General features: G+C 69.9%; 52 protein-coding genes and 2 tRNA genes (2 of these 54 only partly in view). 28 read left to right on the forward strand and 26 right to left on the reverse strand.

Annotation, left to right across the window (positions count from 1 at the left end; genetic code table 11):
* Nucleotides 1–224, reverse strand: partial view of an aldo/keto reductase gene (locus BM393_RS11655; protein WP_091725504.1) — the 5' end (the start) only. 835 nt of this gene lie to the left of the window's left edge; the window shows 224 of its 1,059 coding nt (coding positions 1–224); it begins with the start codon at nt 222–224; its stop codon lies beyond the left edge, outside the window.
* A gap of 223 nt (nt 225–447) precedes the next feature.
* Here BM393_RS11655 and BM393_RS11660 point away from each other — a divergent pair, with 223 nt between their 5' ends.
* The 4 genes from BM393_RS11660 (at nt 448) to BM393_RS11675 (ending at nt 2,953) form a co-directional block, all read left to right on the forward strand.
* On the forward strand, nt 448–999 hold the full coding sequence (locus BM393_RS11660) for a DUF2975 domain-containing protein (protein WP_091725507.1): 552 nt from the start codon (nt 448–450) through the stop codon (nt 997–999).
* 7 nt (nt 1,000–1,006) lie between these two features.
* Nucleotides 1,007–1,246, forward strand: a complete 240-nt coding sequence (locus tag BM393_RS11665; protein ID WP_091725510.1) for a helix-turn-helix transcriptional regulator — start codon at nt 1,007–1,009, stop codon at nt 1,244–1,246.
* Complete coding sequence (locus tag BM393_RS11670) at nt 1,233–1,961, forward strand: hypothetical protein (protein WP_141225314.1); 729 nt, start codon at nt 1,233–1,235, stop codon at nt 1,959–1,961. The genes BM393_RS11665 and BM393_RS11670 overlap by 14 nt, the downstream gene beginning before the upstream one ends.
* A 119-nt stretch (nt 1,962–2,080) precedes the next feature.
* Nucleotides 2,081–2,953, forward strand: a complete 873-nt coding sequence (locus tag BM393_RS11675) for a hypothetical protein (RefSeq protein ID WP_091725519.1) — start codon at nt 2,081–2,083, stop codon at nt 2,951–2,953.
* Nucleotides 2,954–3,025: 72 nt separating this feature from the next.
* Here BM393_RS11675 and BM393_RS11680 read toward each other — a convergent pair whose 3' ends face one another.
* The gene (locus BM393_RS11680; protein WP_091725522.1) at nt 3,026–4,732 is read right to left on the reverse strand and encodes an acyl-CoA synthetase; all 1,707 of its coding nucleotides are present in this window, start codon (nt 4,730–4,732) and stop codon (nt 3,026–3,028) included.
* A gap of 221 nt (nt 4,733–4,953) precedes the next feature.
* Here BM393_RS11680 and arsC point away from each other — a divergent pair, with 221 nt between their 5' ends.
* Nucleotides 4,954–5,304, forward strand: a complete 351-nt coding sequence (gene arsC / locus BM393_RS11685; RefSeq protein WP_091725528.1) for an arsenate reductase (glutaredoxin) — start codon at nt 4,954–4,956, stop codon at nt 5,302–5,304.
* A gap of 12 nt (nt 5,305–5,316) precedes the next feature.
* Here the strand turns inward: arsC and BM393_RS11690 are convergent, their stop codons facing one another.
* Complete coding sequence (locus tag BM393_RS11690) at nt 5,317–5,811, reverse strand: GNAT family N-acetyltransferase (protein ID WP_091725532.1); 495 nt, start codon at nt 5,809–5,811, stop codon at nt 5,317–5,319.
* A 78-nt stretch (nt 5,812–5,889) separates the two neighbouring features.
* Here BM393_RS11690 and BM393_RS11695 point away from each other — a divergent pair, with 78 nt between their 5' ends.
* Nucleotides 5,890–6,852 carry an alpha/beta fold hydrolase gene (locus BM393_RS11695; RefSeq protein WP_254783424.1) on the forward strand — a complete coding sequence of 321 codons (963 nt, stop codon included), beginning with the start codon at nt 5,890–5,892 and terminating at the stop codon, nt 6,850–6,852.
* Nucleotides 6,853–6,870: 18 nt separating this feature from the next.
* Here the strand turns inward: BM393_RS11695 and BM393_RS11700 are convergent, their stop codons facing one another.
* The gene (locus BM393_RS11700; protein WP_254783425.1) at nt 6,871–7,314 is read right to left on the reverse strand and encodes a thioesterase family protein; all 444 of its coding nucleotides are present in this window, start codon (nt 7,312–7,314) and stop codon (nt 6,871–6,873) included.
* Between the two features lie 304 nt (nt 7,315–7,618).
* Between BM393_RS11700 and BM393_RS11705 the strand changes: the two genes are divergently transcribed.
* A complete protein-coding gene (locus BM393_RS11705; RefSeq protein ID WP_091725540.1) occupies nt 7,619–8,509 on the forward strand; it encodes a plasmid replication/partition related protein in 891 nt (296 codons plus the stop codon).
* Between the two features lie 39 nt (nt 8,510–8,548).
* Here the strand turns inward: BM393_RS11705 and BM393_RS11710 are convergent, their stop codons facing one another.
* Nucleotides 8,549–8,815, reverse strand: coding sequence for a sodium/substrate symporter small subunit (locus BM393_RS11710; protein WP_254783426.1), 267 nt, complete (start codon nt 8,813–8,815; stop codon nt 8,549–8,551).
* Between the two features lie 188 nt (nt 8,816–9,003).
* On the opposite strand from BM393_RS11710, the gene prfB reads away from it, so the two are divergent.
* From prfB to BM393_RS11725, 3 genes are all read left to right on the forward strand, one after another.
* Nucleotides 9,004–10,108 (forward strand): peptide chain release factor 2 gene (gene prfB / locus BM393_RS11715; protein ID WP_141225315.1). Its coding sequence is split into 2 segments (ribosomal slippage): nt 9,004–9,084 and nt 9,086–10,108, totalling 1,104 coding nucleotides; the frame shifts between segments, so codons are not numbered across the junction.
* Between the two features lie 75 nt (nt 10,109–10,183).
* The gene (pepN, locus tag BM393_RS11720) at nt 10,184–12,922 is read left to right on the forward strand and encodes an aminopeptidase N (RefSeq protein ID WP_091725548.1); all 2,739 of its coding nucleotides are present in this window, start codon (nt 10,184–10,186) and stop codon (nt 12,920–12,922) included.
* Between the two features lie 73 nt (nt 12,923–12,995).
* The gene (locus BM393_RS11725) at nt 12,996–14,015 is read left to right on the forward strand and encodes a class 1 fructose-bisphosphatase (protein WP_091725551.1); all 1,020 of its coding nucleotides are present in this window, start codon (nt 12,996–12,998) and stop codon (nt 14,013–14,015) included.
* A gap of 91 nt (nt 14,016–14,106) precedes the next feature.
* Here the strand turns inward: BM393_RS11725 and BM393_RS11730 are convergent, their stop codons facing one another.
* The 3 genes from BM393_RS11730 to BM393_RS11740 form a co-directional block, all read right to left on the reverse strand.
* Nucleotides 14,107–15,465, reverse strand: coding sequence for an amino acid deaminase (locus tag BM393_RS11730; RefSeq protein ID WP_254783427.1), 1,359 nt, complete (start codon nt 15,463–15,465; stop codon nt 14,107–14,109).
* A gap of 208 nt (nt 15,466–15,673) precedes the next feature.
* Nucleotides 15,674–15,749 (reverse strand) — tRNA-Thr (locus BM393_RS11735).
* Nucleotides 15,750–15,840: 91 nt separating this feature from the next.
* A complete protein-coding gene (locus tag BM393_RS11740) occupies nt 15,841–16,296 on the reverse strand; it encodes a MarR family winged helix-turn-helix transcriptional regulator (RefSeq protein WP_091725555.1) in 456 nt (151 codons plus the stop codon).
* 58 nt (nt 16,297–16,354) lie between these two features.
* Between BM393_RS11740 and BM393_RS11745 the strand changes: the two genes are divergently transcribed.
* Together BM393_RS11745 and BM393_RS11750 are read left to right on the forward strand one after the other, a co-directional pair.
* Nucleotides 16,355–17,146, forward strand: a complete 792-nt coding sequence (locus tag BM393_RS11745) for a siderophore-interacting protein (RefSeq protein WP_091725558.1) — start codon at nt 16,355–16,357, stop codon at nt 17,144–17,146.
* Between the two features lie 79 nt (nt 17,147–17,225).
* The gene (locus BM393_RS11750; RefSeq protein ID WP_217648436.1) at nt 17,226–17,615 is read left to right on the forward strand and encodes a VanZ family protein; all 390 of its coding nucleotides are present in this window, start codon (nt 17,226–17,228) and stop codon (nt 17,613–17,615) included.
* Here BM393_RS11750 and BM393_RS11755 read toward each other — a convergent pair.
* Nucleotides 17,587–18,384: a helix-turn-helix transcriptional regulator gene (locus BM393_RS11755; RefSeq protein ID WP_091725561.1), complete on the reverse strand. Its 798-nt coding sequence runs from the start codon at nt 18,382–18,384 to the stop codon at nt 17,587–17,589. The two genes, BM393_RS11750 and BM393_RS11755, sit on opposite strands and share 29 nt — an antisense overlap.
* A gap of 310 nt (nt 18,385–18,694) precedes the next feature.
* Between BM393_RS11755 and egtB the strand changes: the two genes are divergently transcribed.
* Together egtB and egtD are read left to right on the forward strand one after the other, a co-directional pair.
* Complete coding sequence (egtB, locus tag BM393_RS11760; RefSeq protein WP_091725566.1) at nt 18,695–19,969, forward strand: ergothioneine biosynthesis protein EgtB; 1,275 nt, start codon at nt 18,695–18,697, stop codon at nt 19,967–19,969.
* Nucleotides 19,966–20,880 (forward strand): L-histidine N(alpha)-methyltransferase, encoded by a 915-nt coding sequence (egtD, locus tag BM393_RS11765; protein WP_091725571.1) that lies wholly within the window; start codon nt 19,966–19,968, stop codon nt 20,878–20,880. Before egtB ends, egtD begins: the two co-directional genes overlap by 4 nt.
* Before the next feature lie 12 nt (nt 20,881–20,892).
* Here the strand turns inward: egtD and BM393_RS11770 are convergent, their stop codons facing one another.
* The 4 genes from BM393_RS11770 to BM393_RS11785 all read right to left on the reverse strand — a co-directional run bounded on the left by BM393_RS11770 (nt 20,893) and on the right by BM393_RS11785 (nt 25,661).
* A complete protein-coding gene (locus tag BM393_RS11770) occupies nt 20,893–21,648 on the reverse strand; it encodes an N-acyl amino acid synthase FeeM domain-containing protein (RefSeq protein ID WP_091725574.1) in 756 nt (251 codons plus the stop codon).
* 432 nt (nt 21,649–22,080) lie between these two features.
* On the reverse strand, nt 22,081–23,460 hold the full coding sequence (locus tag BM393_RS11775) for a lyase family protein (protein ID WP_091725577.1): 1,380 nt from the start codon (nt 23,458–23,460) through the stop codon (nt 22,081–22,083).
* A 159-nt stretch (nt 23,461–23,619) separates the two neighbouring features.
* Nucleotides 23,620–24,363, reverse strand: coding sequence for a SapC family protein (locus tag BM393_RS11780; protein WP_091725581.1), 744 nt, complete (start codon nt 24,361–24,363; stop codon nt 23,620–23,622).
* Entirely contained in the window at nt 24,360–25,661 is a 1,302-nt protein-coding gene (locus BM393_RS11785; protein WP_091725584.1) for a hemolysin family protein, read from the reverse strand. The genes BM393_RS11780 and BM393_RS11785 overlap by 4 nt, the downstream gene beginning before the upstream one ends.
* 99 nt (nt 25,662–25,760) lie before the next feature.
* Here BM393_RS11785 and BM393_RS11790 point away from each other — a divergent pair, with 99 nt between their 5' ends.
* The 3 genes from BM393_RS11790 to BM393_RS11800 all read left to right on the forward strand — a co-directional run bounded on the left by BM393_RS11790 (nt 25,761) and on the right by BM393_RS11800 (nt 27,592).
* Nucleotides 25,761–26,591 (forward strand): symmetrical bis(5'-nucleosyl)-tetraphosphatase, encoded by an 831-nt coding sequence (locus BM393_RS11790; RefSeq protein WP_091725586.1) that lies wholly within the window; start codon nt 25,761–25,763, stop codon nt 26,589–26,591.
* Nucleotides 26,592–26,632: 41 nt separating this feature from the next.
* Nucleotides 26,633–26,722, forward strand: a tRNA-Ser gene (locus BM393_RS11795).
* Between the two features lie 3 nt (nt 26,723–26,725).
* Nucleotides 26,726–27,592 (forward strand): cyanophycinase, encoded by an 867-nt coding sequence (locus tag BM393_RS11800; protein ID WP_091725589.1) that lies wholly within the window; start codon nt 26,726–26,728, stop codon nt 27,590–27,592.
* Between the two features lie 7 nt (nt 27,593–27,599).
* On the opposite strand, the gene BM393_RS11805 is transcribed toward BM393_RS11800, so the two are convergent.
* A complete protein-coding gene (locus tag BM393_RS11805; RefSeq protein WP_091725592.1) occupies nt 27,600–28,460 on the reverse strand; it encodes an NAD(P)H-dependent oxidoreductase in 861 nt (286 codons plus the stop codon).
* Between the two features lie 91 nt (nt 28,461–28,551).
* Here BM393_RS11805 and BM393_RS11810 point away from each other — a divergent pair, with 91 nt between their 5' ends.
* The 4 genes from BM393_RS11810 to BM393_RS11825 all read left to right on the forward strand — a co-directional run bounded on the left by BM393_RS11810 (nt 28,552) and on the right by BM393_RS11825 (nt 33,259).
* Nucleotides 28,552–29,484 carry a LysR family transcriptional regulator gene (locus tag BM393_RS11810; protein ID WP_091725595.1) on the forward strand — a complete coding sequence of 311 codons (933 nt, stop codon included), beginning with the start codon at nt 28,552–28,554 and terminating at the stop codon, nt 29,482–29,484.
* A 140-nt stretch (nt 29,485–29,624) separates the two neighbouring features.
* Nucleotides 29,625–31,067 carry a methyl-accepting chemotaxis protein gene (locus BM393_RS11815; RefSeq protein WP_091725597.1) on the forward strand — a complete coding sequence of 481 codons (1,443 nt, stop codon included), beginning with the start codon at nt 29,625–29,627 and terminating at the stop codon, nt 31,065–31,067.
* A gap of 196 nt (nt 31,068–31,263) precedes the next feature.
* Entirely contained in the window at nt 31,264–31,689 is a 426-nt protein-coding gene (locus tag BM393_RS11820) for a tripartite tricarboxylate transporter TctB family protein (protein ID WP_091725600.1), read from the forward strand.
* Nucleotides 31,690–31,699: 10 nt separating this feature from the next.
* A complete protein-coding gene (locus tag BM393_RS11825) occupies nt 31,700–33,259 on the forward strand; it encodes a tripartite tricarboxylate transporter permease (protein WP_091725603.1) in 1,560 nt (519 codons plus the stop codon).
* 170 nt (nt 33,260–33,429) lie between these two features.
* Here BM393_RS11825 and ureG read toward each other — a convergent pair whose 3' ends face one another.
* The 7 genes from ureG to ureA are packed head-to-tail and all read right to left on the reverse strand — an operon-like array spanning nt 33,430 to nt 38,356.
* The gene (ureG, locus tag BM393_RS11830) at nt 33,430–34,098 is read right to left on the reverse strand and encodes an urease accessory protein UreG (RefSeq protein ID WP_091725606.1); all 669 of its coding nucleotides are present in this window, start codon (nt 34,096–34,098) and stop codon (nt 33,430–33,432) included.
* Nucleotides 34,095–34,808: an urease accessory protein UreF gene (locus BM393_RS11835; RefSeq protein WP_091725611.1), complete on the reverse strand. Its 714-nt coding sequence runs from the start codon at nt 34,806–34,808 to the stop codon at nt 34,095–34,097. The genes ureG and BM393_RS11835 overlap by 4 nt, the downstream gene beginning before the upstream one ends.
* Entirely contained in the window at nt 34,780–35,433 is a 654-nt protein-coding gene (gene ureE, locus BM393_RS11840; RefSeq protein WP_091725614.1) for an urease accessory protein UreE, read from the reverse strand. The genes BM393_RS11835 and ureE overlap by 29 nt, the downstream gene beginning before the upstream one ends.
* Nucleotides 35,434–37,152, reverse strand: coding sequence for an urease subunit alpha (gene ureC / locus BM393_RS11845; protein WP_091725617.1), 1,719 nt, complete (start codon nt 37,150–37,152; stop codon nt 35,434–35,436). It abuts the gene before it with no gap.
* A complete protein-coding gene (locus tag BM393_RS11850) occupies nt 37,152–37,457 on the reverse strand; it encodes an urease subunit beta (RefSeq protein WP_091725620.1) in 306 nt (101 codons plus the stop codon). Before BM393_RS11850 ends, ureC begins: the two co-directional genes overlap by 1 nt.
* Nucleotides 37,454–38,044: a HupE/UreJ family protein gene (locus tag BM393_RS11855; protein WP_091725624.1), complete on the reverse strand. Its 591-nt coding sequence runs from the start codon at nt 38,042–38,044 to the stop codon at nt 37,454–37,456. The genes BM393_RS11850 and BM393_RS11855 overlap by 4 nt, the downstream gene beginning before the upstream one ends.
* A 9-nt stretch (nt 38,045–38,053) precedes the next feature.
* On the reverse strand, nt 38,054–38,356 hold the full coding sequence (gene ureA / locus BM393_RS11860) for an urease subunit gamma (protein WP_091725629.1): 303 nt from the start codon (nt 38,354–38,356) through the stop codon (nt 38,054–38,056).
* 110 nt (nt 38,357–38,466) lie between these two features.
* On the opposite strand from ureA, the gene BM393_RS11865 reads away from it, so the two are divergent.
* Together BM393_RS11865 and BM393_RS11870 are read left to right on the forward strand one after the other, a co-directional pair.
* Nucleotides 38,467–42,024, forward strand: coding sequence for an ATP-binding protein (locus tag BM393_RS11865; RefSeq protein WP_091725633.1), 3,558 nt, complete (start codon nt 38,467–38,469; stop codon nt 42,022–42,024).
* Entirely contained in the window at nt 42,021–43,082 is a 1,062-nt protein-coding gene (locus BM393_RS11870; RefSeq protein ID WP_091725638.1) for a response regulator, read from the forward strand. Before BM393_RS11865 ends, BM393_RS11870 begins: the two co-directional genes overlap by 4 nt.
* Nucleotides 43,083–43,096: 14 nt before the next feature.
* On the opposite strand, the gene BM393_RS11875 is transcribed toward BM393_RS11870, so the two are convergent.
* From BM393_RS11875 to BM393_RS11885, 3 genes are all read right to left on the reverse strand, one after another.
* On the reverse strand, nt 43,097–43,879 hold the full coding sequence (locus BM393_RS11875; RefSeq protein WP_091725643.1) for a hypothetical protein: 783 nt from the start codon (nt 43,877–43,879) through the stop codon (nt 43,097–43,099).
* 2 nt (nt 43,880–43,881) lie between these two features.
* Complete coding sequence (locus BM393_RS11880; RefSeq protein ID WP_091725648.1) at nt 43,882–44,226, reverse strand: TA system antitoxin ParD family protein; 345 nt, start codon at nt 44,224–44,226, stop codon at nt 43,882–43,884.
* Nucleotides 44,227–44,360: 134 nt separating this feature from the next.
* Nucleotides 44,361–45,362 (reverse strand): DUF3395 domain-containing protein, encoded by a 1,002-nt coding sequence (locus BM393_RS11885; RefSeq protein ID WP_141225316.1) that lies wholly within the window; start codon nt 45,360–45,362, stop codon nt 44,361–44,363.
* Nucleotides 45,363–45,673: 311 nt separating this feature from the next.
* Between BM393_RS11885 and urtA the strand changes: the two genes are divergently transcribed.
* The 5 genes from urtA (at nt 45,674) to urtE (ending at nt 51,543) form a co-directional block, all read left to right on the forward strand.
* On the forward strand, nt 45,674–46,960 hold the full coding sequence (gene urtA / locus BM393_RS11890) for an urea ABC transporter substrate-binding protein (RefSeq protein ID WP_091725655.1): 1,287 nt from the start codon (nt 45,674–45,676) through the stop codon (nt 46,958–46,960).
* A gap of 92 nt (nt 46,961–47,052) precedes the next feature.
* Complete coding sequence (urtB, locus tag BM393_RS11895) at nt 47,053–48,660, forward strand: urea ABC transporter permease subunit UrtB (protein WP_091725659.1); 1,608 nt, start codon at nt 47,053–47,055, stop codon at nt 48,658–48,660.
* The gene (gene urtC / locus BM393_RS11900) at nt 48,661–49,953 is read left to right on the forward strand and encodes an urea ABC transporter permease subunit UrtC (RefSeq protein WP_254783429.1); all 1,293 of its coding nucleotides are present in this window, start codon (nt 48,661–48,663) and stop codon (nt 49,951–49,953) included.
* Nucleotides 49,950–50,786: an urea ABC transporter ATP-binding protein UrtD gene (gene urtD, locus BM393_RS11905; RefSeq protein WP_091725662.1), complete on the forward strand. Its 837-nt coding sequence runs from the start codon at nt 49,950–49,952 to the stop codon at nt 50,784–50,786. The genes urtC and urtD overlap by 4 nt, the downstream gene beginning before the upstream one ends.
* A 52-nt stretch (nt 50,787–50,838) precedes the next feature.
* Entirely contained in the window at nt 50,839–51,543 is a 705-nt protein-coding gene (gene urtE / locus BM393_RS11910; RefSeq protein ID WP_091731352.1) for an urea ABC transporter ATP-binding subunit UrtE, read from the forward strand.
* Between the two features lie 66 nt (nt 51,544–51,609).
* Here urtE and BM393_RS11915 read toward each other — a convergent pair whose 3' ends face one another.
* Together BM393_RS11915 and BM393_RS11920 are read right to left on the reverse strand one after the other, a co-directional pair.
* Complete coding sequence (locus BM393_RS11915; RefSeq protein WP_091725664.1) at nt 51,610–52,803, reverse strand: hypothetical protein; 1,194 nt, start codon at nt 52,801–52,803, stop codon at nt 51,610–51,612.
* Between the two features lie 101 nt (nt 52,804–52,904).
* Nucleotides 52,905–54,894, reverse strand: partial view of a CS1-pili formation C-terminal domain-containing protein gene (locus tag BM393_RS11920; RefSeq protein ID WP_091725666.1) — the 3' portion only. Its footprint extends 515 nt past the window's final position; only the last 1,990 of its 2,505 coding nucleotides appear in the window; the start codon falls outside the window, past its right edge — the gene reads right to left on this strand; it ends in the stop codon at nt 52,905–52,907.

Below are 54,894 nucleotides of genomic sequence, written 5' to 3' on the forward strand. Positions count from 1 at the left end.
GCCTGCAGCCAGCGGCCGACGATCTCCTCCGTCCTGCCGAAGGTCTCGGCGCGCGCCGGCACCGGGTACATCTCGGCCAGGTCCAGCAGGTTGATGCCCGCGGCCACCGCGCGGTCCAGCAGCGCGTGGCTGCCGGCCTCGTCGACCTGTTCGCCGAAGGTCATCGTGCCCAGGCCGATGCGGGTGACCGACAGGTCCGACTGTCCGAGGGTGATGCGCTCCATCTTGTCCGTGCTCCGTGAGGTGCCGCGTGGCTCCGTCGCCGCGGCAGGCGGCCAGTGTGCCCGACGCGGGCGGAGCGCCGGTTCCCTGCTCGCCCGCATGTGCACCGCCTCCGTCTCCCCGTGCGCCACATGGCCGCAATGGGCTCTCCCTCACGGTTGCCGACTGGAAATTATTGTTTTACAGTAATTTCTTGCCACACCACGGTAATGCCACCGCCTCGCCATGCGCCCTTCCCCAATCCCCGCCGGCCTGCAGCGCATTCGCTGGATCGCCCACTGCGTGCGCGCGATGGCGCTGATCGCGATGGCGACGGTGGTCGGCTTCCATGCGGTGTTCTGGACCCACCCGGCCATGATCGAGCGCACCGCGCGCAAGGAGTGGGACCTGTCGCACGCGCTGCAGTTCGACGTGATCTCGCGCGGCGCGGCGCTGGCGGTGAACCTGCCGCTGGCCCTGCTGACGCTGTATGCCCTGTGGTGCCTGTGGCGCCTGTTCGGCGGCTACCTGCGCGGCGAGGTCTTCACCGACGCCGCGACGCGGCTGCTGCGCCGCATGGGGCAGTCGGTGGTGGCGATCGCGGTGGCGATGCCGCTCACCGACACGGCCACGGTGCTCGCGCTGACGCTGGGCAACCCGCCGGGCCAGCGCTACCTGTCGTTCCAGCTGGGCAGCTCGCATTTCGTCGTGCTGCTGTGCGGGCTGGTCTTCGTCGCGATGGGCCAGGTGATGCGCGAGGCGCAGCGCATGGCGCAAGAGAACGCCGAGTTCATCTGAGCGCCCCATGCCCATCGTCGTCCGACTCGACGTCATGCTCGCGCAGCGCAAGATGCGCTCGAAGGAGCTGGCCGAGGCCATCGGCATCACCGAGGCCAACCTCTCGCTGCTGAAGTCCGGCAAGGTGCGCGGCGTGCGCTTCGACACCTTGTCGCGGATCTGCGCGGTGCTGCAATGCCAGCCGGGCGACCTGCTCGCCTGGGAACCCGGCGAGGAGCCGGATGGAGACGGTGATGGCAGTGCTTAGGCCCGAGGCCGCACATGGCGCGACCGATGCCACGGCGCTTGGGGCGATGCGCGCCGCGACACCGAACACCTCCCGCCGGTTCCGCGCGATCGCGCTGGCGGCGGTCCTCCTGCTTCACGTCGCGCTGGTCGCCTGGCTGCAGCACGACTGGCACCGTGGCGAGGCACACAGCACGCAGCGGCGGTCGTCGATCCGGATGGTGACGATCCAGTTGCCGCCGCTGGTCCCGCGGCCGCCGGCGAAGGCGACGACGCAGCGCGCCGAAGGCAACCCCGCGGTCCGTCGCGCCGCAGCGGCTCACGCACCGACCGGCGACACGGCGAAGGCGCCGCAGTCGCACGCGGCGAGCCCGCGCGCGGCATCGCCCGCGCCTGAACTCGATCGCGTCGACGAAGCGCCGCGCGCCACCGTGGTCATCGCCGCGCCGACGCCCGCATCGGGCGCCTCCGGCCCCAGCGGCCGCGAGCTCATGGACGGCACGGCGACGCGCCGCGCGATCCGCCAGTCCGCGCAGGGCCAGCCGCTGCTCGCCGAGCGGGTCGACGAGGCCAGCCGCGCGCCCGACCGGATCGATGCCTCGACCAAGCTGGGCAACGAAATGATGAAGGGCGCCAGCGGCGATTGCCTCAAGGGCGAATACGCCGGCGGCGGCATGGGGCTGCTCAGCGCGCCCTTCTGGCTGCTCGCCGAGGCGCGCGGCAAGTGCCGGCGTTGAGCCCCGCTTCGTCCGGACGCCGCGCGGCTGCCACCCCGATGAGGGACAACCGTCGTCAACGCAACTTGACCGCGCGCCGTTCAGCGCGGACCGCTCACAGCGACCAGGGAGAGAGAACCGTGAAACCCCAGCAGTTCCAGCGCGCGCGACTCGCGGCAGCGCTCCTCGTGACCGGCGTGTTCGCCGCGGGCTGCGGCCCGGCGGCCATGGCCGCGCCCGCCGGGGCCGTCGCGCCCACCGCGCCCACCGCCCCCGCCAGCGCGGACGGCCCGCGGCCGGCGGCCACCTCGGCCTCGGCGGCGGTCGCGCTGCCGACCGTGCAGAGCGACGTCAAGCGCGGCGCCTCCTTCCCCTACAAGCGCCTGAACGAACTGCTGTCGAAGCTGCGCACCGAAGGCGAAGGGCTCTTCGTCAGCCGCTTCGTGCTGACGGACGCGAAGGACGCCAGCAAGCCGCCGCCCGCCGGCACCAAGCTCGCGCTGATGAGCGACGACGACTACATCCCCATCCCCATCGACGACAAGGGCCGCTTCGACCTGCCGACCTTCAGCGAGCGCCAGGCCAAGGACATGGACTTCGGCACCAACGTGCCCAAGGGCGAGCTCGGCGTGCGCCTGAGCATCGACCTGGCCACGCCGCCGGAGATGCTGGACATGGCCACGGTGCGGCGCATCGTCACCGTCGGCCAGCGGCTGCGCACCGAGCTGCTGCCCTGGTACGTGCGCTGGATGTTCCCGCAGATCGACGGCGTGATCGCCTGCAGCGACGCGCCGCAGTGGCAGCTGGACTGGTCCGAGGGCGCGCAGCGCTGGCGCCTGCCCTTGCCGGCGGACGCTCAGCAGCGCGAACCGGAGACGCCCAAGGGCAAGCCCTCGCGCGCCTGCACCGTGCTGACCGGGCAGGAGCAATGGCCCGACGCCGCGCTGCTGCAGACGCCGCCGGGCACCAACACCAAGCTGTACGTCAAGCTGCGCAATCCGCGCGCGAGTTGAGCGAAGGCGCGCCGCGCGTCCCACCTGCAACGGCGAAGCGGCGGCGACTGAGCCCTCGACGAGGGGCGCCGCTCAGGCCGCCCGACCGGCGGCGCGGTCGGCGGCCCGATCCGCCTCGAGCTGCCGCAGCACGCGGCGCTGCACCTTGCCGGTGGTGGTCATCGGCAGGCTGTCGAGGAACTCGATCTCCTTGGGGTATTCGTAGGGCGCGAGCCGCTGACGGACGAAGTCCTGCAACTCGCCGGTCAACGCGGCCGACGGCTGCCGCCCCGGCGCCAGCACGACGAAGGCTTTCACCAGCGCGCCGCGCTCGGCATCGGGCTTGGGCACGACCGCGGCATTGGCCACCGCCTCGTGACGCACCAGGCAGTTCTCGATCTCGCCGGGGCCGATGCGATAGCCCGCGACCTTGAACTGGTCGTCGGCGCGGCCCTGGTACCAGAGGTAGCCGTCCTCGTCAGTGCGCGCGAGGTCGCCGGTGCGGCACCAGCTGTCCAGCGGATCGCCGGTGAACTTCGCCGCCGTCGCGGCCTCGTTGCGCCAGTAGCCGAGGAAGAAGATCGGATCGAGGTCGCCATGCCCGTCCCGGCGATGCACCGCCACTTCGCCGATCTGCCCGGGTGGGCAGACCTGGCCGTCGTCGTCGATGACCGCGACGCGGTGACCGGGATACGCGCGGCCCATGCTGCCGGGCTTGGCCGGCCACAGCCGCGCGCAGTTGCCCACGACGTAGTTGATCTCGGTCTGGCCGAACATCTCGTTGACCGTCACGCCCAGTTCGCGCCGGACCCAGTCGAAGACCGCGTCGCCGACGGCCTCGCCGGCGCTCATCACGGCCTCCAGGCGCAGCGCGTAGTGCTCGGCGGGATGGGGCACCGCCTTCATCATGGCCTTCAGCGCCGTCGGGAACAGGAAGGTGTGGCTGACGCGGTAGTGCTGCATCAGCTCGAAGGCCTTCTCCGGCGAGAAGCGGCCCTGGTAACCGAGGATGGGCCGGCCGAAGCACAGCGACGGCAGCAGCGCGTCCATCAGCCCACCGGTCCAGGCCCAGTCGGCGGGGCTCCAGAACACGGCCTCGCTGCGGACCCGCGGGTCATGGGGATCGAAGCCGAACCAGTTCTGGCTCGCGATGAAGCCGGTCAGGTTGCCCAGCAGCGCGCGCTGCGGCAGCAAGGCGCCCTTGGGCGCGCCGGTCGTGCCGCTGGTGTAGATCAGGATCGCGGGATCCTCGGCCGCGTTGTCCCGCGCGGCGAAGCGCGCGTCCTCGGCCTGCAGCGCGGCCATCCAGCCGGCTTCACCGTCCTGCGGCTCGGACTCGCCGACCAGCAGGACGTGGCGCAGCGCCGGGCATTGCGCACGCACCGCGCGCACCGCGGCGAGCGCCCCGCTTTCGACGATCGCGACGCTGGCCTCGCTGTCCTGCAGCCGGTAGGCCAGCGCATCGGGGCCGAAGAGCATGGACAGCGGCATCGCCACCGCGCCGAGCTGGTTGATCGCGATGTGCGCGACCGCCGTCTCGAAACGCTGCGGCAGCACCAGCGCCACGCGGTCGCCGGCCTGCACGCCGAGGCGCCGCAGCGCGTTGGACAGCCGATTCGCCGCGCGTTGCAGTTGGCCGAAGGAGTACTGCGCGCGACAACCGCTGTCGCTGTCGAAGAGGATGGCCGGCGCGTCGGGCGTCTCGCGGGCCCAGCGGCCGCAGCAGAGTTCGGCGATGGACAGGCGCTCAGGCACCTGCCAGCGGAACGCGCCGTGGATCAGCGCGTAGGCGTCGGACATCGCGACTCTCCGGGACTGGAACAAGAGCGTGGATGCTAGCGAGCGAGCCGGCACGGGACGTCATGGAAAGCCCGTAGCGCCAGGACGGTGCCGGCCCGGGCGGGCGCGCCCTCGCACGGTGCACGGGGAAAGCGCGGATCGATCCTCGATGCGCGCATGAAGGCGAAGGCGCGGTCGCATGAAGGCGTGATCGCGTGAAGGCGCCGCCTACACTCCGCCGGATGACCGTGAAGATCCTGCACAACCCTCGCTGCTCGAAGTCGCGCGAGGCGCTGGCCCGGCTCGAATCACGCGGCCTTCGCCCCGAGATCGTCGACTACCTGGCCACGCCCTTGTCGCTGGGCGAGTTGCGGACGCTGCAGCGCCAACTGGGCGTGCCGGCGCGCGCGATGCTGCGCGAGGGCGAGGACGCGTACCGCGAGCTCGGCCTGTCCGAGCCCGCGCTCAGCGACGACCAGTTGCTGCAGGCGGTGGCGGACCACCCGCGGCTGCTGCAGCGTCCCATCGTCGTGGACGGCGATCGCGCGCTGATCGCCCGGCCGCCGGAGCAGCTCGACGGCTGGTGGCCGTGAGCGGGCGAAGCCTCAGCCCTTGAAGCGCGCGAGCGCGTCACCGGTGAGGCGGCACAGGCGCCAGTCCGGCATGATCGTCGCGCCCATCTTCTCGTAGAAGCGGATGGCGTTCTCGTTCCAATCGAGCACGCACCATTCGAAGCGGCCGTAGCCGCGCTCGATCGCGACCTGCGCCAGGCGGGTCAGCATGCGCGTGCCGAGTCGCGCGCCGCGATGGGCGGGCTGGACGTAGAGGTCCTCGAGGTAGAGCCCGGGCTTGGCCAGGAAGGTCGAGAAGTTCACGAAGGTCAGCGCGAAGGCGACGATGGCACCGCTCTCGTGCTCGGCGACCAGGGCCTCGGCGACGGGCCGCTCGCCGAAGAGATGCGGATGCAGCTTCTCCGGCGTGACCTCCATCAGATGGGACAGGCTCTCGAAATCGGCGAGCTCGCCGATCAGGCCGACGATGGCGGGGACGTCGGCGGGCCGGGCGGGACGCAGGGTGTAGGGATCGGGCGTGGCGGTCATGGTGGCTCGTGGATGAAGTCGGCGCATTGTCTCCATGGCGAAAGCCTGCGGCCGTTCCTCACACTACAGTCGCCGTCCATGAGCACCGACATGAGTCCCGCCGCGGGCGTCGCGGAGAGCGCCGCGCACAACGCCGCGCACAACACCGCGTACATCGTCCGCCGCCCGCATCGCAGCGCCTTCCTGACGCTGCGCGGCCTGCGCCACCACGTGCTGCGCTGGGGCCCCGAGCATGACGGCACGCGCCCGCTGCTCGTGATGGTCCACGGCTGGATGGACGTCGGCGCGTCGTTCCAGTTCATGGTCGACGCCTTCCGCGAGGACCGCAGCGTCGTGGCCATCGACTGGCGCGGCTTCGGCCTCACCGACGGCACTCCGGGCGACGCCTACTGGTTCCCCGACTACCTCGGCGACCTGGACGCCTTGCTCGATGCCCTCAGCCCCGGGGCGCCGGTCGACCTGCTCGGCCACAGCATGGGCGGCAACATCGCGATGAGCTACGCCGGCGTGCGGCCCGGGCGGCTGCGCAAGCTGGTGAACCTGGAGGGCTTCGGCCTGCCGGACACCACGCCCGAGATGGCGCCGGCGCGGCTCGCGAGCTGGCTCGACGAGCTGAAGGAGACCCCGAGCCTCAAGAGCTACGACAGCGTCGAGGGCGTGGCGCAGCGGCTGATGAAGACCAACCCGCGGCTGAGCGCCGACAAGGCGGCGTGGCTGGCGCCGCATTGGTCGCGGCGCGGCGACGACGGCCGCTGGCACATCCTCGGCGACCCGGCGCACAAGCGGACCAATCCGGTGCTGTACCGCAAGGCCGAGGCGCTGGCCTGCTGGTCCGCGATCACGGCGCCGACGCTGTGGGGCGAGGGCAGCGAGACCCAGCTCTCGCAGTGGTGGGGCGACCGCTATCCGCGCGAGGACTTCGAGGCGCGCCTGGCGGTCGTCAAGGAGCTGCGGCGCGTCACGCTGCAGCAGGCGGCGCACATGATGCACCACGACCAGCCAGAGGCGTTGGCGCGCGCCGTCGAAGAATTCCTGGGGTAGCGCCCCCCCCGCAGTCCTTCACGCCAGCTGTTCCCCACCGGAGGGAGATGGCCGCGAGTCAGCCGGGGCCCCAACCACCGCCGCTTGATACGCCGCGACGAATTCCGGCGGCATGCGCCGGGGCCGACCGGCGGAGATGTCGATGCACACCAGCTCCCAGCGGCCGCGCATCAGCGTCTGCCCATCGCTCACGCGACGCAGTTGGAATCGACGCTCCATCGCCAGCCTGCCGTCGCCGCCGGTGAGCCAGGTGCCCAGCACCAGCGCCTCGCCCTCGAAGGACGGCAGCAGGTAGTCGTAGCCGCCGTGGCGGATCGCCATCGCCCGGTCCAGCCGCCGGTAGTCCTCGATGTCCAGCCCCAGCGCCACCGAATGCGACCACCCCACCTGCTCGCACCACCGCACATACACCGCGTTGTTGGTGTGGTTCAGGCCGTCGATGTCCTCGGGCCGCGGGCTCACCGACAGGCAGTGCGGGGACGGGTAGTCCCATCCGGTAGCGAGCGCATCGGGGCTCGGACTCACGCTGGCGAGGAGGCTTGAAGAGGTCGCGGTCATCGCGGGGAACTTCCCGGAAATCATCGAAATCCGACACGCGTGGTCGGGGTGCGTCAGCTTAGCCGCGCGGATTGGGCAGAATGCCGCCCTTTTCCGGCGACGTCCGTCGCCTGCGCGACCTGCGCCCGTGCGGCCCACCGAACGGGCCGCCCGCCTGTCGCGCCCCTTCGCCCTGTCCTGCTCCGCTCCCCGCTGCTGCCGTCGTCCCATGGAAAACATCATCGTCACCGAAGAACTCAAGGCCTACATCGATCCCCTCACCGAGGACGAGTACGCCGCGCTCGAGCGCAGCATCCTGGCCGAGGGCTGCCGCGATGCGCTGGTGCTGTGGGGCGACATCCTCGTCGACGGCCACAACCGCCACAGCATCTGCACCAAGCACGGCCTCCCCTTCCAGACGGTGCAGAACACGCGCTTCAAGTCGATGGAGGACGTGCACCTGTGGATGATCGACCAGCACCTGGGCCGCCGCAGCGTCTCCGACTTCCAGCGCGGCGTGCTCGCGCTGCGCAAGAAGGAAATCATGGAAGCGCGCCGCCTGGCCGTGCTCAACGACCCCAGCCCCGAGGCGTCCGCCGCCGAGGCCGAAGCGCCCGCCAGCGCCACCGGCGCGCCGGTCCCGGACGCGCCCCCGCTCAAGAGCCGCGAGGCCATCGCCCGCGCCGCGCGCATCAGCAGCGCCACGGTGACGCAGATCGAGAAGATCCAGAAGGCGGCCGCGCCGGAGCTCGTCGCCGCCGTCCGCTCGGGCGAGGTCTCCATCAGCGCCGCCGCCGTCATCGCCGACCTGCCCGCCGAGGAGCAGGCGGCCGCCGCAGCGGGCGGCAAGAAGGAACTGCGCCAGGCCGCCAAGCGCGTGCGTGAATCGAAGGTCGGCAAGAAGGCCGCCGGCGACGCCGTGGCGGAAGTGGCCGTCGCGCTGCTGGACGTGCCGACCAACGCGGACGGCGAGCTCGAGGCCGATCCCGCCGTCGCGCTGCTGCGCGCCCAGGTCAGCGCGCTCCAGGACGAGAACGTGAAGCTGCGCGCGCAGGTCGCCGAGCTGCAGGCGCAGCTCGCCGCCGCGAAGCAGGAATCCGCGGATCCGTCGCCGTTCTGACGCGCCCGTGGCGCGATCCTGAAGCGCCCCTGAAGCGGCTCAGAAGCCGGTGATCGGACCCGAGGGTTCGCGCTCGGGCCGCTTGGCGTCGACCTCTTCCGAGTACGGCACAGGGTCCTGGACCCCGGCCGCCGCCTCGCGGCGGTTCATGACGGTCGCGTAGATGACCACGATCGCCACGTAGACGATCAGCGCCCCCTGCGACCCGACCCAGAAGCTGAACGGCCAGCCGAAGAAGTCAAAGCTCAAGGCCCGGGCGAAGTAGGCCACGCCGAAGGTCACCAACGCCCACACCAGCAGCAGCATGAGCGTCAAGCGCCAGTTGCCGCGCCGCACGCGCCGACGCCGGGCGCGGAACGCACCGGAGGGGGAACCCGCATCGGGGACAGGGGGATGGGGAAGCATTCCGCCATCTTAGGGAGGCCTCCTGCTTCAGCATGAGAAAATACCCGGCTTCGGGCCCCCTGTCGGGGGCTCTTTCACTCGAACGAATCATGGACATCGAGCAAATCAATGCGATCGGCACCACGCTGGCCGATCTGCAAGCGCGGACCGCCGCGCTAAGGGGGTACCTTTGACTACGACCGCAAAGCGCTGCGGTTGAATGAAGTCAACGCCGCCCTGGAGAACCCCAACGTCTGGAACGAACCCAAGCGGGCCCAGGAACTCGGCAAGGAAAAGCGCGCCCTCGACAAGGTCGTCGAAACCATCAATCACCTGACGTCGAACCTCTCCGACAACCTCGAGCTGTTCGAGATGTCCAAGGACGACAACGACGTCACCGGCCTGCAGACCATCGAGGCCGAATCGGCCAAGCTGACCGAGCTGGTCGAGGAACTCGAGTTCCGCCGGATGTTCAACAACCCGGCCGACCCCAGCAACTGCTTCATCGACATCCAGGCCGGCGCCGGCGGCACCGAGGCCTGTGACTGGGCCGGCATGCTGCTGCGCCAATACCTGAAGTACTGCGAGCGCAAGGGCTTCAAGGCCGAGGTCGAGGAAGAAACCCCCGACGAGATCGCCGGCATCAAGAGCGCCACCATCAAGGTGGAAGGCGAGTACGCGTTCGGCCTGCTGCGCACCGAGTCCGGCGTGCACCGCCTGGTGCGCAAGAGCCCGTTCGACTCCTCCGGCGGCCGCCATACCAGCTTCGCCTCGCTGTTCGTCTATCCCGAGATCGATGACTCGATCGAGATCGACATCAACCCGGCGGACGTGCGCACCGACACCTACCGCGCGTCCGGCGCGGGCGGCCAGCACATCAACAAGACCGACTCGGCGGTGCGCCTGACCCACATCCCGACCGGCATCGTGGTGCAGTGCCAGGACAGCCGCAGCCAGCACAGCAACCGCGACGTCGCCTGGCGCCGCCTGCGCTCGCGCCTGTACGACCACGAGATGAAGAAGCGCATGGCCGAACAGCAGAAGCTCGAGGACAGCAAGACCGACGTGGGCTGGGGCCACCAGATCCGCTCGTACGTGCTGGACCAGAGCCGCATCAAGGACCTGCGCACCAACGTCGAGATCTCCAACACCCAGAAAGTGCTGGATGGCGACCTCGACGCATTCATCACCGCGTCCCTCAAGCAGGGCGTTTAAGAGCAACACGAGACAACAGCCCCGGCGCACGACCCTTGAGCCCGGGGCTTCTTCATTCCTACAAGGAAGCCCGCCATGCGTGAAGGCACCGCCACCCTGATCCGCCGCGCCGACTACGTCGCGCCGATCTTCTGGATCCGCACCGTCGACCTGTGCTTCGACCTCGACCCGGCCAAGACGCTGGTCGCCAGCAAGATGCGCCTGGAACGCAACGCCGCGGTGCCGCACGGCCCGCTGCGCCTGCATGGTGAGGAACTCAACCTGCTGCGCGTGCTGATCGACGGCGAGAGCGTGTCCTTCCGCCAGGAAGGCCATGAGCTGATCATCGACAACGTGCCCGACGCGGACTTCACGCTGGAGATCCGCAACACCTGCGCGCCGGAGAAGAACACCGCGCTGTCGGGCCTGTACACCTCGGGCGGCAGCTTCTTCACGCAGTGCGAGGCCGAGGGCTTCCGCCGCATCACCTACTTCCTGGACCGCCCCGACGTGATGGCGGTCTACACGGTCACCCTCCGCGCCGACAAGGCCCGGTACCCGGTGCTGCTGTCCAACGGCAACCTGGTCGAGACGGCCTCGCTCGACAACGGCCGCCACCTGGCCAAGTGGCATGACCCCTTCCCCAAGCCCAGCTACCTCTTCGCGCTGGTGGCCGGCGACCTGGTCGCGCGCGAGCAGCGCATCCGCACCCGCGGCGGCAAGGACCACCTGCTGCAGGTCTACGTCCGCCAGGGCGACCTGGAGAAGACCGAACACGCGATGAACTCGCTGATCGCCTCGGTCGTGTGGGACGAGGCCCGCTTCAAGCTGCCGCTGGATCTGGAGCGCTTCATGGTCGTCGGCGTGTCCGACTTCAACATGGGCGCGATGGAGAACAAGGGCCTGAACATCTTCAACACCGCGGCGCTGCTGGCCTCACCGGCCACAGCAACCGACGCGGACTTCGCCCGCATCGAGTCCATCGTCGCGCACGAGTACTTCCACAACTGGACCGGCAACCGCGTCACCTGCCGCGACTGGTTCCAGCTGTCGCTGAAAGAAGGCCTGACCGTCTTCCGCGACCAGGAGTTCAGCCAGGACATGGCCGCCACGCCGAGCGCGCGCGCGGTCTGCCGCATCGAGGACGTGCGCGCGCTGCGCGCCCGCCAGTTCCCCGAGGACGCCGGCGCGATGGCGCACCCGGTGCGCCCCGACGAGTACGTCGAGATCAACAACTTCTACACCGCCACCGTCTACGAGAAGGGCTCGGAGGTGGTGCGCATGTACCAGACGCTGGTCGGCCGCGACGGTTTCGCCAAGGGCATGGCGCTGTACTTCGAGCGCCATGATGGCCAGGCCGTGACCTGCGACGACTTCGCCCAGGCGATCGCGGACGCGAACCCGGGCTCGGCGCTGTCCACCCGTCTGGACGCGTTCAAGCGCTGGTACTCGCAGGCCGGCACGCCGCGCCTGCGCGCGCGCGGCGCCTACGACGCCGCCGCGCAGACCTTCACGCTGACGCTGCAGCAGTCCACGCCCGCGACCCCGGGCCAGGACGGCAAGCTGCCGCAGGTGATCCCGGTCGCGCTGGGCCTGCTGGCCCGCGACGGCCAGTCGCTGCCGCTGATGCTGCAGGGCGAGGATGGCGCCGCGGGCTCGACCGAGACCGAACGCGTGCTGGTGCTGGACCAGGCCGAGCAGAGCTTCGTCTTCGTCAACGTGCCGTCCGAGCCGGTGCCCTCGCTGCTGCGCGGCTTCTCCGCGCCGGTGGTGCTGGACGACGGTCTGGGCGACGCCGAGCTGCTGGTCCTGCTGACCCACGACAGCGACGCCTTCAACCGCTGGGAAGCCAGCCAGCGCCTGGCGCTGAACCGCATCCTGGGCGCCGTGCGCGCCGGCCAGCCGCTGGTGCTGGACGCGGCCTACCTGGACGCGATGCGCGCCGTGCTGCGCCATCCGGAACTGGACCCGGCGTTCAAGGCGCTGGCGCTGCAGCTGCCCGACGAGGCCTACATCGCCGAGCAGCTCGACGTGGTCGACCCGCAGGCGGTGCATGCGGCCGTCGAGGCGGCGCAGGCGCAGCTGGCCTCGGCGCTGCAGGCCGACTGGGCCTGGGCCCATGACGCGCATCAGGTCACGGCCGGCTACAGCCCAGACCCGGTGCAGAGCGGCAAGCGCGCGCTGGTGAACCTGTCCCTGGCGATGCTGGTGCTCAACGCGACGCGCAGCGGCGACGGCGTCTGGCCGGGCCGCGCCTACCAGCGCTTCAAGGACGCCACCAACATGACCGACCGCATGGGCGCGCTGTCGGCGCTCGTGAACGCGCATGCGGAGCTGGCCGACAGCGCGCTCGCGCGCTTCCACGCCCAGTTCAAGGGCGAGGCGCTGGTCATCGACAAGTGGTTCGCGCTGCAAGGCCGCGCGGCCGAGCGCGACGGCAAGACCTTCGCGCGGATGAAGCAGCTGATGAAGCATCCGGACTTCACGCTGAAGAATCCCAACCGCGCGCGCAGCCTGATCTTCTCGCTGGCGATGTTCAACCCGGCGGCGTTCCATCGCAAGGACGCGGCGGGTTATGTGTTCTGGGCCGACCAGGTGCTGGCGCTGGACGCGATCAACCCGCAGGTGGCGGGCCGCCTGGCCCGCGTCATGGACCGCTGGACCGCGCTGGCCGAGCCCTACCGCAGCGCGGCGCGCGAGGCGATTGCCCGCGTGGCGGCCAAGCCCGACCTGTCCAACGACGTGCGCGAGATCGTCCAGCGCGCGCTGGCGCTGGATCCGCGTCCGGCGCCAGCCGAGGCGGCCGCGCCGACGGAGGTCGCCGCGCAATCCTGATTCCGCGTGCGGAGCGGTCCGCGCGTCGGGCCGCTGCGCGGCGCACGAGATTTGCAACCATCGGAGTCTTTTCATGAGTCAACGCGTCAGCCTGACCCAATACCTGGTCGAGCAGCAACGGGCGCACGGCCACATCCCCCAGCAGCTGCGGCTGCTGATCGAGGTGGTCGCGCGCGCCTGCAAGCGCATCGCCATCAGCGTCAACAAGGGCGCGCTCGGTGACGTGCTGGGCACGGCCGGGTCGGAGAACGTCCAGGGCGAGGTCCAGAAGAAGCTGGACATCATCGCCAACGAGGTGCTGATCGAGGCCAACGAGTGGGGCGGCCACCTGGCCGCGATGGCGTCCGAGGAGATGGACAGCATCTACCTCGTGCCCAACCGCTATCCGCAGGGCGAGTACCTGCTGATGTTCGATCCGCTGGACGGCTCCAGCAACATCGATGTGAACGTGTCGATCGGCACCATCTTCTCGGTGCTGAAGAAACCCGAGGGCAGCAAGGGCGTCAGCGAGGACGACTTCCTGCAGCCTGGTTCCGCGCAGGCGGCGGCCGGCTACTGCGTGTATGGCCCGCAGACGACGCTGGTGCTGACGGTGGGCGACGGCGTGGCGATGTTCACGCTGGACCGCGAGCAGGGCTCGTGGGTGCTGACCGCCGACGACGTGAAGATCCCCGCGGACACCAAGGAATTCGCGATCAACATGTCCAACATGCGCCACTGGGACGAGCCGGTGAAGCGCTACATCGACGAATGCCTGGCCGGCACGACCGGTCCGCGCGGCAAGGACTTCAACATGCGCTGGATCGCCTCGATGGTGGCGGACGTGCATCGCATCCTGACGCGCGGCGGGATCTTCATGTATCCGTGGGACAAGCGCGAGCCCAACAAGGCCGGCAAGCTGCGCCTGATGTACGAGGCCAACCCGATGGCCTTCCTCGTCGAGCAGGCCGGCGGCGCGGCCACCAACGCCCGCCAGCGCATCCTGGACCTGACCCCGACCAAGCTCCACGAGCGCGTGTCGGTGGTGCTGGGCTCGAAGAACGAGGTCGAGCGCGTGACGCAATATCACCTGGAGGCCGAGAAGGCCAAGTGATCCGCACCGGATCCGGGGACGGCTTGAACCGCTGATCCCCCGGAACGCAAGGACAAGGCGAAGGGCGGTCGTGAGACCGCCCTTCGTCATTTCAGAAGAAGGTCCGTACCCCGCCGGTGACGCGGTAGCCGTCGTCCACGGTGTAGAGCAGCGGCCATTTGTCGAAGGTCGTGCAGGGATGGCCGATGCCGAAGGCGATCAGGTCGCCGACCCGCAGCGGCAAGGCGCCATCGCTCGCGTCGACGAAGGCGTGCTGGTCGTTGAGCTTGGAGACGGACCAGCCGGGCGGCGTCGCCTGCGGCGCCTCATGGACGCCCTGGCGATACCACCACAGCGGCTGCGGCAGGCAGGCGTCGTAGCTCAGGTCGCGGCGGCCGGCGGTGCAGATCGCGCGGCCCGGCTCGGGCACCGACTGCACATAGGCCCACACCTCGATCGCGTTGCGCAGGCCCGGTCCGTCGCCCCACAGCGCGCCGGCGCGCTGCTTCATGCGGTCCTGCATGCGCTCGTACTGCAGGCTGTCGTGGCTGAGGTAGCAGCCGCTGCGCAGCACCACGCGCAGGGCGTGGCCGCTGCCGCCGCCTTCGACCGCCGCCAGGGTCTTGGCCGCCATGTCGAAGAACGCCGATCCGCCGGCGGTCAGCAGCACCTCGCCCGGCGCGAACCAGCCTTCGGCGCAGCCCAGCCGGGTCAATTCGGCCACCGTCTCGATCATCGTCAGCGCGCCCAGCTCCACGCGCGCCGTCTCCGTGCCGCTGTAGACGCCTTCGAAGGCTTCCACGCCGCGCAGCGCGATCACCGGCGACGCGTCGCGGATCAGGCGGGCGAGCGCCACGCCCTCCTGCGTCGAGCGCACGCCGGTGCGCCCGCCCGGCGTGCCGACCTCCAGCAGCACCTGCAGCGGCCGTTTCAGGCCGCGCTCGCGCGCCGCCCGGTGCAGCAGATCGAGTCCCGCCGCCGAGTCGACCAGCAGGTAGAAATCGAAGGCCGGATCGGCCTCGAGTTCACGCAGCACCAGTTCCAGGTCGGCCTTGCCCACCAGCTGATTGGCCAGGATCACCCTCGGCACGCCGAAGCGGCGATAGGTGCGGACGTGCGCCGCCGTCGCCGCCGTCATGCCCCAAGCGCCTTCATCGAACTGGCGCTGGAACAGCTGCGGCGCCATCGTCGTCTTGCCGTGCGGCGCCAGGCTCACGCCGGCGCGCGCGGTGAACTCGCGCATCCAGCGCGCGTTGTGGTCCAGCGCCGATTCCTTCAGCACCGCGGCCGGCAGCGGCAGGTCGCCGTCGAGCAGGGACAGCGCCAATCCGCCCAGCGCGCGCAGTGGAACGCCCTCGGCCGCCGCCGGCAGGCCCTTCAGGGTGCCGGGCAGCGGCTCGGCCTCCAGCGCGGTCAGGTGGAGCGTCACCGGCGGGCGGCCGGCCTGGTCGTCGTGGGGATGTGCGGTCATGGCGTGGCATGTTGCCACTGACGCGCGGGCACGTCGGCCGCGCGGCGAGCCCGTCCCTGCGATCGACGCAGGACCGGCCGGGCGTTCAGCCGCGCGGGCGCATCCGGCGCCGCTGCCAGAACAGCCGCCGGCAGCGGGGGCAGGCCTTGTCACGCCTTTGCCGCGCCCAAAGAAAAAGCCGCTTGGATATCCAAGCGGCTTTTCAGATTGGTGCCGGTGAAGAGAGTCGAACTCCCGACCTTCGCATTACGAATGCGCTGCTCTACCAACTGAGCTACACCGGCGCTGTCGCGAACAACAGAGTCAAAGAGTATAAGCGAGATTTTCGAGGTCGACAAGCATTCGCCGCATCACTCCCCGAGCCGGCGTGAGGCGTCATTCCTCGCCCAGATTCGCCTGCACCCGCTTCAGCAGCGCGGCGAGCTGGCCCTGCTCTTCGGCGCTCAAGCCCGCCAGGGCCTGCACCGAAACCCGCCGTGCCTGGCGCCGCAGCTCGCGCTGCACGGCCTGGCCGGACTCGCTCACGCGCAGCCGCACCTGGCGGCGGTCGACCTCGTCGGTCTCGGCTTCGAGCAGCCCCTTGTCCCGCAGCCCCTTGATCAGCCGGGCAAGCTGCGCCTTGTCCTTACCGCTGTGCTGCGCCAGGTCGCTCTGCGTCCCGCCCGGGTGGCGATCGAAGAAAAACAGCACCTTGCCCTCCATGTGCGTGAGGTCCTGCGGGCCGTCGCGCAGGAAGCGGTACTGCAGCGCGCGGTAGCGGTGCATCACCGAATGGATGAGCTCGAGCACGTCGTCGCCCTTGTCCCTGCGGCCAGTGGTGTTAGTTGACATTGTCAATCGATCCAACGCAAGATGGATGACATTGTCAATGAAATACCCGGGATCGGCAATGAAGCCTGACACCACCCACGCGCCCGTCACCCCTGCCCCGCTGCCCGCCGACGCCGGCCGCGAGACGCCCACCAGCCGCGTCCAGCGCGTACGCCATGAACTCAAGCGCCGCGAGCTCACGGTCCGGCGGGTCGACGACATCACGCCCAACTTCCGTCGCGTGACCTTGTCCGGCGAGTCGCTCGGCGACTTCGTCAGCGCCTCCTTCGACGATCACGTGAAGCTGTTCTTCGACGCCGCCTCGGCCGAGGGCCCGGTCATGCGGGACTACACCCCGCGCCGGTTCGATACCGCCGCGCGCGAGCTGGTCATCGAATTCGCCCAGCATGGCGACGGGCCCGCAGCCGCCTGGGCCGCGCAGGCGCAGCCGGGTCACACGCTGACGGTCGGCGGGCCGCGCGGCTCGTTCATCATCCCCAGCGATTTCGCCTGGCACCTGCTGGCCGGCGATGAAACCGCCCTGCCCGCCGTCGCGCGCCGACTCGAGGAGCTGCCGGACGGCGCACGCGTCATCGTGCTGCTGAACGTGCCGGCCAGCGACCGCCGGGTCTTCGAGACCCGGGCCGCGCTGGACCTGCGCTGGGTCGACGGCGACGACGCGCTGCTGGCCGCGGCCCGGGCGCTCCAGCTGCCGCCGGGCGAAGGCTACGCCTGGTGCGCCGGCGAGGCCGCGACGATGGCCGCGCTGCGCCGCATCCTCGTCGAGGACAAGGGCCATGACCGGCATGCGATCCGCGCGGCGGCGTACTGGAAGCGCGGCACCAGCCATCACCACGAGCACCTCGAGTGAGGCGCGGCGCGACCTCACATCGGCTTCACAGGCCCATGGCACACTGCCTCCCGCCCGAACCCGGAGGCGGGCCGCCTTGATGTCTGAAGTCCTGCATGACCCGCGCTGGCGCTCTGCCTGGCGCCTCCTCTTCCTCGCCGTGGTGGCGGGCGCGAGCTGGCTCGCGTTCTCGCCGCATCCGCCCCGCGTCGCCGACCTCGGCTGGGACAAGGCGAATCACTTCGCCGCCTTCGGCACGCTGGCGTTCATCGGCATGCAGTGCTTCGCGGCGGGGCCGCGCCGGCGCTGGATCGTGCTGGCCATGCTGCTCGCCTACGGCGTGCTGATCGAACTGGTGCAGTCGCAGATCCCCGGCCGCGACGCTGAGGCCCGCGACGTGCTGGCCGACATGATCGGTGCCTCGATCGGCGTGGCGCTGCATGCGCTGCTGGTGCGCGTCATCACGCCGCGGGCGCTTCAGGCTCGCTGAAATCCCGGCGCGACATCGCGATCGCGACCGCCTGCGCGCGGTTGTTGGCACCGAGCTTGCGCAGGATCTTGCGCACATGGTTCTTGACCGTGAACATGCTGATGCCCAGCTGGATCGCGATCCCCTCGTTGCTCAGGCCGGCGCGCAGGCCCTCGACGATCTGCTGCTCGCGCGGCGTCACCAGCGCGCCCGCGCGGCGCGGCGAGGCCTGACCCCGCGATTGCAGCCGCGCCCGCCGCCAGGCCGCGTGCAGTGCCGGCGTGAGCAGCTCCAGTCGACGCAGGTGGTCCTCGTCCCAGCCGTCGCCGGCCAGCAGGAACAGCCCCTGCGGTCGCTCGCCATCGCCGACGACGCCATGCAGCGCGAGCTCGCGCAGCCCGGCTTCCAGCAGCGGCTGGAACAGCGCCGAAGGCGCCTCCCGCTCCAGTTGGAGCCGCAGCGGCCGCCGGCCGTCGCCCCAGCGCCGGATGAGGTGCAGCCAGAGCCCATGTTCGGGCGACTCCAGCTGCGTCTGCAGCACGTCCCCGATCGGCTTCAGGTGAAAAAGCTGCGCGGCCAGCCGAGGCGATGGCGGCTGATCCCCGACGCACACCAGCAGGCGATGCGGCAGCAGGACCTGCAGCCGGCTCTGGCTCCAGACGAAGAACTGGGCCGGCGTCGTCGGCTGCCGCGCGCTCCACACCGCCTCGAGCAGCCGCTCCGCGAGCAGGCGATCCTGCAGCCACGACAGCGGCAGCGCGTCGCCATCGGCCAGGACGGCGGGCGGCATTGAAACGGTCGGCAGCGAGGGCGGAGCTATCGTCGAGGACAACGAGGGCGGCGTCATGGACATGGAGGGATGCGTGAGCCGGGGCGACGCCAGCGTGCCCGCGCGGCGTGACGTCCCGATGAATGGCGCGCGATGAGCCGCGCACGATGCCGGCGCATCTCGGGTACCCGCCTTGCCCTTGCTGACATCGGGTGGCAGCTGAGCCGTCCCTCCGGCGCCCGCGCCGCGGCTCGCGCCGGATGGGGAGATGGCAAATCGGCTACCGTTGTCGCTCGGCCCATCCTCCCCCGGGCCGACAGGAGTTGCTTGCATGTCGGATCACGATCTGCCGCCCGCGCGGCGCGACCTCGCGCGCCGTTACGAGGCGGTGCGGCGTCACACGCTGACGCTGGCGGAGCCGCTGTCCGCCGAGGACCAGGCCGCCCAATCGATGCCGGACGCCAGTCCCGCCAAATGGCACCAGGCCCACACGAGCTGGTTCTTCGAGGCCCTGCTGCTGCGCCCTCACCTGCCGGGCTACCAGCCGCTCGACGACAGCTACCACTACCTCTTCAACTCGTATTACGAAGGCCTCGGCCCGCGCCATCCGCGGCCGCAGCGCGGCCTGCTGACGCGGCCGTCGCTCGACCAGGTCCGCGCCTATCGGCAGCACGTCGACCTGCACATCCGCCAGTTGATCGCGCGCTGCGACGACACGCGCTGGGCCGCGATCGCGCCGACGCTGGAACTCGGCCTCCATCACGAGCAGCAGCATCAGGAGCTGCTGCTCACCGATGCGCTGCACCTGCTGTCCTGCCATCCGTGGCGGCCCGCGCTGCTGGACAGCCCGCCGCCGCCGGCGACCACCGGCGCGAGCGCCTGGCTGCGCCACGAGGGCGGACTCGTCGAGATCGGCCATGACGCCCAGGCCCCGGGGGCAGGCTTTGCCTTCGACAACGAAGGACCGCGGCATCGCGTCTGGCTCGAGCCCTTCGAGATCGCGAGCCGGCTCGTCACCTGCGGCGAGTTCCAGCGCTTCATCGACGACGGCGGCTATCGCGAGCCGCGCTGGTGGCTGTCCGACGGCTGGGCCACGGTGCAGGCCCAGGGGTGGCGGGCGCCGCTGTACTGGGTCGACGCGGGCGATGGCGATGACGGCGCGCGCGCCAGCGATGCCACCTCCCGCTGGGCCGTCTTCGGCCTGCATGGCCTGCGGCCGCTGGATCCCGTCGCGCCGGTGATGCAGCTCAGCTTCTACGAGGCCGCCGCCTACGCCGAATGGGCCGGCGCGCGCCTGCCCAGCGAGCAGGAGTGGGAGGCCGCGTCCGCGCTGCCGGGCATCGCGCAGTTGCACGACCAGGCCTGGCAGTGGACCCGCTCCGCCTACCACCCCTACCCGGGCTTCCAGCCGCTGGAGGGGGCCGCCTCGGAATACAACGGCAAGTTCATGGTCGGCCAGCTGGTGCTGCGCGGCGGCAGCGTCGCCACCCCGCCCGGCCACACGCGACCGACCTACCGCAACTTCTTCCCGCCGGCCGCGCGCTGGCAATTCACCGGGCTGCGACTGGCCCGCGATGCGCGCCCGCGCGCGGAGACCCACGCATGAGCAGCTTCGCCGAGGACCTTCACGCCGCGCTTGCCGGCCCCGAGCACACGATCTCCCCCAAGTACTTCTACGACGCGCAGGGCTCGACGCTCTTCGAGCAGATCTGCGAGCTGCCCGAGTACTACCCCACCCGCACCGAACTGGCGCTGCTGCGCCGCCATGCCGGCGACATCGCCGACCGCATGGGTCCGGACGCCCAGGTGATCGAGTACGGCGCCGGCGCGCTCGTGAAGGTGCGCCTGCTGCTGGAGCGCGCGACGCGGCTGCACAGCTTCGTGCCGGTGGACATCTCCGGCCCGCACCTGCTGGCGGCCTGCGAGGCGCTGCAACGCGAGCAGCCGCCGCTGCGCATCCTGCCGGTGGTGGCGGACTTCACCCGCCCCCACGTGCTGCCCGATGCACCGCCCGAGGGCCGGCGCATCGGCTTCTTCCCGGGCTCGAGCATCGGCAACTTCGATCCGCAGGAGGCGCTCGAGTTCCTGCGCCTGCTGCGCGAGGAACTCGACGGCGGCGCGCTGCTGATCGGCGTCGACCTGATCAAGGAGCCGGCCCGCCTGCATGCGGCCTACAACGACGCCCAGGGCGTGACCGCGCGCTTCAACCTCAACTTGCTGCGGCATGCGCAGCGGGCGCTGGGCCTGGAGTGCGACCCCGCCGGCTTCGACCATTACGCGTTCTACGACCCGCGCAAGCACCGCATCGAGATGCACCTGCTGCCTCGCGGTGAACAGCAGCTGCAGCTGCAGGGACGGCGCTACACGCTGGTGCCCGGCGAAAGCCTGCACACGGAGAACTCGTACAAGTACAGCGTCGAGAGCTTCCAGGCACTGGCGCGGGAAGCGGGCTTCCGTCCGTCAGCCCACTGGACCGACGATCAGCGCTGGTTCAGCCTGCACTGGCTGCAGGCCTGAGGCGCGCGACGCTCACGCGTCGTAGCCGTAGACGTCCGCAAGCTTGCTCAGCAGCTCGGGCTCGTCGTCCGTCGAGAAGAAATAGGGGAAGAGGGTGCGGGAGCGCCCTTCGTCCTCGTTCAGCGTGCCACCGTACTCGCGGACCTTGCTCGCGCCGTAGGCGAGCGACAGGCTCATCAGCACGGCCGGCGCGCCGACGCTGCGGTGCAGGCGCTCCTCGCCGTGCGGCTGGAAATCCAGCATGCGGCGATAGAAGGCCTTGTGACGCGGATTGACCTCGATCACCAGGAACTCGGCGCCCCAATGGTGGGCCGCATGCAGGTAGGCCAGGTGGAACAGGCTGGCCAACACCAGCTTGGACGGGCCTTCCGGATCCGCGGCCAGGCGAGTGAATTCGCACAGCTGCCAGCCCTGCTGGCGCATGCCGGCCATTTCCTGCGGGAAGCTCTGGTCCGCGGCGAGGTTGCCGCTGTCCCGCCGCAATCCCAGCGTCGACACCAGCCGGCCTTCCCAATAAGCGCCCAGCGTCACGTCCGCGGAACGGCTCAGCCTGTAACCCCGTGACGCGTAGCGACGCTCCAGCAGGGAATGACCGGCGCCTTCCATCAGCGCGCGAATCTCGATGCGGCCATAGGCCGTCTCGCGCGTGACGAGTTCCACCGAGTCGGACCGAACGAAGGGAATCTCCGCGCGAACGGATTGCAGCGCCTGCAAAGGGCTTGCGGGCGCTTCCAGTTCGATGCTCGACAGGTGAGATTCGTCGCTCATTCCCAACTCCAGACTGCTTGGTTATCAAGGGCGAGTCTATGGCCCACTCAAAGTAATTACTGCCGGGCGCTACGATAGATAACAAATGCGTACCTGACCTTACGGGTCTGTCCCGGGTTCGGGTCGGGGTCAATCCCTTGCCAGGGCGAAACCCCGCATTTGAGGGAATTCGGTTACATCCCGGGCACCCCGCCGCAAACCAGCGTCAGCCCTCTTCGCCGTTCGATATTGCGGAATCCCCGGGGACCTGCCGGCGGGCCTCCCGGCCGCGGTTTTGTTGCAGGTGTAACCAGATGCGATTCGTTCAGATGCCGAATTCAGGGGACAAAACGCCCAGAATTTTTTGCCGAAACCCTTGGACGGCATGGGGATATTTGTCGCTTCGCGCGCGACGCGCTCGCTGAGCGGCCCGGAAGTTCGTATCGCGTTGCGTCAGATCCAGGGCGTCGCTGCCAGGGTCTCCACGCGCCGTCGGGCGTCGGCCATCAGCGCGTCGACGCGCCCATCCGCCTGGGCCGCGATCGCCTCCAGATCGAACATCGCCGCCAGTTCCTCGGACGACAGCGCGGTCGGCGGCAAATCGCCGACGTCGATCGCAGCGAGCAGCAGTTGCTCCAGCGTCCCCTGCCCCAAGCGCACCCGGCTGATCAGGTCGCGGACGATGGCGCCGGTGCGCTGCCGGCCCAATCGCGGCATGAGCAGGTGTTCCAGGCGTTCGCTCGCGACCAGGCCCTGGCGCTCGAGCACGTGCGCGCGCATCCGGTCGATCCGCAGCACCGGCTCGGCCAGCGCGCGGTTGAGCGCCTGCACCGCCAGGTGGGCGCCGCCCATCAGGCCGCTCCATTCGGCGAGTTCCGCCGGGTGCTGCCCCAGGCCGCGCTCGTGTTCGGGCGTCATGCAGCCCATCAGGCTGGCGACGCGCTGCGGCGCGCGCTGGACCGCCGCCAGCGCCTGCAACGCGGCCACCGGATTCTTCTTGTGCGGCATCGACAGGCAGGCGCCATAGCCCTCGCCGGGCGGCTCGTTGAGCTCGTCGACCTCGGCCTGCGCCATCAGCGCGAAGTCCTGCGCCAGCTTGCCGAGGTTGCCGCACAGCAGGCCGACCTCCATGCCCAGGCGCAACCAGCGGTCGCGTTGCGTATGCCAGCACATGTCGGGCAGCGGCAGCGACAGCTCGGTGACCACGGCCGCCAGCATGTCCTCGGCGCGGTCGCCCATCGCGTCCAGCGTGCCGACGGCGCCGCCCAGCTGCAGCAGCAGCGAGGCCTGGCCCTGCTCGCGCAGCCGCTCGGCGCTGCGCAGCAGCGGCATCAGCCAGTTCATCAACTTGAAGCGCAGGCTGATCACCTGCGCCGGCTGCATCATCGTGCGGCCCAGCAGCGGCACGGCGGCGTGCCGCTCGGCCAGCTCGAGCAGCCGGGCGCAGAGCTGCTGCAGGTCATCGTCGATCAGGCGCAGCGCCTCGCGGGTGCGCAGCACCATCGCGGTGTCGACCAGATCCTGGGCGGAGGCGCCGCGATGCACGTAGACCGCGGCGGACGGGTCGAACAGCGCGACCGTCTCGCGCAGCCGCTGCACCACCGGCAAGGCCAGGTTGCCGCTGCGTGGCGCGGCCGCCACGAGCGCCGGCACGTCATAGAGCTCGGCGCGGCACAGGCTGGCGATCGCCTGCGCCGCCGGCGCCGGGATCATGCCCACGCGGGCCGCGGCCCGCGCGAGCGCGGCCTCCACATCCATCATCGACTGGACCACCGCGGTCGGCGAGAACACCGATTCCATCGCGGTGGACGACAAAAAAGCCTCGAACAGCATCTACGTCCTCTCGGTCGAGGATGCTATCGAGGCTCCTGCGTACGCCGTACTCAAGCAAACCCGCTTGGGGTTTGTCTCGGCCGGTGATCGCCCCTCCTTTTTTTCACTCCCTCTCCCCGCTTGCGGGCAGAGGGCGGGGGTGAGGGGTCCCCCAGGCGCTCAGTTGGCCGGCACGTACATCTGCGCCAGACGGCTCATCAGCCGCAGCGACAGGCGATGCATCGTGATGACCTCCAGCAGGCCATTGCGATGCAGCTCGACGATCTTCGCGTCGGGCAGTTCGGCCAGGGCCTTCTCGTTGATGGTCATGAAGCCGTCGACGTCGAGCTTCTCGCCGCTGGGCAGCTGCGCCTCGAAGCGCATGTCCTGCAGCAGGTCCAGGTCCTGCAGCAGCTCGCAGGCCTGGCGGGTGCGCTCGGCCTCGCGCTCGAAGTCCTCGCAGAACTGCTTCGCGTTGAGCAGCAGCTCGGAGGCCTCGCCGTCTTCCTTGAACAGCGGCTCGCCGTCGGTCTCGGAGAACGCGCCGGAGCCCATGTCCAGGCACAGCGCCATGTCGCTGCCGTTCTCCTCGATGCGGGCCATCGCGAAGGGCCAGCGGCGCACGTAGGCCGGCACGTAGCGGCCGGTCCACTGGCCGTCCTTGACGAACAGGTTGCTGCCCTGCTTCAGGCCGAACACGGCCAGCGGCGCGATCGCCGGACGCTGGCCTTCGGCGGCCTGGCCGACGCGCACGAACACCACCGGGTACTCGAGGCTCGCATCGGCGAACTCGGCCACGGCGACGAACAGCGAGTTCAGCTGGGTCACGCGGTCCAGCACCGGCGCGCCGATCTTCATGCGCGTGCTCTTGTGCTGCACCCGGTCCACGGGGACCAGGTTTTCATACATCGGGGGGTTGCTCATTGATTCACTCCATCGTCCGCCAGTCGCGAGACCAGCACCTTGTCCACACGCTTGCCGTCGAGGTCGACCACCTCGAATCTCCACGCGTCCCACTCCACCACATCGGCCGTGCGCGGCAAGCGCCCCAGCAGCAGCATCACCATGCCGGCCAGGGTGTTGTAGCGCCCACGGTCCTCCTCGGGCAGTTCCTTCAAGTCCAGGCGGTCCTTCAGCTCGGTGACGGGGATCAGGCCGTCCATCAGCCAGCTGCCGTCCTCGCGCTGCACCGCCCAGGCGTCCTCGCCGTCGGACGAGTTGAACTCGCCCGCGATCGCCTCCAGCACATCGCGCATCGCGACCACGCCCTGCACCTCGCCGTACTCGTCGACGACAAAGGCCAGCGGCGTATCGGTGCCGCGCATGTGCGCGAGCAGCTCCATGCCGGACAGCGTCTCGGGCACGAACACGGGCGGCTCCAGGCCGGTGGACAGGTCCAGCATCTCGCCGGCCAGCACGCGGGCCAGCAGGCTCTGCGCGCTCACCGTGCCGACCACGTCGTGCAGGCCGCCGCGGCAGACCGGGTAGCGGCTGTAGCCGTGCGCGCGCAGGATCTGCAGCACCTGCTCGGCGCGATCGGTCGCATCCAGCCAGGCGATCTCGGCGCGCGGGATCATCATCGAGCCGATCTGGCGCTCGTCCAGCCGGAACACGTTGCGCACCATCTGGTGCTCGTGTTCCTCGATCACGCCGGCGTCGCGGCCTTCCTCGAGGCTGGCGGCGATCTCCTCCTCGGTCACCGAGCGGTTGGCGCGCCCGCCCATGCCCAGCAGCTTCAGCGTGAACTCGGTGCAGAAGCTCAGCAGCTTGACGAAGGGCCGCGTGATCAGCGACATGATCTCCATCGGCGGCGCGACCAGGCGCGCGACGTTCTCCGGGAACATCTGGCCCAGGCGCTTGGGCACCAGCTCGCCGAAGATGATGGTCACGAAGGTCAGCACCAGCACGACCAGGCCGGTGGCGGTGATGTCGGCGGCGCGCTCGCTGAGCGGGGTGTGGGCGCGCAGCACCTCGGCCAGCGGCCCGGAGAAGGCCGCCTCGCCGACGATGCCGTTGAGCACGCCGATGGAGGTGATCCCGATCTGGACGGTGGACAGGAACTTGGTGGGGTTCTCGTGCAGGTCCATCGCGGCCTGCGCGCCTCCCTCGCCACTCTCCACCATCACTTGCAAGCGTGCCTTGCGGGCGGCCGTGAGGGCCATCTCCGACATGGCGAACAATCCGTTGAGCAGTATCAGGAAGAGAACTAGGGCGGTATCCATTGACAGCGCGGACCGGGTGAAAACCCCGAGTCGCGCCCAAAACACAAGGTCGGCAAGGGTAGCAGAGCCGGCGTGACGCCGACACCGCAAAATCCCCGTATGCATTACCTCATCGGCGATCTCCAGGGCTGCTGCGACGCGCTTGCCCGGCTGCTGGAAAAGATCGACTTCTCCCCGTCCCGCGACCGCCTCCACCTCCTGGGCGACCTGGTCAACCGCGGCCCCGATTCCCTGACGACGCTGCGCCGCCTGCAATCGCTGGGCGACGCGGCGCACTGCCTGCTGGGCAATCACGACCTGCACCTGCTCGCGACTGCCGCCGGCGTGCGCGCCCCGCACAAGGGGGACACGCTGGACGCGATCCTGCAGGCGCCGGACCGCGAGGCGCTGCTGGAGTGGCTGCGCCGGCAGCGGCTGGCGGCGCGGGCGCAGGGCTGGCTGATGGTGCATGCGGGCGTGGTGCCGCAATGGGACGCCGCGCAGGTCCTGTCCCTGGCGGAGGAAGTGCACACGCTGCTGCGCGGCCCGGAACTGGCGGACTTCCTGCCGCAGATGTACGGCAACGAGCCCGACCGCTGGAGCGACGAGCTGACGGGCGCGCCGCGGCTGCGTTTCATCATCAACGTGCTGACGCGGATCCGCTTCTGCAATGCGAAGGGCCGCCTGGACTTCAAGACCAAGGAGGGCCTGGGCACGGCGCCGGAAGGCTTCATGCCCTGGTTCGACGTGCCGGAGCGGCGCACGGCGGGTGACCCGGTGGCCTTCGGGCACTGGTCCACGCTGGGCCTGGTGCAGCGGCCGGACCTGCTGGCGCTGGACACCGGCTGCGTGTGGGGCGGCGAACTGACGGCCGCCCGCGTGGCCGACGGCCAGGTGCTGGAGATCATCCAGGTGCCCTGCGCGCAGGCGAGGAAGCCAGGGGCGGACTGAACGAAGGCCGACGGCACGCATACAATGCGCGCCTTCTCCAAGGAGACGTGGCCGAGTGGTTTAAGGCAGCGGTCTTGAAAACCGCCGAGGGTTCGCGCCCTCCGTGAGTTCGAATCTCACCGTCTCCGCCACCCATGAACGCCCTCACGACCGCCAGCCCCCCCGCCCTGCTCGCCTTGATCGGCGGCAACGAGGACCGGCTGACGCCCGGCATCGTGCTGCGAGAGCTGGTCGCGGCTTGCGCCGCCTCTCATGCGGACGGCGGGCCGCTCCGGGTTGTCGTGCTGAGCACCGCCAGCGGCGAGCCGGACCTGCTCTGGTCCCAGTACGAGCCGGCCTTCCGGGCGCTGGGCGTCGTGCCGGCCTGGCTCGATCCGCGCGACCGCGAGGCCGCGGGCGCGGACGACGCGCTACAGGCCTTGCGGTCGGCCGACCTGCTGTTCATGACGGGCGGCGACCAGGAACGCCTGCTCGACGTCATCGGCGACACCCCCCTGCACGCGCTCATCCGAGAACGCCACCGCACCGGCGAACTCGCGATCGCCGGCACCAGCGCGGGCGCCTCGGCGCTCGGCGCCCACATGCCGGTGGGCGACCTCAATGAGCAGTTCGCCGGCCCCTCGCAGCCGCTGCACGCCGCGCTTGGACTGATGCCGACCCTCGTGATCGACCAGCACTTCGCGCAGCGCAAGCGCCATGCGCGGCTGCTGCAACTGGTCTCGCTCGACCCGCGCCGCACCGGCGTGGGCATCGACGAGGACACCGCGCTGATCGTCCGTCCCGGCCACGACTTGCGCGTCGTCGGCGCGGGCGCCGTGACGGTCATCGACGGCTCCCGAATGACCGACCGGCGCGAGCCGTCCTCCGTCATCGCCTTCGAGCAACTCGGCTTCTTCCTGTTGCCATCCGGCACCGCACTGCGATTCAACGACCCGGCCACGCCACCGCATCTGCAGCGACTGCTCCGCGCAATCGCCTCGCCCGCTCCGCTGATCGGCTGAGCTCGCCTCAGCCGGCAATGTGGGCCTCGAAGCCCACGCGTCCCGGCGCCACGTCGTCGCGCAGCTGATGCCCATCCGGGTAGTCGCCGCCGTTCTGCGGCCGGAAGGCGATTGGCGCTTCGTCGAAGACGTCCGCCAGCCGCAAGCGCCACGCCGCCTTCGCCGCCTCGACGTCTTCCGCCGTCATCCGACCCACGCCGTGTACCGCATGCGTCTTCAGCACCGACATGCCGGGATAGAACAGCGTGCCGTGGGTGATCGGGAACAGCAACTGATCAATCGGACCGTTGATGCCCCGCGGCGAGTAGTCCACCGCCGGCCCGCCGGTCGTCACCGAGACCATCGCGCGCCGGCCCGCGAGCCCGCCTTCGCCGTAACGGAAGCGGTTGCCTTGCCCATGGCGGCCATAGGCCAGGCCGTAGGCCCAGACGCGGTCGATCCAGCCCTTCATGATGGCCGGCATGCCGAACCACCACAGCGGGAACTGCAGGATCACCAGGTCGGCGGCGAGCAGCTTGCGCTGTTCCTCGACGACATCGGCCGGCTGATGGCCGTGCTCGAAGGCATGGCCGGATTCGCGCACGAAATTCAAGCGCGTCGCGTCGGCGCGCACGGGGAAGTCGGCCTCGCCGTAGACGGCACGCCAGCCCATCGCGTAGAGGTCGGACTGCAGCACCGCATGCCCGGCGGAACCCAGCGTTTCCGCCGCGACGCCCACCAGCGTGCGTGTCAGCGAGGTCGGCTCGGGATGCGCGTGGACGATCAGCACGGTCTTGCGACCTGCGGCGGAGGCGGCGGTGGAAGCGGAAGCGGCGGCTGCCGCAGCGCCGGTGGCGACGGGATGGTCTCTGTTGGGCGTAGTGGTCATGTCGGACTCCAGAAGATCGGGAATGAGCGTCAGTCTGACGAGCGCGGCCCCATCCGTGAAATCACGTCTTCTCTGCCCTACTATCCAAAGCATGGATACCAGCCGGCTCGACCTCAACCTGCTCGTGACGCTCGAGGCACTGCTGACCGAGCGCAATGTCACCAAGGCCGCCGCCCGGCTGGGCCTCAGCCAGCCCGCGGTCAGCGCGCAGCTCAGCCGGCTGCGCGATGTCTTCGAGGACCCGCTGCTGCTCCCGGCGCAGCGCGGCATGACGCCCACCGCGAAGGCCTTGTCGCTGTTCGAGCCGCTGCGCCAGGCGCTGGACCAGGTGCGCGGGGTCGCGAGCTCGCACCTGCACTTCGAGCCGGGCAGCGCCGAACTGACGGTGACCATCGCCGCCTCGGACTACCTGCAGGCCTCGGTCCTGCGGCCGCTGGTGCTGCGGCTGCGACGGGAAGCACCGGGCGTGCGCATCGCCGTCCGGCACCTGGACCCGCACCAGCATGCCGCCCAGATGGCGCGCGGCGACGTCGACCTGGGCCTGATGCAGCCGATCGAGGCCGCGGACAGCCTGCGGCTGCGCCCGCTCTTCCATGAGCGCTACGTGCTCATCGCGCGGCGCGGCCATCCCGCCGTCAGCGGCCGGCTCACGGCCAAGGCCTTCTCCAAACTGGAGCAGGTGGTCGTCTCGCCGGTCGGTGGCGCCTTCAGCACGCCGGTGGACCAGGCGCTCGCGGGGCTCGGGCTGACGCGTCAGGTCGTGCTCTCGGCGGCGTCCTTCCTGTTCGTACCCGACATCGTCGGCCGCTCCGACCTGGTCGCCCTGGTGCCCGAGCGCCTGGTCAAGGGTCAGGCCGCCGGCCTGCAGGTGCTGCCGCCGCCGCTGCCGATCGACGGCTTCGACATCGCCATGGTCTGGCACGAGCGCAACCACGGCCACGCGGCGCAGCGCTGGCTGCGCGATCAGGTGTTCGCGATCGCCGGGCCCCGCGCGCGCGCGGGCACGGACGCCGGCCCGTCGTGAATTCCGTCGCGCGGGACCTGTTGCGCCTTGGCGTTTTCACCAAGCCGGCCGACACATCCTGAAACGAACATGCGCCCCGCGTGGTCAGAACGGTCGTCACCTCGATAGAAGCCGCCGCCACGCGTCGAGGGAGAGCAACGATGGGACATCCTTCCGGACTGACCGGCTTCCGCAAGATCTACGCTGCCTGCGATCGCGCGATGCTGCTGATCCTGGCGGTCAGCTGGCTGCTCGCGCTGGGGCTGGGCTGGCGCTATGCGCAGTTCGGGCTGGCGACGGGCCTCGGCACCGCGCTGCTGGCCGTGGCCGGGCTGGCCTACGCGGCGGCACCGGGCGCCACCGCCACGCGCATGACGCTCACCACCGCGCAGGCGCTGATGGTGATGCTGCACATCCACCTCGGCGGCGGCATGGTGGAGCTGCACTTCGGCGTCTTCGTCACGCTGGCCTACCTGCTGATGTACCGCGACTGGAAGGTGCTGGTGCTGGGGGCGGCGCTCTTCGCCGTCCACCACCTGCTCTTCGACCGCCTGCTCGCCGCCGGTTTCGGCACCTACTGCCTGAGCGAACCCGACTTCGGCCGCATCGTGCTGCATGCGGCCTACGTCGTCGCGCAGACCGGCATCGAGCTGGTGATGGCCGCGCACATGCGGCGCAACACCAAGGAAGGGCTGGAGCTGCACGACCTGGTCCGCGCGCTGGGCAGCCGCGACGACCGTCTCGCGCTCGACGTGGCGCATGTGAAGGCGAGCACGTCGGCGGGTCTCAAGATCAAGGACTCGCTGCAGCGCCTGAACGCGGCGATGGCGCGCGTGCGGGAAGCGGCGCAGCACATCGGCAGCGCCTCGACGCAGATCGCCGCGGGCAACACCGACCTCTCGGGCCGCACCGAGCAGGCGGCCGCCAGCCTGCAGGAAACCGCCGCTTCGGTGCAGCAGCTCGCGGCCACGGTGCGTCATACCGCCGAGGCCGCGCAGCAGGCCCGCGAGCTCTCCGACCAGGCGATGCGGGTCGCCGATGCCGGCGGCAGCGCGGTCACCCGCGTCGTGTCGACGATGGAGGAGATCCACCGCGCTTCCGGCCGCATCGCCGACATCATCGGCGTCATCGACGGCCTGGCCTTCCAGACCAACATCCTGGCGCTGAACGCGGCGGTCGAGGCTGCGCGCGCCGGCGAGCAGGGCCGCGGCTTCGCGGTGGTGGCGGCGGAGGTCCGCTCGCTCGCGCAGCGTTCCGCGCAGGCGGCCAAGGAGATCAAGACCCTGATCGGCGCCTCCACCGAGCAGGTGGGCAGCGGCGCGACGCTGGTGCAGGAGGCGGGCCGCACGATGGCCGACATCGTGGCCTCGGTGCAGCGTGTGGGCGCGCTGATCAACGACATCGCCGATGCCGCCGGCGAACAGCGCCGCGACTTCGGCCGCATCGACGCCGCGGTCACGCAGCTCGACGAGATGACGCAGCGCAACGCCGCGCTGGTGGTCGAATCGGCCTCCGCGGCGACCACGCTCGACGACCACGCCAGCCAGCTCAACCGCGTCGTCGGCGCCTTCGACCTGGGCCGGAGTCAGGGCTATCCCGCGTGACGCCGCAACGACATCCCGGGGCGTCGCCGGCCGCACCGGAACGCACGCCAAACGCTAGACAAACGATCTCTTAACCTGAAGCTGTCCCGAAGCTGTCAGGATCCCTTCATGGACCGGTCGCTGCGCAGAAACGCGTACGACACGGACCGGCGCGACCGGAACCATGGGCACATCTCGGACCTCCCCGGTGTGCCTCATGACCCTCAATCGATCGCTCGCGAGAGGCTTGTTCCTCGCCGCGGTGGCCCTGTTCTTCGGACTGGGCGCGCTGCGTTATCCCATCGGCCGCATGGACCATGCCGGTCCCGGGCTGTTCCCACTGATGATCAGCGTCCTGCTGGGCCTGGTGGCGCTGGCCACCATCGTGCGCGGCGTCGTCGCGGGCGGCCCCGGGCTGGACTTCAAGGTCCGCAACATCGGCCTGATCCTGGCGGCGCTGTGCGCGTTCTCGCTGGTCTCGCGCTTCCTCAACATGTCGGCCGGCATCGTGGTCATGGTGTTCATCGCCACGGCCGCGGGCAGCAACTACTCGTGGAAGCGCAACGTGGTGATCTCGATCGGCCTGCTGGCCATCGCCTTCATCTTCCAGAAGTTCCTCGGCCTCAACCTGCCGCTGCTGTAAGGACCCGGCCATGGACATCCTGCACAACCTCGCCTTCGGCTTCGAGCACGCGCTGACCTGGCAGAACCTGATGTTCTGCGCGATCGGCTGCGTGGTGGGCACCCTGGTCGGCCTGCTGCCGGGCCTGGGCCCGCTGGCCACCATCAGCGTGCTGCTGCCGCTGACCTATTCGATCCCGGTCAACGGCGCGCTGATCATGCTGGCCGGCATCTACTACGGCGCGCAGTACGGCGACAGCGTCAGCGCGATCACGATGAAGATCCCGCACGCCAGCTCCATCGTGGCCTGCATCGACGGCTACCAGATGACCTTGAAGGGCAAGACCGGTCTGGCGCTCTTCACCGCGGGCATCTCGAGCTTCATCGGCGGCACCGTCGCCATCGTCGTGCTGGCCTGCCTGGCGCCGACGCTGGGCGAGGTGGCCTTCCTCTTCGGCCCGGCCGACTACTGCGCGCTGATGCTGCTGGGCTTCCTGTGCGTGAGCTTCGTGACCACGGGCAGCCTGCTCAACGGCTTGGCGATGTGCCTGATCGGCGTGCTGTTCGGCCAGATCGGCACCGACGTCAACTCCGGCATGGAGCGCTACACCTTCGACATGCCCTTCCTGGCCGAGGGCGTGGGCCTGGTCAGCATCGCGCTGGGCTGCTTCGGCATCGCGGAGATCTCCAAGAACCTGGACGCGAAGAACGAGCGCACGCCCTTCAACGGCAAGATCCACCTGATGCCGACCTGGGCCGAGTTCAAGCGCATCATCCCCAGCGCGCTGCGCGGCAGCGTGGTGGGCTCGGTGCTGGGCATCCTGCCCGGCGGCGGCCCGACGATCGCGCAGTTCGCCGCCTATGCGGTGGACAAGAAGGTCAGCAAGTACCGCCACGAGATCGGCGACGGCGCCATCGAGGGCGTGGCCGGCCAGGCCGCGGCGGACGAGTCGGCCGCGCGCACCAGCTTCATCCCGCTGATGAGCATCGGCATCCCGGAGAACCCGGTGATGGCGCTGATGATGGCCGCGTTCATCATCAAGGGCATCCAGCCGGGGCCCAACATGATCGGCGGGCACCCCGACATCTTCTGGGGCCTGGTCGCCTCGATGTGGGTGGGCAACGTGTTCCTGGTCGTGCTGAACGTGCCGCTGGTGCGCTACTGGCTGTCGGTCTTCAAGATCCCGTACAACGTGCTGTTCCCGTCGATCCTGTTCTTCTGCTGCATCGGTACCTTCAGCGTCAACAACAACCTGGACGACATCTTCGTCACCGCGGCCTTCGGCCTGGCGGGCTACATCTTCATGCGGCTGGACATGGACCCGGCGCCCTTGATGCTGGGCTTCATCCTGGGCCCGATGCTGGAGGAGAACTTCCGGCGCGCGATGCTGATCAGCCGCGGCAAGTTCGACGTCTTCGTGCAGCGCCCGATCAGCGCGACGCTGCTGGGCATCATCGCGATCTTCATCGCCTGGCAGTTCATCGCCTTCCTCCTGGCCAATCGCAAGGGCGCCAAGCCGGCGGCGGGCGGTCATGACGACGACGATGCCCAAGGCAAGGACGGCGGCGGGGTGACGCCGCAGGTGGCCTGAGTCCACCCCCATCGGCTCGGCCCTCGGGTGGGTGCGAGTCCGGCTCGGTCCCTTTCGGCCGTCGCCCGCGATCGCGGGCGGCGGCTTTTTTGTCGCCGGCGGCAGACGGCCGCGTGAGCTCAGACCTTGCGGGGCCACACGCCGCCGTCGAGCCGCATCGCGGCGCCGGATCAGCGACTGCCGAGCATCCCCTTGCGCTCGATGAACGCGACCACCTCGTCCAGCCCGCTCAGCGTCTTGAGGTTGGTCATCACGAAGGGCCGCGTCGGGCGCATGCGTTTCGTGTCCGCTTCCATGACCTCGAGGTTGGCGCCGACGTGCGGCGCGAGGTCGGTCTTGTTGATCACGAACAGGTCGCTCTTCGTGATGCCGGGGCCGCCCTTGCGCGGGATCTTCTCGCCAGCGGCGACATCGATCACGTAGATCGTCAGGTCGCTCAGCTCCGGGCTGAAGGTCGCGGCGAGGTTGTCGCCGCCGGACTCGATGAAGACGACGTCCGCGTCCGGGAACTGCGCCAGCATGCGGTCGATCGCCTCGAGGTTGATCGACGCGTCCTCGCGGATCGCCGTGTGCGGGCAGCCGCCGGTCTCCACGCCCATGATCCGCTCGGCGGGCAGCGCGCCGCTGACGGTCAGCAGGCGCTGGTCTTCCTTGGTGTAGATGTCGTTGGTGATGGCGACCAGGTCCCAGCGGTCCCGCATCGCCTTGCACAGCATCTCCAGCAGCGTCGTCTTGCCGGAGCCGACCGGACCGCCGATGCCCACCCGCAGCGGCGGCAGCGTCTTGGTGCGTCCGGGAACGTGATGCAGCGGCGAGGCGTGGGGCGTGGTGGTGCTCATGATCGGAACAGTCGGGAGTACTGGGTTTCGTGGCGCGCCGCGAGGATGGACAGCATCGGCGCGAAGAGCTGGCGCCGCGCGGGCGGCGTGGCGACGGCCTCGGCCACCGCGGCGGGGATCTCGGCCGCCAGCCGCGCCAGCACGCGCTGGCCGGCGGTCTGGCCCAGCGGCACGGCCTTCAGCGCGGCCTGCACCTGGTTCTCGGCCCAGCCGAAGGCCTGGGCGTGCAGCGCCTGGTCGACGGGCACGTCGATCGTCGACAGCGCGAGCGCCATGACGAAGGCATGGTGGGCGGGCCGCCCCTCGCCGCAGTCGACCAGCAGCGCCAGCTGCGCCGCCGTGGCCATCGGCTGGCCGCGCAGCCAGACGAGCAGGGACTGCCCCATCTGCTCGCTCTGCAGCCGGGCTTCGGCGCCGTCACGCGTGGTACGCAGCCAGCGGGCCAGCGCGCGCAGCGCCGGTTCGTCGCCGGCGCGCCAGGCGACGATGCCTTCGGCGATCGCCGCCAGGTCGCCGCGCGCGAGCAGCCGCAGCTGCTGGCTCAACCAGGCGCCGGCGCTCGCGTCGTCATGCACGTGGCCGTGCTCGACCGCCGCCTCCAGCCCCTCGGAGTAGGAGAACGCCCCGATCGGCAACGCCGGCGACGCGAGCCAGACCAGCCGCAGCAGCGGCGGGACGGGATCAGTGGTCGTGTCCACAACCCGGGCCATGCACGTGCGGCGTCGTGGCCGACTGGATGGCGATGGTCTTCTTCGGCGCGGCCGCGGGCGCTGGGGCATGGCTGTGCTCATGCGCATGGCCGTGCTCGTGCTCGTGTGCATGGTCGTGCCCATGGCCGTGGTCATGTCCATGGCCGTGGCCGTGGGAGTGCCCGTGGCCACCAGCCGCATAGGCGCCGCCTTCAGGCTCGAAGCCCTCCTCCACCGCGTTCACGATCAGGTGCATCGCGCGCAGCATGTCGGCCAGCACATGGTCCGGCTCGATCTTGAGGTGATCGGGCTGGAGCTCGATCTGCACATGGCGGTTGCCCAGGTGATACGCCGCGCGGACCAGGTCGAACGGCGAGCCGTGCGACGCGCACGCGGTGATGCGCAGCAGCGGCTGCGGCGCGGCGATCACGCGCACCAGCGAGCCGTCCTCGGCCACCAGCACGTCGCCGCCGCGCACCGCGGTGCCGCGCGGCAGGAAGACGCCGAGCTCGCGGCCCTGGTTGTCGGTGGCCTGGAAGCGGCTCTTCTGGCGCGTGTCCCAGTCGAGCGTGACGGTCGCCGCGCGCTTGAGCAGCACCGGCGCGAGACCGGCGCCCTGCGCCAGCAGTTTGGAGACTTGGATCATTCAGAACAGGAAGTAGCGCTGCGCCATCGGAAGCACCGAGGCGGGCTCGCAGTGCAGCAGCAGGCCGTCGGCGCGCACCGCGTAGGTCTGGGGATCGACCTCCATCCGCGGGGCGTAGGCATTGTGGACCATGTCCTTCTTGCCCACGCCGCGGATGCCCTTCACCGCCACCGCCGTCTTCGCGAGCCCATAGCGCGCGGCCACGCCGCCCGCGATCGCGGCCTGCGACACGAAGCTCAGCGAGGCCCGCGCCAGCGAGCCGCCAAAGCTGCCGAACATCGGCCGGTAGTGCACCGGCTGCGGCGTCGGGATCGAGGCGTTGGGATCGCCCATCGCAGCCAGCGCGATCACGCCGCCCTTGAGGATCAGCGAGGGCTTGACGCCGAAGAAGGCCGGCTTCCAGATCACCAGGTCGGCCCATTTGCCGACCTCGATGCTGCCGACCTCGTGACTGATGCCGTGCGCGATCGCCGGATTGATCGCGAGCTTGGCCACATAGCGCTTCACGCGGCCGTTGTCGTGGCGCTCGGAATCGCCGGGCAGCTGCCCGCGCTGCTGCTTCATCTTGTGCGCGGTCTGCCAGCAGCGCAGGATCACCTCGCCCACGCGGCCCATGGCCTGCGAGTCGGAGCTGAACATGCTGATCGCGCCGAGGTCATGCAGGATGTCCTCGGCCGCGATGGTCTCCTTGCGGATGCGGCTTTCGGCGAAGGCCAGGTCCTCGGCGATCGCCGGGTCCAGGTGGTGGCAGACCATCAGCATGTCGACGTGCTCGTCGAGCGTGTTGATCGTGTACGGCCGCGTCGGGTTGGTGGAGCTGGGCAGCACGTTGGCCTCGCCCACCACCTTCAGGATGTCAGGCGCATGGCCGCCGCCGGCGCCTTCGGTGTGGAAGGTGTGGATGGTGCGGCCCTTGAAGGCCGCGACCGTGTCCTCGACAAAGCCGCTCTCGTTGAGCGTGTCGGTGTGGATCGCGACCTGCGTGTCGGTTACCTCGGCCACGTCCAGGCAATTGGAGATCGCCGCCGGCGTGGTGCCCCAGTCCTCGTGCAACTTCAGGCCGATCGCGCCGGCCTCGATCTGCTCGACCAGCGCTTCCGGCCGGCTCGCGTTGCCCTTGCCGAGGAAGCCCAGGTTCATCGGGAAGGCATCGGCCGCCTGCAGCATGCGCTCGATGTGCCACGGCCCCGGCGTGCAGGTGGTGGCGAAGGTGCCGGTCGCCGGACCGGTGCCGCCGCCCAGCATCGTCGTCACGCCGCTGGCCAGCGCCTCCTCGATCTGCTGCGGGCAGATGAAGTGGATGTGGGAGTCGATCGCGCCGGCGGTGACGATCGCGCCCTCGCAGGCGATGACCTCGGTGCCGGGACCGATGACGATGTCCACGCCCGGCTGCGTGTCCGGATTGCCGGCCTTGCCGATGGCGACGATGCGGTGGTCCTTCAGGCCGATGTCGGCCTTGACGATGCCCCAGTGGTCCAGGATCAGCGCATTGGTCAGCACCGTGTCGACGGCGCCCTGCGCGCGGGTGCGCTGCGACTGCGCCATGCCGTCGCGGATGGTCTTGCCGCCGCCGAACTTCACTTCCTCACCGTAGCCGCCGGCGCGCAACGTCAGGTCGTCCTCGACCTCGATGACGAGCGCCGTGTCGGCGAGCCGGACGCGATCGCCCACGGTCGGGCCGAACATCTCGGCATAGGCGCGTTTGCCGATGCGGGCCATCACAGCGCTCCCTGGATCAGGCCGCGGAATCCCCAGATCTCGCGCAGGCCGGCGATGTCGACCAGCTCGACGGTGCGTTGCTGGCCGGGCTCGAAGCGCACGGCGGTGCCGGACGCGATGTTCAGGCGCATGCCGCGCGCGGCCTCGCGGTCGAAGCTCAAGGCGGCGTTGGTCTCGGCGAAGTGGTAATGCGAGCCGACCTGGATGGGACGATCCGCCGCGTTGACCACGGTCAGCACCAGCGTGCGGCGGCCCGGATTGAGCTCGAGCTCGCCGGCGTCGGTCAGCAGTTCGCCGGGGATCATGCGATCACCAGCCGGGTCAGCAGGCCCAGGCCCAGCAGCGCGATCGCGCCGCCGGCCGCGCGCGACCAGACCGGCGCCAGCGCGCGCAGCTTCAGCCCCAGCGCCAGGCCGCCCGCATGCAGCAGCGCCGTCGCGAGCACCATGCCCACGAGCGCCGCGCCGCCGCCGAGCTCGGCGCCATGCGCCAGGCCGTGGAAGACGGCGAACGCCCCGACCAGCGCGGCCGATGCCGTGGCGCCCAGCCGCCAGCGCGCCGCGGCGACCAGCCCCAGCACCAGCACCGAGGCGGCGACCATCGGCTCCACGCCCGGCACCGCGAGGCCCTGCGCCCCCAGCCCCAGGCCCGCCAGCGCGCCGACCAGCAGCAGCCCGGCGAAGGCGAAGGGCGCGGCCAGCATGCGCCGGCCGGTCTGCGTGAGCGCGCTCCACAGCCCCACGGCCAGCATCGCGGCGAGGTGGTCCAGGCCGGTGAACGGGTGCATGAACCCGGCCGTCAGGCCATGGTCATGGGCGGCGTCGCCGGCATGGGCGGCGGCCACGGCGGGCAGCGCGGCAACGGCCGTCGCGACGAGGAGGCGTCGGATCATGGGAGGTCCTCAGGGAATCGGTTGATGGACGGTGACGAGCTTGGTGCCGTCGGGGAAGGTGGCCTCGACCTGGATGTCGGGAATCATCTCGGCCACGCCGTCCATGACGTCGTCGCGGGTGAGCAGCTCGCGGCCGGCCTTCATCATCTGCGCGACGGTCCGACCCTCGCGGGCGCCCTCCATCACGGCGGCGCTGAGGTAGGCCACGGCTTCGGGGTAGTTGAGCTTCAGGCCCTTGGCCTTGCGCCGCTCGGCGAGCAAGGCGGCGGTGAAGATCAGCAGCTTGTCTTTCTCTCGGGGCGTGAGTTCCATGGCCTTGAGCGGGTGGGCGGCGACGCGCCATTCTTGGATGCCGGTCCACCGCTAGCAAGCCCCATGCCGGTGCGGGCACGGTTCATGCATTTCCCGCCCTGCCCCGCCCCATGGACACACCGCCCGCCCCCCAGGACGCCCCGCAGCACATCATCAAGCTGCGGCGGGACTACAACGCCTGGGTCGCCCGCGAGACGCTGGAGGACTACGCGCTGCGCTACACGCCGCAGCGCTTCCGGCGCTGGACGAGATGGCGCGTGGCCAACACCGCCTTCGGGGCGGCGTCCTTCCTGATCCTGGAGGCGGTCGGCGCGACGCTGCTGCTGCAGTACGGCTGGACCAACGCGGCGCTGGCCATCCTGGCCACCGGCCTGATCATCTTCCTGGCCGGCCTGCCGATCAGCGTCTACGCGGCGCGGCATGGCGTCGACATGGACCTGCTGACGCGTGGCGCCGGCTTCGGCTACATCGGCTCGACACTGACCTCGCTGATCTACGCGAGCTTCACCTTCATCTTCTTCGCGCTGGAGGCGGCGGTGATGGCCTACGCGCTGGAGCTGGCGCTGGACATCCCGCCGCAGTGGGGCTACCTGCTGTGCGCGCTGGCCGTGATCCCGCTGGTCACCCACGGCATCTCCGCCATCAGCCGGCTGCAGCTGTGGACGCAGCCGCTGTGGCTGGCGCTGCTGGTGCTGCCCTTCGCCTGGGTGGGGTGGCTTCATCCTGGTGCATTCGACGGCATCACGACCCAGATTGGGTCGCAATCGGGAACCGCGGCCTTCGACGCGCACGCCTTCGGTGCGGCGCTGACCGTCGGCGTGGCGCTGATCACGCAGATGGGCGAGCAGGCCGACTACCTGCGCTTCATGCCGCGCCAGACCGCCGCGAACCGACTGGGCTGGTGGGCCGCGGTGCTGGCCGGCGGCCCGGGCTGGATCGTGCTGGGCGTGCTGAAGATGCTGGGCGGCGCGCTGCTGGCCTACCTCGCGGTCAGCCACGCGGTGCCGGCGGAGCGCGCGGTCGACCCCAACCAGATGTACCTCGCCGCCTACGAGTACGTCTTCCCGCAGTACGGCTGGGCGGTCGCGGCGACGGCGCTGTTCGTCGTCGTCTCGCAGCTCAAGATCAACGTCACCAATGCCTACGCGGGCTCGCTGGCGTGGAGCAACTTCTTCTCGCGGCTGACCCACAGCCATCCGGGACGCGTCGTCTGGGTCGTGTTCAACACGCTGATCGCGTTCATGCTGATGTCGATGAACGTCTTCGAGGCGTTGGGCCATGTGCTGGGCCTGTACGCCAACGTCGCGATCGCGTGGATCATGGCCGTCGTCGCGGACCTGGTGATCAACAAGCCGCTGGGACTGTCGCCGCCGGGCATCGAGTTCAAGCGCGCCCATCTCTACGACGTGAACCCGGTCGGCGTGGGCGCGATGGCGCTGGCCTCGGTGCTCTCGGTGGCGGCGCACCTCGGGCTGATGGGCACGCTGGCGCAAGCCTGGTCGGCGGCGATCGCGATGGTGACGGCGCTCGCGAGCGCACCGCTGATCGCCTGGGCGACCAGGGGCCGCTACTACCTCGCCCGCCCGGCGGCGGAGATCCCGGCGGCCGGCACCGAGGCCGTGCGCCGCTGCGTGATCTGCGAGCGTGACTACGAGGGCCCCGACATGGCCCACTGCCCGGCGTACCGCGGCTCGATCTGCTCGCTGTGCTGCACGCTGGATGCCCGCTGCGGCGACCTGTGCAAGCCGCACGCCAGCCTCTCGGCGCAGTGGTCGAGCGCGCTGCGCCGGGTGCTGCCGCGCCGCGGCTGGGCCTACATCGACACCGGGCTGGGCCACTACCTGCTGCTGATGCTGGTCATCACGCCGCTGCTGGCGACGCTCTTCGGCCTGCTCTATCACCAGCAGCTGCAGCAGCTGCCGCAGGTGCCGCTGATCGATGCCGCGGCGCAGGACGCCCTGCGCGCGAGCGTGCGCGCGGGCCTGCTGAAGGCCTTCTTCGCGCTGCTGCTGGTGGCCGGCACGGTGGCCTGGTGGCTGGTGCTCGCGCACCAGAGCCGCGAGGTCGCGCAGGAGGAATCCAAGCGCCAGACGCAGGCGCTGATGCGCGAGATCGATTCGCACCGCCGCACCGACGAGGCGCTGCAGGGCGCGCGGCTGCAGGCCGAGCGCGCGCAGGCCGCGGCCGAGGCGGCCAACCAGGCCAAGAGCCGCTACATCAGCACCATCAGCCATGAGCTGCGCACGCCGCTGAACAGCATCCTGGGCTACGCCCAGCTGATGGCGGCGGACGCGGCCCTGCCGCCGCAGCGGCGCCAGGCGGTGCAGGTCATCAAGCGCGGCGGCGAGCACCTGATGCAGCTGATCGACGGCACGCTGGACATCGCCCGCATCGAGGCCGGCCGGCTGAGCCTGGAGCCGGGGCCGGTCCGCTTCGACGAGCTGCTGCGCGAGCTGGCCGACATGTTCGAGCCGCAGGCCGCGGCCAAGGGGCTGCGCTTCCGCTTCGAGCCGCAGGGCGCGCTGCCCGGCTGGGTGCGTGCCGACGAGCAGCGGCTGCGGCAGATCCTCATCAACCTGCTGGGCAACGCGATCAAGTTCACCGCCGCGGGCGAGGTCACGCTGCGGGTGCGGCACGGCCGCGAGATGGCGACGCTGGAGATCGCAGACACCGGCCCCGGCATGGACGCCGCGGAGCTGGCGCGCATCTTCGAGCCCTTCGCGCGCGGAACCCGCGGCACCGGTGGCGCGCCGGGCGCGGGATTGGGGCTGACCATCGCGAAGATGCTGACCGAGCTGATGGGCGGCGAGATGTCCGCGACCAGCACGCCGGGCCAGGGCTCGACCTTCCGGGTGCGGCTGTTCCTGCCGGAGCTGCACGGCCGCATCTGGGACACGCCGCGCATGCGACGCGTCGCCAAGGAGCGCATCGGCCTGGACGGCGCGTCGCCGCGGGTGCTGGTGGTCGACAACGAATCGGATGATCGCCACTTGCTGATCGAACTGCTGGAGCCGCTGGGCTTCACCGTCCGCGAGGCTTGCAGCGGTCACGACGCGCTGGACCTGGTCGCCGCCGGCTGGGTGCCCGACGCGGTGCTGATGGACCTGGCGATGCCGGGCATCGACGGCTGGGAGACGATCCGGCGGCTGCGGCGCATGCTGGGCGACCTGGGCGTGCAGGCGCCCGCCGTGGCGGTGGTCTCGGCCAACGCGTTCGAACGCGGCCAGGACAATGACGCCGGCATCGCCGCACGCGACTTCATCCTCAAGCCGGTGCGCCATGAACTGCTGCTGGACTGGCTGACCGAACGGCTGTCGCTGGCGTGGCGGGCGGCGCCGGACCGGAGCGTGGCGCCGTCCGCGCCGGCAGGGGCCGCCGCCACGTCGACCGCGACATCGACGGCCACATCGACCGCGACATCGGCCGCCACGCCGGTCGCGGTGCCGCCGCCGGCCCGCCTGGCCGGGCTGCGCGAGGCGCTGCAGCTGGGCTACTACCGCGGCGTGCTGCAGCAGCTCGACGCGATCGAGGCGGCCGATCCGGCCTGGCGTGGCTTCTGCGACGCGCAGCGGGCGCTGGCGCGCCAATTCCAGTTCGAGGCGATGCTGCGCGGCCTGCCGCGCGGCGAGGACCTCCCGAGACCGACCGAGTTGGGTGACCCGAGATGAACTCCGCGCTTCCTTCCGCCGTCACGACGCTGCTCGACCAGCAGCAGGGCGATCGCGTCCTGATGGTCGACGACGTGCCCGACAACCTGTCGCTGCTGCATGACGCGCTGGATGAGCACGGCTACACGGTGCTGGCGGCGACGAACGGCGAGGCGGCGCTCGCCTGCGCCCGGCAGGGGCGGCCGGACATCGTGCTGCTGGACGCGATGATGCCGGGCATGGACGGTTTCGAGGTCGCGCGGCGGCTGAAGGCCGATCCCTCGACGGCGCACATCCCCATCGTCTTCATGACGGGGCTGACGGAGACCGAGCACCTCGTCGCCGCGCTGCAGGCGGGCGGTGTCGACTACGTGACCAAGCCGCTGGATCCGCGCGCGGTGCTGGCGCGCATGCAGGTGCACCTGCAGGGCGCGCGCCAGGCCCGCCAGACGCGGCAGGCGCTGGACGCCTTCGGCTACGCGAGCATCGCGGTGCGGGCGTCGTCGGGCCGGCTGCTGTGGCAGACGCCGCTGGCCCGCGAGCTGCTGCAGCTCTACTTCGGCACGGTCGCGCCGCAGACGCCCGCGCCGGTGCTGGCGTGGCTGCGCAAGACGCTCGACGAGATGGCGCGCCAATCGCCGGGCGACGGTGCGCCGCCGCAGGAGCCGCCGCGCCTGTGCGCCGAGCTCGGCGCGCGGCGGCTGAGCTTCCGGCTGCACCACTGCATCGGCGGCGAGGAGCCGAACGGCGCGGGTCCGGAAGCGGCGGCCGGCGTCGGCGCCGCATCAGGCGCTGCGGGCGGCGACTGGCTGATCGTCATGCGCGAGGTCTCGGACGCCGCGGTGATCCGCTCGCTGGGCCTGGCCTTCAGCCTCACCGCGCGCGAGGCCGAGGTGCTGTACTGGGTCGTCAAGGGCAAGATCAACCGCGACATCGGCGAGATCCTGGGCGCCAGCCCGGCGACGGTGAAGAAGCACCTGGAGCGCATCCACGCCAAGCTCGGCGTGGAGACCCGCACCGCAGCGGCCGCGATGGCGCTGACGCGGGTCAGGGAGATGCATCCGCAGTGGGAGGTGTGAGGCGCCCGCGGCGCTCACGCGCGGCCGGTCGCCCGTTCCTCCTGAAGCCGCCGGACCGGATCCAGCTGGACCGCGCAGGCGGGCACCATGGCTTCGAGCAGGTCGGCATCGATGGCCTCGAGGATGTCGATGCCGTACTGGCGATGGGCCCGGCGTCCCGCAGAGCTCTTGGAGAGTTGGAAGATGCGTTGAATCTCCGCCCCGAGGCGGGCCGCGAACTCGGCGTTTCCGCACGCCTGCGAGAACAGCGCCGCCTTGGCAACCTGCACGGCCCAGCGCGCCTGGGTTTCGACGTGCGATCCCTTGCTGTCCCGGAGCCCCGCGAGGTTGTGGATGCGCGACTCCAGCACGTCGAAAGGGCTCATCACCCGCAGGAGCTGTCCCTCGGCGATCTCAAAGCTCAAACATCCGGCAATGACCCGCCGAGTGAAAACACCGCATTTCTCCAATCCGCCCGTGGCGAACAGCAGATGGAGGATGTCGACATTGCCTTCCTTCCTGGCAGGGGCCGGGATCCTGACCTGGGCGACCAGAGAGGTCCGTGCCGTCTTTCGGGGCAACTCCACGCGGGCGCCCAGCCGCCTGGCCAGTTCGTGGGCATCCGAGACATCCCCGATCACGTCAGCGTCAGCGGTGATCGCCGCGCCGTGCGTCGATATCCCGTAGCGCTTCATCCAGAAGCCCAGCGCCTGACCTCCCACCAGGATGACGCCAGCCGGCAGGCTGGTGAGCACCCGATCGAGCAAGCGCCCCTCGAGAGCAGCTTCTTCGTCGGGCAGTCGCGGTTGCGTCGTCATGGTCAGTAGGGTGAGTCCAGGGCCCTCGCATTCTTGGCCCGCTCTTCGGTGAACCAGATCGACTCCGAGGGCTGGGACGCTCCGGACTTGATCGCCTCGATGTCCCGTGCCTGCTCGATCCGTTTGGCGGCCCGCAGGTCGTCCTCGATACGCGCCATGGCCTGCGTGCCGTGATCGCCCCGCAACAGCTCCAGCAGCAATTGCGAGCGGACGCCGGAGTTCTCCAGCGCCTGGCCGATGCGCGCCCAGAACTCGACCTGCTGCGCGGCGGAACGGGCCACGTACTCGCCGGTCTCCTGGGCATCTCGGAACAGCTGATTGCTGATCCGGATCGAATTCGAACTCATCGCACCTCCGTAGCAGTTTGCACTCAGAAGATGCACTCTGCCACACTTTGGGGGTCCACGGAGCAAAAGCAACGAAGGCCCCTTGCGGGGCCTTCGTCCTTCATCGATCAGGCGATCCTGGATCGCCTCCGTCTTCAGGGCAGGCGCAGGCGGTCGCCCTCGCGGATCACGGCCGTCTGCTCGCGGCCGCGGCCGATCACGTAGTACACGGTCAGGACCTTGGACTCGCCGTAGGCCGGGTCGCCGCCCGCCAGGTCGTTGTCGGCCTGCACGTCGAGGCGGCCGCCGCGGCTGATGTTGCGCAGGCGCTCGGTCACGTCGACGTAACGGCCGCCGCTGCCGTAGGTCGCCCGCACGATCGTCAGGCGCTGGCTCGGCGGACCGTAGTCGCCACCACCGGCGCCCGGCCGGCCGTCCCAGCCGCCGTTCCAGCCGCCCTGGCCCCAGTCGCCACGGCCCCAGCCGGTGAACTGGCCGCCGTCGATCCAGGCGCCCTCGCGGTAGTCGAAGGTGCGCACCTGGCCGCTGCGATCGCGGGCATAGATGCGCAGCATCTTCGTGCGGCCGACCGCCGGGTCGTCGCGGAACAGGTCGTTGGTCACCCGCACCTTCGCGTCGCGGCGCGCCAGTTCGCGCAGGCGGCCGGTGACATCGATGCTGGCTTCGGGCACGCCGTAGCGCGCGCCCAGGATGGCGTACGCACCGTCGTCATGGCCGCCGGGACCGTCCCAGCCGCCGCTGCCGCCGCCCTGGCCCCATTCGCCGCCACGCCAGCCGGTGAAGTCGTTGCCGTCGATGATGTTGCCCTCGCGGAATTCGAACACGCGGGTGTCGCCATCTCGGTTACGCGCGTAGATGCGCAGCACCTTCGAGCGCCCCACGTCCGGGTCGTCGCCGAAGAGCCCGTTGGTCACCCGCACGCGGTCGTCGCGCCGCGCCAGTTCCTTCAGCTGGCCGGTGACGTCGATGTTGTGCTGGGGCGTCCCGTAGCGCGCATTCAGGATCTGCCAATCGCCATCGTCGCGCGCCCAGGCGGAGCCGCCCGTCAGCATCGTCGCCAGCAGCATCAGCGCCGCCAGCAGCCATCGCGCCCTCGCGCGGTCCGGCCGCCGGGCCGGCAAGGGGGTCGAACTCATCGCCATCGCAGTCATCGTTCTGCTCCTGTTTCTTTCCTGTTGTCCGGAGTCGGGGACCAACCCCTGCGCCTGCGGCCCTCGGCCGCGCTCCGAGGAGGGGCCGGATGTTGCCTCAACGGCAGGGGTTTCCCGATGGTGCACGCACGTTTCTTCGAGGTGTTACGAGCGGTCACCGCCCCGCCACCCCCACGCACGCGCCCCGCATACGCCATGTGCCGTATATGCCCCGCAGGCCCGGCTTCCTAGCATCCGGTCACTTCCCGAAGTCCTGTGAAGTCCGCCGACGTCCTCTTCATCCACCGGAGCTCCCCATGTCCTCGCATCCGAAAGCCCCCCGCCGCTTCACGCTCAAGACCCTGGCCGTCGCCGGCGCGCTCGCCGGCCTGAACCTCGCCGCCCTGCCCGCCTTCGCCGCCGACACCATCAAGGTCGGCGTGCTGCACAGCCTGTCCGGCACGATGGCGATCTCCGAGACCGTGCTCAAGGACACCGTCCTGATGGCCATCGACGAGATCAACGCCAAGGGCGGCGTGCTGGGCAAGAAGCTCGAGCCGGTGGTCGTCGACCCCGCGTCCAACTGGCCGCTCTTCGCCGAGAAGACCCGTCAGCTGCTCACGCAGGACAAGGTCTCGGTGATCTTCGGCTGCTGGACCTCGGTGTCGCGCAAGTCGGTGCTGCCGGTGGTCGAGGAGCTCAACGGGCTGCTCTTCTACCCGGTGCAGTACGAGGGCGAGGAGCTCAGCAAGAACGTCTTCTACACCGGCGCCGCGCCCAATCAGCAGGCGATTCCGGCCGTCGACTACCTGATGTCCAAGGACGGTGGCGGCGCCAAGCGCTGGGTGCTGCTGGGCACCGACTACGTCTACCCCCGCACCACCAACAAGATCCTGCGTGCCTACCTGAAGAGCAAGGGCGTGAAGGACAGCGACATCGACGAGAAGTACACCCCGTTCGGCCACAGCGATTACCAGACCATCGTGGCCGACATCAAGAAGTTCTCGGCCGGCGGGAAGACGGCGGTGGTGTCGACGATCAACGGCGACTCCAACGTGCCGTTCTACAAGGAGCTCGGCAACGCCGGGCTGAAGGCCAAGGACGTGCCGGTGGTGGCGTTCTCGGTGGGCGAGGAGGAACTGCGCGGCGTGGATACCAAGCCGCTGGTGGGACATCTGGCGGCGTGGAACTACTTCATGTCGATCAAGAACCCGACCAACGATGCCTTCATCAAGAAGTGGGCGGCGTATGCGAAGGCGAAGAACATCCCGGGCCACAAGGACAAGCCGCTGACCAACGATCCGATGGAGGCGACCTACATCGGCATCAACATGTGGAAGCAGGCGGTGGAGAAGGCCAAGTCGACCGACGTCGACAAAGTGATCGCCGCGATGGGCGGGCAGACCTTCACCGCGCCGTCGGGTATCACGTCCAAGATGGACGAGAAGAACCACCATCTGCACAAGTCGGTGTTCATCGGCGAGATCCGCGCGGATGGCCAGTTCAACGTGGTGTGGAAGACGCCCGCGCCGGTCAAGGCCAAGCCGTGGAGCCCGTACATCGCGGGCAACGAGGGCAAGCCGGATGAGCCGGTGAAGAAGTGAGCGAGAAGGCCCTCCCCCCGGCCCTCTCCCGCTTGCGGGAGAGGGAGGGGTGAGGGCCAGCGTCCTGTGCAGTCCATGGATCGGAGCGCCCGATGAACCTGTTCCTTCGCTGGCTGGCCGCTTGCCTGCCAGCGGCCTTCCTGGCGTTCGCTCCGGCGGCCCATGCGCTGACGCAACCCCAGGCGCTGGCCGTCGCGCAGGGCGAGACCGACGACCGCATCGCCGCGATCGGCCGCCTGGTCGCGGCCCCCGACGACCGGACCGCCCCGCTGCTGCAGGCGCTGGCGGATGAACGCCTCAAGCTCGGTCCCGACCAGCGCGTGCTGATCGCCTCCGAGGCCGGCGTCGTCGATGCCGCGACCGGCGCGGCGGTGACACTGGCCGCCGAGGCCGCGTCCTCCCTCGAGGACGTGATGCTCAACAACCGCCTGCGCGGCGCGCTCGATGGCGCGCTGGCCGCGCTGCGGCTGTCGAGCGCGGACCGCTCCGAGCGCCTCGCCGCCGCGAAGGCCTTGCTCGACGCCGGTGGCGATGAATCACGCGTCGCCCTGCTCGACGTCGCGATCGCCAAGGAACGCGACGACGCCGTCCGTGACGCGCTGACACTGGCCCGCGCCGCCGCGCTCGCCGCGAGCCCCGACGACGCCAAGCGCCTGGACGCCGCGAAGCAGCTCGGCGAATCCCGCAGCCCCGAAACCCGCCTGCTGCTGAACCAGCGGCTCGCCGAGGAGCAGCATCCCGAGGTGAAGCGAGCGCTGCAGCGCTCGCTGCGCGCCGTCGAGGACCGGCTGGCCTGGGGCGAGCGCCTGGGCGCCCTGTTCACCGGCATCAGCCTGGCCAGCATCCTGCTGCTGGTCGCGCTCGGCCTGGCCATCACCTACGGCCTGATGGGCGTGATCAACATGGCGCATGGGGAGCTGATGATGATCGGCGCCTACGCGACCTACCTGGTGCAGGTGGCCTTCCGCCAGTGGGCACCGGCCTGGTTCGACGCCTACCTGCTCGTCGCGATGCCGGCCGCCTTCCTCGCCTCGGCGCTGGTCGGCGCCGCGCTGGAACGCACCGTGATCCGCTGGCTCTACGGCCGCCCGCTCGAAACGCTGCTGGCCACCTGGGGCCTGAGCCTGGTGCTGATGCAGGCGGTGCGCTCGCTCTTCGGCGCGCAGAACGTCGCGGTCGAAAGCCCGTCCTGGATGGGCGGCTCGCTCGCGCTGCTGCCCGGCCTGGCCCTGCCGACCAACCGGCTCGTGATCATCGGCTTCGCGCTGGTGGTGCTGGGCGGCATGTCGCTGCTGATCGCGCGCACGCGGCTGGGGCTCTTCGTCCGCGCCGTCACCCAGAACCGGCCGATCGCCTCCTGCATGGGCGTGCCTACCGCGCGCGTGGACACCTATGCCTTCGCGCTCGGCTCGGGCCTGGCGGGCCTGGCCGGCTGCGCGCTGAGCCAGGTCGGCAACGTCGGCCCGGACCTGGGCCAGAGCTACATCGTCGACGCCTTCATGGTGGTCGTGCTCGGCGGCGTCGGCCAACTGGCGGGCACCGTGCTCGCGGCGCTCGGACTGGGCCTGGCCAACAAGGCGCTCGAAGGCGTCGTCGGCGCGGTGCTGGCCAAGATCGCCGTGCTGCTCTTCATCATCGTCTTCATCCAGAAGCGCCCCCAAGGCCTGTTCGCGGTCAAGGGCCGCGCCCAGGAGACCTGAATGCGCGCCGATCCCGCCGCCCTCGCCATGAGCCTGCCCTCCTCCACCAACCCCGCCGCGCACGACCCGGCGACGGCCCTGCCCGTCGCCGAGGCGCCCCCGGTCGCGGCATCAGGCGCCACGCCCGGGGCCATTCCGCCCTCGGGTGCATCGACCGGATCCGCGTCGCCCTTGCAGCTGCCGCAACGTCCCGCGCTGCTCGGCCGCGCCGGCTGGCTGGCCGTGCTGGCCGCCATGACCGTGGCCTGCGCGCTGCTGCCGGCGCTCAACCTGCTGGTCCCCGCCGACCATCCGCTGCATGTGGACGGCTACTGGATCAGCCTGCTCGGCAAGTTCTGCTGCTACGCGATGTGCGCGCTGGCGATGGACCTGATCTGGGGCTTCGCCGGCATCCTGTCGCTGGGACACGGCCTGTACTTCGCGCTGGGCGGTTATGCGATGGGCATGTACCTGATGCGTCAGATCGGCACCGACGGCCAGTACCGCAGCGCGCTGCCCGACTTCATGGTCTTCCTCGACTGGAAGGAGCTGCCCTGGCACTGGGCGCTCAGCGACAGCTTCCTCGCGACGATGCTGCTGGTCCTGCTGGTGCCGGGCGGCATCGCCTTCGTCTTCGGCTTCTTCGCCTTCCGCTCGCGCATCAAGGGCGTGTACTTCTCGATCATCACGCAGGCGATGACCTACGCGGCGATGCTGCTCTTCTTCCGCAACGAGACCGGCTTCGGCGGCAACAACGGCTTCACCGACTTCAAGCGGCTGCTGGGCCTGTCCATCACGACGCCGGGCATGCGGATGACGCTGTTCGTGCTGAGCGCCGTCGCGCTGATCGGCTGCTACCTCGGCCTGCGCTGGCTGACACGTGCCAAGTTCGGCCGCGTGCTCAGCGCGGTGCGCGACGCCGAGTCGCGGCTGATGTTCTGCGGCTACTCGCCCCTGCCCTACAAGCTGGCCGCCTGGGTGCTGTCGGCGCTGATCTGCGGGTTGGCCGGCGCGCTGTACGTGCCGCAGGTCGGCATCATCAATCCCGGCGAGATGAGCGTCGCCAACTCGATCGAGATCGCCGTGTGGGCGGCGGTCGGCGGCCGCGGCACGCTCGCCGGCCCGATCGCCGGCGCCTTCGCGGTCAACGGCGCGAAGAGCTGGCTGACGCAGTTCGCGCCGGAGTACTGGCTCTACCTGCTGGGCGCGCTCTTCGTCGCGGTCACGCTCTTCATGCCCGATGGCATCGCGGGCCTGCTCAAGCGCAAGTTCGGCGCGAAGTCCGCCGGCAAGACCGGGGAGGCCACGGCATGAGCCCCGACCTGCTCGAGCAAGGCGGCGAGCGCCTGCGCGCCGCCAGCGGCCCCGGCTACGGCCGCGTGGTGCGGCCCGGCGAACTGGACCTGGCGCATGGCCGCATCCTGTACCTGGAAGACGTGCACGTCAGCTTCGACGGCTTCCGCGCGATCAACGGCCTGTCGCTGGACATCGCACCCGGCGAGCTGCGCTGCATCATCGGCCCCAATGGCGCGGGCAAGACCACGATGATGGACATCATCACCGGCAAGACGCGGCCGGACCGCGGCACCGTCTTCTTCGGCGGCACCATCGACCTGCTGCGCCACAGCGAGGCCGAGATCGCGCAACTGGGCATCGGTCGCAAGTTCCAGCGGCCGACGGTCTTCGAGGCGCTCAGCGTGTCCGAGAACCTGGAGCTCGCGCTGCAGGGATCGCGGGCGCTGCGCGCCTCGCTGTGGGGCGTGCTCAGCGGCGCGCAGAAGGACCGGCTCGCCGAGGTGCTGACGCTGATCCGCCTGCAGGACCAGATGACGCGCGCCGCCGGGCTGCTGAGCCACGGCCAGAAGCAATGGCTGGAGATCGGCATGCTGCTGGTGCAGGACCCCAAGCTGCTGCTGCTGGACGAGCCGGTGGCCGGCATGACCGACCAGGAAACCGAGCGCACCGCCGAGCTGATCCTGACGCTGAAGGGGCGGCACAGCCTCATCGTCGTGGAGCACGACATGGGCTTCGTCGACCGCATCGCGGAGAAGGTGACGGTGCTGGCGGAGGGCTCGGTGCTCGCCGAGGGCACGCTGGCGCAGGTGCAAGCGGATGAACGCGTGATCGAGGTGTACCTTGGACGTTGAGCTTCAAGACCGGACCACGGCGGTGTCCGCCGCCGACGCGGCGCCCGCGCCGATGCTCGAGGCGCGCGGCCTCCACCAGTACTACGGCGGCTCGCACATCCTGCGCGATGTGTCGGTGAGCGCGACGCCGGGGCGCATCACGGTGCTGCTCGGCCGCAATGGCGTGGGCAAGACCAGCCTGCTCAAGAGCTTGATGGGCCTGGTGCCGATCCGTGCCGGCAGCGTGTCGCTGGCGGGCAGGGACATCTCGCACGCCACGCCCTACCAGCGCGCGCGCGCGGGCATCGGCTACGTGCCGCAGGGGCGGGAGATCTTCGCCCGGCTGACCGTCGAGGAGAACCTGCGCATGGGCCTGGCGAGCAAGCCTGGCGGCACGCCGGTGCCGGAACACCTGTACGCGCTGTTCCCGGTGCTCAAGCAGATGCTCAAGCGCCGCGGCGGCGACCTGTCGGGCGGTCAGCAGCAGCAGCTCGCGATCGCGCGGGCGCTGGCGGCGTCGCCGCGGCTGCTGATCCTGGACGAGCCCACCGAGGGCATCCAGCCGAGCATCATCAAGGACATCGGGCGGGTGATCCGGCGGCTGGCCGACGAAGGCCTGGACGGCCATCCGGTCGCGATCCTGCTGTGCGAGCAGTACTACGACTTCGCCGCCGAGCTGGCCGACGAGTTCCTGGTGCTGGAGCGCGGCAGCGTGATCGCGCGCGGGAGCAACGCGGACATGCAGACGCCGGAGATCCGGGGGCTGGTGGCGATCTGAGCCGCAATCAGCACTCGAGTGCTCGAGACGATCGCCACGGCGGCGAGATGCGGTGGCCGAGCGGCCTCAATTGGTCTGCACGTCGAAGGTCATCGTGAACACGTCGCTGTACCGGGTGCCCGGGTACTTCACCATCTCCCGCACGCTGTCGCCTCCCGCTTCGACATGCAGGCGCGCCTGCACGCCGTTGACATAACCGACGGCCGGTCTCAGGCGCCGCACTTTGTCGGGCAACAGTTCCAGGCGCGCGGCGCTATCGCCACTCGCGGTGATGATCCCGGGGATGGTCAGGAACACTCCATAGGGCACGCGGCTGCCGGCACTGTTGCTCAACAGACAACGGTCGCCCATCGCTGACGCGCAGCTGAGCGTGACCGTGAATGGCGCGCCCACGCTGATCTGGAACCCCTTGTCGCGTCGCAGCGCGGGCGGCGCTTCGCCGCCCGCCAGCCAAGCCCCCCATCCCGACGGCGGCTCCAGCACCGCGGTCCGGTCCTCCACGGGCAGCACCAGCTGGAAGTCGTGCTTCACGGTCAACTCGAAATCAATGTCGATCTGGGACTTGGCCGTACTCGCGCTCGTGCCGAAGGAGAAGTCTCCGCCAGCGCCCACCGTGTAGCGCAGGGACCCCCTATAGACACCGTTCTGCATCCGCAGTGGATCCGGCGCAACAAGTTCGTATCCGATCGACATCCGTGGGGCGAGCATCGTCAGTTCTCCCGGCGCCAGGTCCCGCGTCGGCTTCTTGGTGCAACCGAGCCGCTGCACGGCGGGCGGCGTGTACCACATGAACATGTAGGCTCCCTGACCGAGCGAACTGAGCCCGGAGCCGCCGCACGGCGGTGGCGCATAGACCCACGTCCCGGTGTCCCAGAGCTTCGCGTGCTCGGCCTGGGATTGGATCACCGTGATGGTGGAGACGTTATAGGTGGTTGAGAACGCGCTGACGCGGAACTTGACCGTCGCTCGCTCGCCGGACGTCTGGTTCTGCACCTCGACCTCCCTGAACTCGCTGGGCACGCGCAGCTGGACAGCGTCCTCATCCGCGGCATTGGACGCAATGGCGCCATACCGGACAGCGCCGATCGGCAAAAAGATGCTGAATTGCCCGTTGGGGCAGTACGCGGGATGGACCGCACAGTAGCCCGACTTCGGCGTGGTGTTGGTGAACTCGGTGCGGGTCGGATCGAAAGCCGTGGGTTTGAACTCCGCGGTGATGGTCATGTCCGCGGCGTGGGCGCCCAGGCTGAATGTCAGCATCGCACTTGCAGCCAAGGTTCGAGTCGCACGCCAAGCGACATCGCGATGGCCGAGCGGCGAGAGGCGTCCGCATATCCACGAGGTGAGAGAGGGAAGGAAAGTCATCGGGAAGAGCCTTCTGCGGGCAGCGCGGCCACTCTGGGAGATGGATGGTCCGGGCGGTCGGCGGGGCAGGACAGGTCGCCGAGCATCAGCACGTCCCCTTCCCGATGACCCACTCCCGGGTCGAGCGTGATGTCGCACTCCCCCAGCTCGGCATGTCTCACCTTGATCTGGGGATGGTGTTCGCTTACCTCGAGGGCGAACAGCCCGTCGGCCTCGGTGACGGCATGGCCTGCATGATTGACGACGCGGCCGCCGCTCAGCGGCTCCCCGTCGTCATCGAGCAGCCGCCCGATCACGGTCACCGTCTTCATGACGCGGATGACCTGATGGTCAACGCCTCCCTTGTTCAGGTGGTACGACACCACGGATGGCTGGACGACCGCCGAGGGTGCAGCGGTGGCGTCGAAGTCGAACTGGAGCTTGCCTTCGCGATACGCCGTCACGGGCACGAAGTTCCTTCCCGGCCGCAGCACCACGCTGCCACCATGGATATCGTGCGCACGGATTTCCGCACCGGGCAGATCGGTGTTGACGTCCACGATCACGCCGGCCTCCGCCGTGCCCGTCAGTGGCTGGCCCGACATCGCCAAGCCGCCACCGCCGAGAGCCATCGCGCTATAAAGGTTCGCTCCGCCCGTCCAGCCCCCGTTGAGCGAAGAGCGCTGCATGAAGGCATCGCCGGCGAAGCGCTCGTGCTGCATCTGCGCAATCCCGTTCAAACCGATACCATGACGGTCCATGGTGACACCGCCACCGACCTGGTTGAGGAGCGAGTGATTCAGTTGCTGACGAGCGCTGAAGGCGGCATAACGGTCCCGTTCCCCAGTCTGCGCGGACCTCATGCCTGCGCTGAAGCCGTAACCCCGAACGCCACCGCCGAGCGCCAGGCTCAAACTCAGGTTCACGCCGCGGTCCCGCCGCACTGCGGATAGCCCGGCGGGTCGATCAAACACCGCGAACCCAACGGAGGCATCGTTGCCGAACAGCTTGCGCTGATGCGTCAGGCTGAGATCGATGCCCGTGCCGGCCCGCACCCCGCCCCCTTCGTTGTGGACGGCGTGCGCCGACAGGTAGGTTCGCGCATCCCAGCGATGCGCCCACGTGATCGTCCCGTTGCGTTGACGTTGGTGACTGCCGGGTGATGTCGCGACGCGCGATCGACCGTCGGCGCCAAAACCTACGGACACTGTGCCTTCCCGGTAGAAGAGCAGCACCTGTGCATCGAAGCCCAGACCGACCCGTGTTCCATGGGAAGCGCCGAGGTAGATCTTGCTGACTTCACTCGCGGACCAGTCGAGCGACGCGCCTAGCGACCTGCGGCTGCCGACCTGTTGCAACGCGGTGCCGACGATCAGGCGAGGGTGCGCCAAGTAGTTGAGCAACATGCCCGTTGCGAGGTCGCCGGTCGCCCTGGAATCGCTGCCGAAGAGGCTCCGCTGCTGTCCCGCGTATACCGCATAGCGCCATCGCTGCTCAATGTCGCCCCACTCCGAAGGCTTGTAGACCAGTTCATTGCGCGCCGACACGAGTTGACCATCCTCGACGAGGCGGACTTCCACCTCGTAGATGCCACTCGGCAGATTTCGCGTATTGATCGTCTGCAGTCCGACATCGACCGACTGCGCATAGAGCAGCACGCCGTCGCGAAAAACCTCCACGACGCCGGGGCGGGTTGGGGTGATGTGCAGCGGCACCATGCTTGGCGTCGATCCGCCGACGCGCAAGGCGTCAGACGAACCCGCCATCACGCCCATGATGGTGTCCGACAGGCCGCCCGACAGGCGCGGCATGCGAACCCGGCCCGGTGCATCCGGAGTGAAACCGCCGACTCGCAGGAAGCGGCCCGCCGTCTCCCGTTGCGCATACAAGCGAGGAACGAGATGCCGTTCGCGCCGGGACTCATCGACGCTTTGCGCCCCGAGCAACGTGCCGACCGCAGTCCATTGCCCGACACTGCCGATCAGGTCCACGGTGTAACGCGCCGCC

It is taken from the genome of Mitsuaria sp. PDC51 (genome assembly GCF_900113225.1).
GTDB lineage: Bacteria > Pseudomonadota > Gammaproteobacteria > Burkholderiales > Burkholderiaceae_C > Roseateles.

What these genes read in the sequence shown, in the direction of transcription:
- BM393_RS11660 (WP_091725507.1), top strand. Translation starts at nt 448, where the DNA reads ATGCGCCCTTCCCCAATCCCCGCCGGCCTGCAGCGCATTCGCTGGATC.
- BM393_RS11665 (WP_091725510.1), top strand. Translation starts at nt 1,007, where the DNA reads ATGCCCATCGTCGTCCGACTCGACGTCATGCTCGCGCAGCGCAAGATG.
- BM393_RS11670 (WP_141225314.1), top strand. Translation starts at nt 1,233, where the DNA reads ATGGCAGTGCTTAGGCCCGAGGCCGCACATGGCGCGACCGATGCCACG.
- BM393_RS11680 (WP_091725522.1), bottom strand. Translation starts at nt 4,732, where the DNA reads ATGTCCGACGCCTACGCGCTGATCCACGGCGCGTTCCGCTGGCAGGTG.
- arsC (WP_091725528.1), top strand. Translation starts at nt 4,954, where the DNA reads ATGACCGTGAAGATCCTGCACAACCCTCGCTGCTCGAAGTCGCGCGAG.
- BM393_RS11690 (WP_091725532.1), bottom strand. Translation starts at nt 5,811, where the DNA reads ATGACCGCCACGCCCGATCCCTACACCCTGCGTCCCGCCCGGCCCGCC.
- BM393_RS11695 (WP_254783424.1), top strand. Translation starts at nt 5,890, where the DNA reads ATGAGCACCGACATGAGTCCCGCCGCGGGCGTCGCGGAGAGCGCCGCG.
- BM393_RS11705 (WP_091725540.1), top strand. Translation starts at nt 7,619, where the DNA reads ATGGAAAACATCATCGTCACCGAAGAACTCAAGGCCTACATCGATCCC.
- BM393_RS11710 (WP_254783426.1), bottom strand. Translation starts at nt 8,815, where the DNA reads ATGCTGCTGCTGGTGTGGGCGTTGGTGACCTTCGGCGTGGCCTACTTC.
- pepN (WP_091725548.1), top strand. Translation starts at nt 10,184, where the DNA reads ATGCGTGAAGGCACCGCCACCCTGATCCGCCGCGCCGACTACGTCGCG.
- BM393_RS11725 (WP_091725551.1), top strand. Translation starts at nt 12,996, where the DNA reads ATGAGTCAACGCGTCAGCCTGACCCAATACCTGGTCGAGCAGCAACGG.
- BM393_RS11730 (WP_254783427.1), bottom strand. Translation starts at nt 15,465, where the DNA reads ATGACCGCACATCCCCACGACGACCAGGCCGGCCGCCCGCCGGTGACG.
- BM393_RS11740 (WP_091725555.1), bottom strand. Translation starts at nt 16,296, where the DNA reads ATGTCAACTAACACCACTGGCCGCAGGGACAAGGGCGACGACGTGCTC.
- BM393_RS11745 (WP_091725558.1), top strand. Translation starts at nt 16,355, where the DNA reads ATGAAGCCTGACACCACCCACGCGCCCGTCACCCCTGCCCCGCTGCCC.
- BM393_RS11750 (WP_217648436.1), top strand. Translation starts at nt 17,226, where the DNA reads ATGTCTGAAGTCCTGCATGACCCGCGCTGGCGCTCTGCCTGGCGCCTC.
- BM393_RS11755 (WP_091725561.1), bottom strand. Translation starts at nt 18,384, where the DNA reads ATGCCGCCCGCCGTCCTGGCCGATGGCGACGCGCTGCCGCTGTCGTGG.
- egtB (WP_091725566.1), top strand. Translation starts at nt 18,695, where the DNA reads ATGTCGGATCACGATCTGCCGCCCGCGCGGCGCGACCTCGCGCGCCGT.
- egtD (WP_091725571.1), top strand. Translation starts at nt 19,966, where the DNA reads ATGAGCAGCTTCGCCGAGGACCTTCACGCCGCGCTTGCCGGCCCCGAG.
- BM393_RS11770 (WP_091725574.1), bottom strand. Translation starts at nt 21,648, where the DNA reads ATGAGCGACGAATCTCACCTGTCGAGCATCGAACTGGAAGCGCCCGCA.
- BM393_RS11775 (WP_091725577.1), bottom strand. Translation starts at nt 23,460, where the DNA reads ATGCTGTTCGAGGCTTTTTTGTCGTCCACCGCGATGGAATCGGTGTTC.
- BM393_RS11780 (WP_091725581.1), bottom strand. Translation starts at nt 24,363, where the DNA reads ATGAGCAACCCCCCGATGTATGAAAACCTGGTCCCCGTGGACCGGGTG.
- BM393_RS11785 (WP_091725584.1), bottom strand. Translation starts at nt 25,661, where the DNA reads ATGGATACCGCCCTAGTTCTCTTCCTGATACTGCTCAACGGATTGTTC.
- BM393_RS11790 (WP_091725586.1), top strand. Translation starts at nt 25,761, where the DNA reads ATGCATTACCTCATCGGCGATCTCCAGGGCTGCTGCGACGCGCTTGCC.
- BM393_RS11800 (WP_091725589.1), top strand. Translation starts at nt 26,726, where the DNA reads ATGAACGCCCTCACGACCGCCAGCCCCCCCGCCCTGCTCGCCTTGATC.
- BM393_RS11805 (WP_091725592.1), bottom strand. Translation starts at nt 28,460, where the DNA reads ATGACCACTACGCCCAACAGAGACCATCCCGTCGCCACCGGCGCTGCG.
- BM393_RS11810 (WP_091725595.1), top strand. Translation starts at nt 28,552, where the DNA reads ATGGATACCAGCCGGCTCGACCTCAACCTGCTCGTGACGCTCGAGGCA.
- BM393_RS11815 (WP_091725597.1), top strand. Translation starts at nt 29,625, where the DNA reads ATGGGACATCCTTCCGGACTGACCGGCTTCCGCAAGATCTACGCTGCC.
- BM393_RS11820 (WP_091725600.1), top strand. Translation starts at nt 31,264, where the DNA reads ATGACCCTCAATCGATCGCTCGCGAGAGGCTTGTTCCTCGCCGCGGTG.
- BM393_RS11825 (WP_091725603.1), top strand. Translation starts at nt 31,700, where the DNA reads ATGGACATCCTGCACAACCTCGCCTTCGGCTTCGAGCACGCGCTGACC.
- ureG (WP_091725606.1), bottom strand. Translation starts at nt 34,098, where the DNA reads ATGAGCACCACCACGCCCCACGCCTCGCCGCTGCATCACGTTCCCGGA.
- BM393_RS11835 (WP_091725611.1), bottom strand. Translation starts at nt 34,808, where the DNA reads ATGGCCCGGGTTGTGGACACGACCACTGATCCCGTCCCGCCGCTGCTG.
- ureE (WP_091725614.1), bottom strand. Translation starts at nt 35,433, where the DNA reads ATGATCCAAGTCTCCAAACTGCTGGCGCAGGGCGCCGGTCTCGCGCCG.
- ureC (WP_091725617.1), bottom strand. Translation starts at nt 37,152, where the DNA reads ATGGCCCGCATCGGCAAACGCGCCTATGCCGAGATGTTCGGCCCGACC.
- BM393_RS11850 (WP_091725620.1), bottom strand. Translation starts at nt 37,457, where the DNA reads ATGATCCCCGGCGAACTGCTGACCGACGCCGGCGAGCTCGAGCTCAAT.
- BM393_RS11855 (WP_091725624.1), bottom strand. Translation starts at nt 38,044, where the DNA reads ATGATCCGACGCCTCCTCGTCGCGACGGCCGTTGCCGCGCTGCCCGCC.
- ureA (WP_091725629.1), bottom strand. Translation starts at nt 38,356, where the DNA reads ATGGAACTCACGCCCCGAGAGAAAGACAAGCTGCTGATCTTCACCGCC.
- BM393_RS11865 (WP_091725633.1), top strand. Translation starts at nt 38,467, where the DNA reads ATGGACACACCGCCCGCCCCCCAGGACGCCCCGCAGCACATCATCAAG.
- BM393_RS11870 (WP_091725638.1), top strand. Translation starts at nt 42,021, where the DNA reads ATGAACTCCGCGCTTCCTTCCGCCGTCACGACGCTGCTCGACCAGCAG.
- BM393_RS11875 (WP_091725643.1), bottom strand. Translation starts at nt 43,879, where the DNA reads ATGACGACGCAACCGCGACTGCCCGACGAAGAAGCTGCTCTCGAGGGG.
- BM393_RS11880 (WP_091725648.1), bottom strand. Translation starts at nt 44,226, where the DNA reads ATGAGTTCGAATTCGATCCGGATCAGCAATCAGCTGTTCCGAGATGCC.
- BM393_RS11885 (WP_141225316.1), bottom strand. Translation starts at nt 45,362, where the DNA reads ATGAGTTCGACCCCCTTGCCGGCCCGGCGGCCGGACCGCGCGAGGGCG.
- urtA (WP_091725655.1), top strand. Translation starts at nt 45,674, where the DNA reads ATGTCCTCGCATCCGAAAGCCCCCCGCCGCTTCACGCTCAAGACCCTG.
- urtB (WP_091725659.1), top strand. Translation starts at nt 47,053, where the DNA reads ATGAACCTGTTCCTTCGCTGGCTGGCCGCTTGCCTGCCAGCGGCCTTC.
- urtC (WP_254783429.1), top strand. Translation starts at nt 48,661, where the DNA reads ATGCGCGCCGATCCCGCCGCCCTCGCCATGAGCCTGCCCTCCTCCACC.
- urtD (WP_091725662.1), top strand. Translation starts at nt 49,950, where the DNA reads ATGAGCCCCGACCTGCTCGAGCAAGGCGGCGAGCGCCTGCGCGCCGCC.
- urtE (WP_091731352.1), top strand. Translation starts at nt 50,839, where the DNA reads ATGCTCGAGGCGCGCGGCCTCCACCAGTACTACGGCGGCTCGCACATC.
- BM393_RS11915 (WP_091725664.1), bottom strand. Translation starts at nt 52,803, where the DNA reads ATGCTGACATTCAGCCTGGGCGCCCACGCCGCGGACATGACCATCACC.